The following is a 57037-nucleotide window of genomic DNA, read 5'->3' as shown; positions in this document are numbered from 1 at the left end:
CCTCGGCGGAGCGCATGTTGCGCAACGAGCTCATCCTGGTGGGGCCGGAAGGGAGCGTGGCCTGGCGCTACGTGAAGGCCCGGCCGGTACCGGGTTGGGAGGCGGACCACTCCATCCCGGGCAGCCCGGAGGTGCCGGTGCTGCGCGACTCGGGGGTGGGGAACCTGGGCGGCGCCATCTGCTTCGATGGGGACTTTCCGGCGGACTTCGTCAACCCCACGGCGAGGGGCCTCGAGCTGCTCCTGCTGCCCGCGAGCGATTGGCGGAGCATCAGCTCGCTGCACATGCGGCAGGCGGTGTTCCGTTCGGTGGAGCAGGGGTTCAGCATGTTGCGGCAGGCCAACCAAGGCCTGTCGGTGGCGGTGGATGGCTACGGGCGCGTGTACGGCGAGATGGATTACTTCACGACGCAGGAGCGGGTGCTGCGCGCGGAGCTGCCGGTGGGACGGGTCCCCACGCTCTACGCGCGCATCGGCGATTCCGTGGGGGCGCTCTCTGGCCTGGTCGCGTTGGGGTGGGTGGGCTGGGCCCTCGTGGGGGGCCTTGCCCGGCGGTGGCGTGCGCGTGTGAGGCTTCACGCTCAGCCAGACGCTCAGCCGTAGTCCCCTCGATGTCTGGCGTTGAGCGCCTTGCTCCGGGATTGGAAACATCCGGCGGTGTCCGAATCCCGGGGCGCCCCGCATGTGATGTCAGAGCTGCTTGGTAGAAGCTCTGACGCGTTCCGTTTCCTGGGGGCTCACGGTGAGCAACGTCGATTTCATCAACACCAGTCCGCTCGTGTTGTGTGGGCCCTTGCTGCGGCGTGTCGACCCCGGCTCGGTCACCGTATGGTTTGCCCTCAAGGCCCCGGCTACCGTCACGCTCCGGGTGTACACCGGAGAGAACGCCGGACAGGGCACCGGGATGGTGCAGGAGGGGAGCCGGCAGACTGTCCAACTTGGCAAGTACTTGCATGTGGTCGCTGTCACCACGAGCGGCACCCCGCTCGTTCCTGGCACTACGTACCGATACGCGGTTGCCTTCGACAGCGCCGGATATAGCGCCGGGGCTGGCCTGTTCGACCCTGGCATCCTCTCCCTCAGCGAAATCGACGCCCGGGCGATGCTGCTCTATCCCGGCACGGGCGCCTCATGGCTGCCCACCTTTGTCACCCCTCCGACCAACCCCTCCGAGCTGCGGGTGCTGCACGGCTCCTGCCGTAAGCCTCACGGTGGTGGCGTCGACATGCTGCCCACCGTCGATGCTCTCATCGAGGCGGCGCTGCGGGGAGGTCCCCCTCGGCCACATCAGCTCGTGCTGACCGGGGATCAGATCTACGCCGATGACGTCGCCGATTCCCTGCTCGCACTCATCCAGGATGTCATCCGGGTGCTGGAGCTGCCGGTCGAGACGTTGCCGGACCGCAAGGGCAGGCCCATCGACAAACAGAGGCTCGCTATCGGTCATCGGCAGGAGGTCCTCAAGGAGGAGGGCTCCTTTACTTCGTCGGTGGCCAAGAGCCACCTGCTCACCTTCGCCGAGTTCGCCGTCATGTACCTGGTCGTCTGGTCCAACGTGTTCTGGAGGAACGACCTGGCGGAGTTCTCGCAGATATATCCGCGCGAGTGGAACTTCCTCGGGCCGTACTACGACAAGATCCGCAGGGGTGAGGTGATCTGGTCGAAGTGGCCTCCGCCCTCGGCCATCGAGAAGCTCACGCTCTTCCTCGCCGAGAGGAAGGCCCTCATCGACTTTCAGAGTCGGATGCGCGCCGTGCGCAGGGCGATGGCCCACGTGCCAACCCTCATGATGTTCGATGACCATGAGGTGACCGATGACTGGTACCTGAGCAGCGGCTGGTGCCGGGACGCGGTGCTGCCCCACGACCCGCAGCGTCCGGCGCCCGGAGGGAGCGCGATGGGCCGGCGGGTCGTCCAGAACGGGCTCCTCGCCTATGCCCTCTTCCAGAGCTGGGGGAACACGCCCGAGCGGTTCGCGGCCACCGGGGAGGCTGGCCGGATCGGCCGGGAGCTGCTGGAGCACGCCTCGGCTTGGAGCGGCACCGAGGACACCCACAGCACGGAGATCGCGCGCCTGCTGGGGCTGCCCACCACGATGTCCTCGAATGCCCCGTTGCACGCTCCCGGAGCGCTTGCCTACCACTACGAGGTGACGTGGCCGGGCTATCAGCTCATCGTGCTCGATACCCGGACGAGGCGTGTCTTCGATGGGGGCCCGGACGATCCACCCGGTCTTCTCCTCGATGATGGGTCGCTCGCCGAGATGCTCGTCGGCCTGCCCGACCCGGGACCCGATGCGGTCACCCTCGTCCTCTCCCCGGCCCCCGTCATTGGCGTGCCGCTCATCGAGCGCACCGTTCAACCCCTCATCGGCCGCTTCGGGAAGGCGGGCCGGGATTTCGTCGACTACGAGGCGTGGGGGTTCCACCCGTACGCCTTCCAGAAGTTCCTCGGACACCTGCTCGGTCCCACCCCGGTGCGCCGCCACGTGGTCACCCTGGGCGGAGACGTCCACTATGGGTACGCCGCCCGGGTGCGCTACTCGGCGAAGGCCCCCTTCCGCCGGGCGGGTGGCGCCACCGAGGGCGTGATTGTCCAACTCACCGCGAGCGCGCTGAAGAACCAGGACTCCAAAACCGAGAAGTTCCACGGGATGGGCTATGTCCCCGCGGTGGACCGGCTGCCCGAGATGGAGCATGCCGTCGGTTGGGCCAACCCTGGGGGTGGACGGCGGATCATCGGCGACAAAGAGGTGCCCACGGAGGGCGGCGCCGCGCATGGGCCCTGGATCGTGCAAGGCATTCCCGCCATGGGCCAGCGTGGGCCGGACCGCACCCTCACGGCGATTCCCGACTGGCAGTACACGGTCTCCCTCATCAAGCACATAGAGGATGACCCGACGCTGCCCGAGCGGCCCTCACCCGGCGCGCCCCGGCCCATTCTGGACTTCGATCCATCCGTCGATAGGCAGGAGGCGCTCGGCCGCTATCTCACCGCCGCCGCGAACCACAAGGACTACCTTGGTCCGTGGGGCAGCGGGAAGGAGATCGTCGGCTTCAACAACCTCGGCGAGGTCACCTTCTCCTGGGGGGCTGGCGACGCGAAGACGGTGACCCAGACACTCTGGTGGCGGTTGGTGGGCATGCAGGACGCGGCGCCGCTGACCCGCTACGTGGTGGATCTCGCCCTGGGTCCCTCTCTCTATTCCACGTCCGGCGCGCTTCAGCCCGGGCTTCCCCCGCCGGAAGAACCGGCCCAGACGAGGAGGACGTCATGAGCGCTCCCCGTGACCGTGACATCCTGACCCGGCTGCTCGAGGAGATCCTCGCGTTCGTCTCTCCGGTGACGATGGCCGCGGACAGTTCGTGGCATCGCGAGCACTTGCTGGAGAGCCTCGGATGGGATCCCGGAGCCCTCACGGGCTACAGCGACGCCCAGCTCGAGACCTGGTGTCAGCGGCTCTCCACGGCGCGCACGGAGCTGGAGCAACAGCTCGCTCTCGGGACGCCTGACTCGATCGCCGAGGTGGCCAGGCGGCTGCGCGCCTCGACCGGGCTGGTCCGGACCATCACCGATCTACAGCCCGCCCTCACTCCGCAGCTCGGCCAGCTTCCCGCTGGCACCGCGGAGCTGCTCGGGGAGGATCTCCTCACCCTCCTGACGGTCTCGTACCTCAAGGGCCGCTGGCCGATCGGCTACCACGCCGCCTCGTTGCTCGGGCTGATCACTCCGGCCCGGGACAACCCGGTGAGCAACGCGCTGCCCACGCCCTCTCCGGTGCGGCTGCCGATGCGCCGCGACACCCTCCACTTCGACCGGCTCGGCCGATTGCTCTCGGATCCACTCGGTCACCTCGAGGCTGTCTACGCCCCCCATGGATGGGGCGATGCCGCACGTGCCGACGCCACCGCCGACCTGCTCTTCCCGCGGCTCGAGGCGTTCCTGGGGGAACTCGGGCTCACCGCCCACTATGGCATTCGCGAGGGCAATGGCCCGGACATGGGCGTCGTCGGCACGGCGCTCGCCCGCCACCTGCTCACCCTGCGGACCTCCGTGCCCATGGGCGAGAACGCACCGCTCAACGCGGGCGCGACCCTCGCGTTGTCCCCACCAGGACGCGGGGACCTCGGTCTGGTGGTCATGCCCTTCGGCTCGCTGGCGTACCACACGGCGACACCCCGCTGGGCCCTGAGCGTGAAGCTGAGCGGAGGTTCGGATGGGGCTCCGTTCGCCTTCGCCATTGGCCCCCAGGGCTTCTCCCCGCCGCAGGGCGGTGGCAGCGTCCGGTTGGAAATCGACGCGGCGAAGCTGCCCGAAGTGGGCAGTGACGAGGGGTCCGAGCCACCCTCGGAGACCCGGCCGGCCTGGACACTCGGCTCCCCTCAGGGGACCCGGCTGGAGGTGGGCTCGCTGTCGCTGTCCGCCATGGCGAGCTTCCTCCGGGGCGGCGCGGCCGATGGCTCTCAGGACGAGATTGATTACGGCCTGGGCATGAAGGCCAGCACCGCCTCCCTGGTCATCGCCGCGGGTGGCGATGCCGACGGTTTCCTCTCCCGGGTGCTCCCCCCCGAGGGTGTACGGATACCGTTCGATCTGGGGCTCGCCTGGTCCCGGCGCGCCGGGCTCACCTTCAGCGGAGGGGCCAGCCTCGACACGACCCTTCCCGTCCACTTCGACCTCGGCCCGGTGCGCGTCGACCGCATCCGGCTAGCCGTCGCCGCCAGCTCCGGGAACTCCACCGTCACCTCGCAGCTCACCGCCGATGTCCTGCTCGACCTCGGGGTGGTGAAGGCGATGGCGCAGCGAATTGGCGTGGACATGGAGCTCACCCATCGCCCTGGTGGAGGAAGCGCGGGACCGCTGGAGGTGACACCGCGCTTCCGTGCCCCAGAGGGGCTGGCCCTGTCGATCTCCACTGGGCCGGTCACAGGCGCCGGGTATTTGATGCGGAATGCCGATGGCACTCAGTACGCAGGTGCCGCCGAGCTCGGCATCTCCGACTTCCGGCTCACCGCCGTCGGCATCATCGGCACCCGCCTGCCCGGAGGCATCGAGGGCTGGTCGATGCTGATGCTCGGTACGGGCGAGTGGCCACCGGTTCAGCTCGGCATGGGCTTCACCCTCGACGGGATGGGAATGCTCGTCGGGGTGAACCGCACCAGCAACACGCAGGCCCTGCGAAACGCGGTGCGCAGCTCGGCACTGGACGCAGTGCTCTTCCCCCGCGACGTGGTCCGGCAGGCGCCGGCGCTCGTGGCGACGCTCAACGAGCTCTTCCCGGTCGCCGCCGACCGGCACGTGTTGGGGCTCATGGTGCGGGTGGGGTGGGGTGGCACCTCGGCCAGTCAGGTGCTGCGCATCGACGCCGCGCTGCTGCTGGAGTTGCCGGCCCCGCTGCGGCTCATCGTCCTGGGCCGTATCGTGCTCGGCCTGCCATCGATCGCGGCGCCGCTGGTTCGGTTGCAACTCGACGCGGTGGGCATCATCGACGACGAGCTGAAGGAGATCTCCGTCGATGCCTCGCTGCGCGACTCGCGGATCGCCGGCCTGCCGCTCACTGGAGATCTGGCGTTGCGGATCGGCTACGGCTCGAAGCCGCAGTTTGCGCTCTCCGCTGGTGGCTTCCATCCGCGGTTCACTCCGCCCGCGGGATTTCCGTCGCTGCGGCGCATCGCCCTCGCGCTCACCGAGGGGGACAACCCGAGGCTGCGGCTGCAGGCGTATCTGGCGCTCACCTCGAACACCGTCCAGTTCGGAGCGAAGCTGGACCTGCGGGCCGAGGCGCTGGGCTTCTCCGTGGAGGGCTTGCTCGGCTTCGATGCGTTGATCTACTTCGACCCGTTCGGGTTCGTCGTGGACATCCTCGCCCGGCTCGCCGTCCGGTTCCATGGGCGGAACATCCTGACCGTGGGGTTGGAGCTGACCCTGTCCGGTCCGGAGCCCTGGCGGGCCCGCGGTGAGGCGTCCTTCGGGTTCCTCTGGTGGGACGTGCGGATCCGCTTCGACGTGCGCGTCGGCGAGAAGCGGAAGGTGCCAGTCGCGCCCCCAGTGGACGTGCGCCGTGAGCTGCGGGCCGCGCTGGAGGACAAGGCTTCCTGGTCGGTGCTTCCGCCCGAGCGCGAGGTGCCGCTCGTCGCGCTGCGCGCCATCGAGCCGCGTCCCGGCGAGTTGCTCGCTCATCCGTTCGGCTCGGTCGCGGTCCAGCAGCGTGTGATTCCGCTGGGCACCCGGATCGATCAGGTCGGCCGCGCGCCAGTGCTCGGAGGGTCAGCGGCGTTCAACGTGAGCGCGGTGCGCGTCGGGGACATTCCCGTCACCTCCGGGGTGGGCGTGCTCCGGGAGCACTTCGCTCCGGCGACCTACCGCCAGATGACGGACGACGAGAAGCTCACCGCGCCGTCCTTCGTCTCTTATGAGGCGGGGCGCCGGTTCGGGGCTCCGGGTCCCCAGCACCCGAAGGAGAGGGTGGGGCCGGACGGGCTCTCGCTCTCGGTGGGGTCCGCGCCCGGCTACGAAACCATTGTGGTGGATTCACCAGACTTCGCGGCCCGCCGGCAGGTGATGTCCGGGCTCGCGCCGGCGACCCTGGCCGCGCAGGCGGCGACGGGTCCCGCGGCACGGGCGCGCACCCGGGATCGCGGGAGCTCCTACTTCCGCAACGGCGCGGTGCTGCTGGGTGTGCGAGGACCCGATGTGGGGGAGGCAATGAATCATGAATGAGGGCGTCGTGCGGTTCCTTCCCTGGGTGCGGGAGGGGTTGGTGAGCGGGCTGCCCGCTGCGAACGCGGTGGAAGACGCCTTGCCGGCCCGGGCGGGTGTTCCTCTCTCTCTCGAGGTGACCCCGAGTGCGGGTGACCGGACTCCGGTGTCCGGAGGCCGCACGGCGCGCGTCTTCGGTCCCGGCGACGTGACCGCGCTCGACGTCAGCCAGGTGATCCGGGTCTACCCGAGCAGCGATGCGGACGGGTGCGAGCCCAATGGACTCGCCGCCATCGAGTTCGACCGTCCGGACCTGCCGTGGCTGTTCACCCCGGCTGGTCCCGACGCACGGGGCCGGTTGCGGCCGTGGCTCGTCCTGGTGGTTGTGCCGTGGGGACCGGACCTGCTCGAACCTGCGTCCGGGCCGGGTCTGGCGCGGCTGACCTGCCCGGCCGCCGAGCTGCCGGACCTGTCCGAGTCGTGGGCCTGGGCGCATGCCCAGTGCTTCGTCCTCTCCGGGGAGAGCGTTGATAGCGTCCTCGCCGGGGCGCCTGATCGCACCCTGTCCCGGCTGTTGTGCCCTCGCCGTCTGGTCGCGGACACCGCGTACCTCGCCGCCATCGTGCCTGCCTTTGAGGCGGGCCGGAGGGCTGGGCTTGGGCTCCCGTTGGAGAGCCACGAGGACGGTCCGCTCGTGGATGCGTGGACCCCGGGCCAGAGCGCTCCGGTGACACTGCCGGTGTATCACCACTGGCGCTTCCGGACGGGGGCCGAAGGGGATTTCGAGACGCTGGTCCGCAAGCTGCGCCCGCGGGAGCTCCCCGACGATGTGGGGATGCGGATGGTCGATGTGACCGCGGCGGGCAGCGGTCTGCCGTCAGCCGGGATGCTGGGGTTCGAGGGAGCACTCCGCGCCGTGGGAGGACTGCCCACTCCGTGGCCGGAGGCGTTGCGAGGTCCGTGGCGGACGACCCTGCGCGCGCTGTTGGATCCTTCTGGCACCCGGCTCTCGCCCCCCGTCCATGGCGCCGTGCACGCGGGCCCGGCCGGCCGACCCGCGCAGGTGCCCGCCGAGGGAGCGCAGCCGCACTGGCTCCGCGAGCTCAATCTGGATCCCCGGTATCGGGCCGCCGCCTCGCTGGGAGCGAGCGTCATCCGCGAACACCAGGAGGATCTGGCCGCGGCCGCGTGGGAGCAGGCCGCGGCCCTGGTCGAGGCCAACGCGCAGCTGCGCACCGCACAGTTGGCTCGCGCGGCGTCGGACGTCGTCTACAACAAGAGGTTGTCCGGAGCAGCCAGTACAGCGCTCGTGGCCTCCGAGCGTGCGGCGGTCCCGGAAGGGAGCCCTCAGGCGGGAGTGCTTCTTTCGGTCACCCAGCCCGTTCACGGTGGCGTGGCCGGATCGGGAGGGACGACGGTGGCCAACCAGTTGGCCGCGAGCCCCTCTGTCCAGGCCGCTGTCTCGCCCGCGTTCCGCCGGGTGACCCGCCCTCGAGGTCCACTCGCCCGCCGCCTGGGCTCATCCGAGGCCTCGCGCTCGCGTGTGGCGGCGGCTGCACCGATCGGGGTACGTGCGCTCATCGATCTCGCTACCACGTCGCTGTCGGTGGTTCCGCCCGCCGCGCTGCCGGAGGGCGGCTCGGCCCTGGAGCAACTGTCCGCAGACCCGTCCGCCCCCGTGCGGCTGCGGGACATCACCGCCCAGGTGCTTCGAGATGTCTCCGCCTCGACGCTGAAGGTCCGGAAGACCTCGGGCGAGGTGGCCGCGGAGAAGGGGGCCGAGCTGGTGGCGATGGTGTCTCCTGGCGTCATCTCGACTCCGCCAGGGGGCTCCATCGGAGGGAACCGGTTCTTCGTGGGCACCACTGATGGCCGGCTCTTCGAGCGGTTGTACGTCGACGGTCACGGAATCTGGCGAGATCACGGTCAGCCTCCGGGCGGTGCGAAGGTGGGCTACGAGTTGCTCGCGATCCGCGGCGACCTGAGTGTCTTCGTCACCAGCACCGACGGGCGCATCTTCCGCCGACACATCGACACCGGCCACCAGTGGGGCTGGGAGGCGATCCCGAATCCGCCCGGTGTCACGTTCGCCAGTGGCGGCATCCTCATCAACTATAACGAGCTGCTGGTGGTCAGCTCCGATGGCCGGCTTTTCGTGCTCCAGATGGGCAGCGTGCCTTATTCCTGGCTGGACTTGGGCAGACCTCATGTGAGCCACGGCGCGGCCGGCACTCCCGCGTTCGGTGGGACGGGCGCCCAGGTCACCACGGCCACGGGCCGGTTGTTCACCAAGGTCCGCGGCTACTTCGGCGGGGAGTGGATGAGCTGGTCCGACCTACAGGCGACCCAGTCGCTTCGGCCCGGCCCCTGGATGGGTGAGCAGGGCTTCTGGGCGACCACCACCGGCGGCCAGGTGTTGTTCTACAACAATGCCATCATGGGGTCGGGTTGGTACCCGACTGCCGCTCTGTCCCCGGCGGCGGTGTCGGCCCCGGGTGGAGGGTTCGATGGGCACGCCGTCGTGGTCACTTCGGACGGTGGCCTCGCCGAGCTGACGGGCTCGAGTTGGACGAAGTTTGGACCCCCTCCAGGGGGGCTCGCCGCCGCGGCCCGGCCCGGGGGTTACACCAACACCCCGGATGGCCAGCGCGTGCACGTGCGGACCCAGACCGGGAGGCTCGCCGCGCTGCGACGGGTGGGCCTGGCCTCTACCTGGGAGGATTACGGCTTTCCGGCCGACAGTGGTGGTTCCGGAGGACTCAACGATCTGCCGGTGGCGGATGTGCGCTGGGCCCCGCAGCTGGGGGCTCTCTCCTCGCTGCTGGTAGCCCGGTTGGCCAACCCGGCGCCGTACCAGGTCCAGGTGGAGTACCGGGTTGCCCGCGAGCTCGGGTTGGATGGCCAGCCGACGGGCGGCTGGGACCCCACACCTCGTACGGCCCCGGCCACTTATGAGGCGAGCGTGGGCATTGGCGTCGCCGCCGCCGATCTCAACGGCAGCGGACGCCCGGACCTGGTGGTGCTCACCGTGAGCCAGATGCATTGGTTCGGCGAGCAGCGCGGGTACGCCGGATACCAGATTGGCTGGGAGCTGGGCATCGACGGCAGCCCGACTGGTGGTTGGAGCGAAGTGAAGAAGCTGCCAGACCCGCTGCCGCTCGGGCTGGGCGAGGCGGACCTGGCGTTGGCCGATCTCGACGGAGACGGAAAGCTCGAGCTCATCCTCGCCTATGTCGCGGGGAGCGGCGAGAACACCCGGCTGTATTACAGGATTGGCTGGGGGCTCCAGAGCGACGGCAGCGTGGCAGGGGGGTGGAGCCACTCCATCGAGGTGCCCATCCAGCCGGGCCAGGTGAGTGGCGTCGGCGTTGCGATCGCCGACATGGACGATGACGACATGCCCGACCTGGTCATCTCCCTGCTTCGGCGGGATGCCGTTACCGGGAAGAGCTCGATGGCGTACCTCATTGGGAGGAAGCTCAACCGGCGCGGGCATGTCGTCGGGGGATGGACGCCGCTGATCACCGTGGGGGGCGCTCCGCTGAGTGGGTACAGCGTCGGGATGGGGCTGGCGGTGGCCGACTTCACCGGTACTCGCCGGCCGGACCTGCTCGTCTTCTTCAGCGCGGGTTCTCCGCTGCGCTCCTTCTATCGGATCGGCTACGACGTCGGGCCGGACGGCACGGCCTGGTCGTGGAGCGCTGATATCGAGGTGGCGCCGTCGTTCCCGACGGGCGGGCCGCTGGCCGTCACCCTCACGGATCTGGACCCAAGGCTCGTGGCCGAGCGCGCCCGGATGCGCGAGCGGTTCCTCACGGCCGCCACCCGACACCAGACCTATCTCGCGCCCGCCCAGGCCAAGGCGGCCGAGACCCCGCCGACCGGGATCGACGTGCCCGCCGTGGCCAGCACGCTGCGAGGCTCGTTGGATCCGGAACGTACCGTGGTGGAGAGCACCCTCGCCCGGGTTCCGGTGGCCCACAACACCCCGGCGACCGGGGAGCCCGGCGCGGACGTGCTGCGCCCCCTGCTGGCCGGTGTCTCCTTCCCTCAGCCCACCTACGAGCTGTTGCGCAGGATTTCCAAGGACGCGCTGCTGCCCGGGGTGGAGAAGATACCGCCGGACTCCATCACCCTGCTGCGGGCCAACCCCGCCTTCATCGAGGCGTTCCTCGTCGGGATGAATACCGAGATGAGCCGGGAGATGCTGTGGCGGGAGTTCCCCGCGGATCCACGCCACACCTATTTCCGCCAGTTCTGGGATGTACGCGGGGCGGTCTCGGCGGGCGCGCCGCTCACCGACATTCCTCCCATCGCCAGCTGGGATGGCGGCCCGTTGGGCAGCCACGCCACCGGGGTGGGTGGAGCGGGCGAGGGCAACCTGCTGTTGGTGATTCGCGGAGAGCTGCTGCGGCGCTACCCGTCCACCCGCTTGTCGGCATGCCGGGCCGCGTGGGACCCCGCGCAGCCGGGCCGCCGCATCCTCACCAGCACCGAAGTCCAACCCATTTTCAGTGGGTGGCATGCGCCGGATCTGCTCCTCTTCGGTTTTCCGCTGAGCGCCCGGCAGGCTCGCGGGAGCACCACGGATCCAGGCTGGTTCTTCATCCTGCGCGAGAATCTCGCGGCGGTCCGCTTCGGCTTGGATGACCCACCCGCCCATTCGTCTGGATCCGCCGAGCTTCCGGCGAGCTGGAACGACGTTCACTGGGGCCACGTCGTTCCCACGGAGGTGCCAGCCGGACGGGCCGTCCACGCCGTCATCGGCGGCGCGCCGGTGGCCGGCCACACGCTCGAAGGCGTCCGATACGGCTACAACTCCGCGCACCAGGCGCTCGTCGTCACCCAGCGGCCGGTCATGGTCGCCCTGCACGCCAGCGACATGATTGGCGATCTCGACGACGGCTGGCAGGTGACCCACATCCGCACGCTCGATGCCGCGGACCCGTACGAGCGGATTCGCGAGCTGGCCGGAGTGCGCCCGGACGGCGCGCCTTGGCGGCTGCCCGTAGCCGAGGCCATCGCAGCCGTCGAGCGTGGCGAGTACTTCTACGTGCGGTCCACTGGCGGCGACGCGGCCCGGATCCACGTGGTGCATCGAGCCAACGGGACGCGACACCTGCGGACCGGCCCCGATGACGAACCCACCAACAACCTGCTCTCCCTACCGGAGATTCTGCCGTGAGCACGTCCATCGATAACACCAGTTGGACCCTGGCCGCCGACTGGCCCGTGGTGGCCTTGCCGGTCCGGTTGGAGACCCGTTTCACCGCGACCGGCCTGCGCATCCGCGTCTTCCCGGACACCGTCCACATCGACTCTCACGAGCCCCGGCTCACGGACGCCGAGGTCGAGGCGGGAAAGCGATACTGGGAGGCGACGTGGCGGGCCGCTGGCAACACCGGCCGTTGGCGGGCCGCCTGGGAACAGTTGACCACCATGCTGGGGACTGCCCGGGCCACCTGGGTGGCGCGTGTGACCGAGCCGAACCCCGCCGGGAAGCCGACGGAGGAGATCCCCGAGAGCGCTCCGCTGCCGGTGGCTCCGGACTTCCCGGAGCCACTCCGCACCCCTTCGGTATGGACCCGCCCACCATACGCGCGGGGACTGCCGACGCGCTGGCACGTGGTCGCGATCCGGAACACCGGGGCGGGCACGGTTCGAGTCCATGAGGTGTTTGGCCAGCCGATTCGCCGCCCACTGGCGGTGGGGCCCGCTCCAGACTTTGATCCCGCGACCCTTCCCGACGAGGACGCCCCGGTCGGTCCAGCGATGCGCTGGCTCGTCGACTACAACGAGGCGGTTGCCGCCGGCATGGCGCACACGTTGGAGCTGCCAGCCGAGCTGAGGGATCGGATCGACCGGCTGCTCGTCTTCGGCGTCGACGACACCCTGACGCCCCAGGAGACGGCGGATGTGTTGAATCGGTTGATGGAAGCGCACGGTGCCACGGATGGGCTGGGCCTGCTGCCGCCCGGTGCTCCCACCAACAACACGACGTCGGCCAGAGGCGCCGTCCGCTCCGCCCATGATCCACGCGCTCCGGAGAACATCCAGGCCCTCCAGGTGGCGCACGGTGAGCAGGCGCCGGGTGCTGCCACGGCGGTGGTCAACCAGGCTTTGCGCGCTCTCGGGCTGCCCGCCTCCATGACCGCTGGCCAGTCCGGACCCGTGGGCGAGGTGCGGGGCCGTCCGGTACCCGAGGGGGCGCCCACCGCGCTGCCCCGCCAGCCGGGGGCGGCTCGAGACCCGGAGGCGGATATCGAGCGGGTGCACTCCGCGCTCTGGCCGACCACGTGGGGCTACTTCCTGCGGCACATGATGTCCGGCCGGTTCGGTACGGCGGTGGCCGACCGGATGCGCGAGCAGTTCGTGCGCCTCGTTCGCGCCGATGGGCCCCTGCCGACGCTGCGGATCGGCGCCCAGCCCTACGGGCTGTTGCCGGTTCTGGCCATGAACGGATGGGGACCCGTGTCCGGTGAGTCGGACGACACCGGGGGCGTGGCATTGCTGCGCCGATTGCGCGACCAGGTATGGGGGCCGTCCGTGGACGACGTGTCGACGATTCCCCCTACCGGAGGCCAGGCGCCGGCGGAGGCACTGCTCGACATCTTCGGCAGCGACGCGCACATCCGGGAGTTCCGGGCCCGCAGCGTGCTGGGTAACGAGTACGTCGCCTGGCTCTGGCGTTTCGCTCGGTTGCGGCTGGGCGACACCTGGCAGGTGCAGCTCTCCGCCCGCTCCCGGAGCTTCCTGCAGTCGCTGGGACTGCTCGGGGCAGGGGAGAGGGTTCCCGTCGCGGCAGGGACGGTCTTCGCCGCCGATGCCTTCCGGCTCGGAACGCCGCTGGTGGCCGCGCCCGGCACCAGCCCGGCCAGCTACCTGAGTGCGCTGGCCACCGCGACCGCGACGAGCCTGCGAGGGCTCCCGGAACAGCCCGATCCTTCTCCGGCCGGAGTCACCGGGGGGGTGCCGGTCCTTTATCGGTTGCTCCGCACGGCCTTGCTGGCGGAGTACTCGCGCGCGGCGGAGCGGTTGGGGGCGCCCGAACCGGTCGAGCCGGAGTTGATCGACATTGCCCCCGACACGCTCACGTCCACCCTGTGGCGACGGCTGGACACGCCGCTGCCCGGAGGCAACGGCCAGACGATCGGCGCCTACCTGGACAGTACCGCGGGTGTCACGGATGCACGCGCCGAGGGCCTGAGGGCACTGCGAGAGGCCATCTCCCGGTTCGCCGCGCTGCCCGTCGCGGAACTGGAGCGGTATGTCTCCGGGGCGCTCGGTTTGACCGCGCATCGGCTCGATGCGTGGTTCACCAGCTACGCTACCCGGCGGTTGTGGACGATGCGGTCGGCCAGGCCGGCGGGGGCCTGGGTCGGTGGCTTCGGTTGGCTGCTGAATCTCGAAAGGGGGCCGACGCCGGCCACCATCGACAGCCCGTGGCCGGAGCTGGAGCCCGGGAAGCTGCGCCTGTCGTCCACGGGGGCGGGCTTCGTGCATGCTCCGTCGGTTCCGCAGGCCCTCACCGCAGCGGTGCTGCGCAGCGGTTGGCGCTCGTATGGCGGGCCCGTGAGTGACAATCCCCTCGCGGTGGACCTGTCCTCGCGACGGGTGAAGATCGCCGAGTTCCTGCTCGATGGAGTGCGCCAGGGACAGCAACTGGGCGCTCTGCTCGGGTACAGGTTCGAGCGGGCTCTTCATGAGCACCCTTATGGCACCCTGGGCGCGTACCTGCCGGCGTTCCGGGCACTCGCGCCGCTCCGGGCCACCCTGGTGACGGCCCATGCGGCCCCGCGTGGCACCGAGACCACCACGGCAACCACCGATGGGTTGGTCCTGCACGACAAGGCGAAGGCGGGCCTGGCGTGGGGCAGGGATGGCCTGCCGGAGACGACACACCCGGCCTATGGGCCGCTGCGGGAGGTGCTCACCGAGCTGGCCGATGCGGTTGACGCGGTGAGCGACGCATTGCTCGCGGAGAGCGTCCACCACCTCGTCAATGGAAACCCCGCCCGGGCGGGAGCGAGCCTGGAGGCCGCGTCTCGAGGAACCGCCGTGCCACCGGAGCTGGAGTTCGCCCGGGGCGGCCGGACCGGCTCCGCTGTCACCCACCGCGTCGTCGTGCTCGCCAACGTGACGCGTGCCTCGCGCGCCCAATGGCCGGCCGAGTCCGATCGCTCACCGCGGATGTTGCTGTCGACCGTGGCCGACGTGCTCGCCTCCGCGCTGCTGCCGGAGCCGAGCCGGGTCTTCTGCCGGGCCCACTGGCACCTCCCGGATGGAGGCCTCGAGCCGGTCTCCATTTCACTGGATTTCCTCTCGTTGCCCGCCATCGACTACGTGATGATGGCACCCCGTGAGCCCGTGCCCAACGGGGCCGAGCTCGACCAGCTCCTGGATCGCGCGTTCCGGGCTCGACTGCCCGCAGACGAGGCGGCTCGTCGCGCCGGTTGGAGACTCGCCCTCGACTTCGGCCGCGATGCGGGCTGGTCCTTCGAACGGCTCTCGGTGGCCGAGTTCCTCGGCGCCCTCGACGCGGTGCGGGCGCTCCTCACGGGGACTCGCGCGTTGACCCCCACCGACCTGAGCGCCCCCGGTTCGACGGTCGGGTATGTCGGAGTCGATCAGGAGCTGGTCAACGCCGCCGACGGCGCTGCGATCATCGCCCGCAACACGGTGACGGAGCTGCGAGGCTCCAACCCGGCGGACGTCGACCGCGCCCTGTTGCGCGCCAGCAACCTCGGTGTGATGGGGGTGATTCCGCCGCCGGCCGGCGCCTCCACCGACCCGGCTACCGTGGCCCGGAGGACCGAGGCGGTGGAGAGAGCGATTGGAGAGCTCACCCAGAGGCTGGCCACCGCGGAGGCGCTCGTCGCCGGCTTCAACCGGACCAAGGCCAGTCCCGACGAGCTTCGTGAGCACGACCTGGCGCGGCTGCGCGCGGTTGCTGGCACCGACCTGCCGTTCCTTCCCGCCCTCATGCCAGTCGATGCAGCCGGGTGGGAATCGGCGCTCGCGGCCAGCCCCGCGCTGCAGGGCGGAGATCCGGGGGCGGTGGGCCGGTGGATGGCGCAGTACGCCCGAGTCCGCCCGGCCGTGGAGCGGCTCCAGCAGACGCTCACCTTTGCCCAGGCGCTGCGCACCGGGCTTGCCACCTCCCCGGGGGAACCGTTGCAGGTTGCCCAGTACCCGGCGGTGGCCGGTGATCGCTGGTGGGGACTGCCCCGGCCGGCCTCTGCTCCGGCCACCTCTCGGACGGGCTGGGTGGTCTGCATGCCCCAGAAGATTGATTGGAGCAGAGCCGTGGCGGGCCTCGCGGTGGATGAGTGGACCGAGGTGGTGCCATCGCTGTCGGAGACGACGGGCGTCGCGTTCGAGTACGACGCGCCGGGCGCGGTTGCTCCGCAGTCCATCCTGGTCGCTGTCCCGTCCCGGCCGGACGCCGCGTGGACCGCGGAGACCCTGGAGCAGACCTTGAATGAGACGCTCGACCTCGCCCGCATCCGCGCGGTCGACCTCGACACGCTGGGGGACGCGGGTCAGTTCCTGCCAGCCATCTACTTCCCCTACAACGTCGCGCGGCACGCGGCCTCCACCGACCTGGTGCCCGATGCCGCGCCCACGACCGCACGCGCCCTCGACGCGGAGAGGCCATGACCATGTCCGGATCCCAGAACCCTTCCATCACGACCTGGACCCGGTTGGAGCCGCGTACCCGCTCGTCCGACATGAGCGGGGCGTTGGAGGCGCGCATCGCCGACCCGCTGTGGCTGCTGGCCCGTCAGTGGCAGCTGGGGGAGTTCCAGGGGGAGGATGCGGGAACTCCCGTGGTGGCCCGCATGCGCGCGGAGACGGCCCCGCTCAGTCGGATGCGGATTGGCAACACCCGGAACAAGATTCGACCGACCCGCCGGCTCACCGCGTTGGGCCACCCGGAGACCGCGCAGTCGTATGATCGTCCGGCGGAGCGGCGCGTGGTTCCCGACCAGCCGCTGGAGACCCTCGTCGAGGCCGAGCTGAAGGGGACAGCGCGAGACCTGCGGACCGCGGCGGAGACCGGGCAGGACTTCCTGCGTGCGCTCGCCGAGGAGAATGCCACGGACCTGTCCGCCGCGGTGATCTCCGCTTTCCCCTTGCCGAACGATCCCGGCTCGCTCGGGGATGCACCGACCGCCGCCTATCTGCGGATCGTCGCGGGGCGGGTGCCGGACGGTAATGCGCTCGCGGATTTCGCCACGAACAACACGCCCCTGCCCGCGGTGCCCGGCGTGCCGGCCGCCCGGCAGCCGGCGTTCGCCGCCGCCGTGCAACGCTGGTTGCCGAGGGCCCAGGCAGCGCTGCGGGTTTCCCCGAGTGGGGGAAACAGCTGGGATCGCGAGCGGCTGGAGTACCGCTTTGAGGTGGCCGCCCACCCGAGCGGGCGTGGCGAGGTGGTGCTCGCGGCGGACGAGTACGATGGAGGCCGGCTGGATTGGTCGGATCTTCAGGTGCGTCCTGGGGTCACGCTGGCCACGCCGGCGGACTCGGTCCAGGTGGTACGGACCGTGCTGCCGACACCCGCGGCCTACCCGGGCATGCCCGCGCTGCGCTGGTGGGAGATGGAGGACGCCCGGGTCTCTTGGGGCAGCACGGGCGCGGAGCGGACGGACCTGGCGCGTCTGCTGCTCGTCGAATACGCCTCGGTGTATGCCAACGACCATTTCCTCATTCCGGTCGATCTGCCCGTGGGTTCGGTGACCGCGGTGACGTCGTTGGTGGTGACGGACACCTTCGGCGAGCGCACGCTCATTCCGCCCGTGGCCGACGAGGACGGGTGGGCACTCTTCCGGCCTACCGTGGAGGGCAGTTGGGACACCGCCGAGTTGCTCGTGTTGTTGCCCACGGTCGCCGAGGCCCTCGAGGGACCGGTAATCGAGGAGGTGCTGTTGCTGCGCGACGAGGCCGCCAACCTGGGGTGGGCGATCGAACGCACCGTCCCGGGGCGGGCCGGTCACCCGGTGAACCGTCACGAGCAGGCGCAGCGGAGCCGGGGTGCGCTTCCCGCTCCGGCATCGGCCGGGCCGCTCGTCTACACGCTGCAGACCTTCGCGCCCGAGCATTGGTTCCCGCTGCTGCCGGTGGCCGATGCCTCGGGTTCAGTCTGGCTGCACCGGGCACCCGCGCAGCGAGAGGGACCGAGCGGCGAGCCGGTGGATGTGGCGCCAGCCGGCCGGCTCCTTGATCCGGAGAGTCCTTTGCGAATCCCCGAGGAGGAGGTGGGTCGCGCAGGTGCCCGGGTCACCCGGCGTTGGCAGCTGGCCCGGTGGGTGGATGGGAGCATCCACCTCTGGTTGGGGAGGACCAAGGGGGCAGGGCGGGGCGAGGGCACGGCGGGGCTTCGCTATGACGTCGTCGGACCCCAGCCCTGACGTCCGGCGCCTCACCTCATCCAGCGCGCTCGAATCTTCCCGTTGACCACTTCGACGGCCATCCAGTCATCCGCGAAGGCGGCGGAGCAGTCGCACCGCACCACCGTCAGGAACTCCCGCACCAACTGGAGTTTGAACCCGCGCGGTGTCTTCAGGACGGCCACCATGCTGTCCTTTGATTGCCCGAGCTTTGGTTTCACGTCGAGCACTCTCCCCGTCGCCGCATCGATGAGCGCCACCCCCACCCAGTCGTAGCCAGGGCGGTCATTCCGGGTGAAGAACACCAGCACCCGGTGGCCATCCACCGCGAAGGCGGAGACGCCACTGTTGATGGGCTCCTTCGAGTCCGCACGCCGGCAGAGGGACTCCCCATTCGCGATGTTCGAGATGGCGCTGTACCAGCCCTTCTCCATCGGGATGACGCTCTTCCCGGCCGAGGTCTCCACGAAGGCGCTCATGTCATCCTCGGTGCACTCGCCCGACGCGGAGTCGAAGCTCACCGAGAACGCATGGGCTCCGAGCTGGCACTCCAGCCGGAAGTCACAGTCGGTGGCTTCCGGCTCGGCGGCCTGCGCCATGAGCGCGCCGCACCACAGCATCGCCACCACCCAACCAGCACGTCGCATCAGGGCCTCCGTGAAGGCCCCGCGCGGGGGCCGCTCAGTGGCCAGCGTCGTAGACCGCGTCGCGGACGGCAACGGGAAAGGCGCCCCACATGCCCTCGAAGGTGGTGTTGGTGAGGACAATCACCGTCAGCCCCTGCTTCGGGTCCACGAACCAGTTGTGGCCATACGCGCCCATCCAGTGGAACGTGCCTGCTGACTGCGGGCTCTTCGCCGTCACCGGGTCCACCAGCACGCCCACGCCGAGTCCAAAGCCCCAGCCCGGGCCCGCGCTCGCCGCCTGGGGGCCGACCTGGTCCGTCACCAACTGCGCCACGGTGTCCGCCTTCAGCACCGACGTCCCGCCCGTCCGCAGCGCCTCCAGGAACTTCAGGTAGTCCCCCGCCGTGCCCACCATGCCGCTGCCTCCAGACGCGAAGGAGCGCGTGTCGAAGACGCGACCCGGCACGAAGGTGACGCCGCTCGCCCCGCTGGGCACGAAGCGCGACTCGCCGATGCGCACCGGCTCCGGCTTCCCATCCGCGTACGGCGTCGTCAGCCGCGCTGCGTCCTTCACGCGGAACCCCGTGTCCGTCATGCCGAGCGGACGGGTGACGAGCTTCTCGATGACCGTGGGCAGCGGTGCGCCACCCGCGCGGGCCACCACCTCCCCGAGCACGTCCGTGGCCATCGAGTATCCCCACTTCTTCCCGGGCTCATAGACCAGCGGCACCGAGGCGAGGCGGCGCAGGTTCTCCTCCATGGACAGGCCGGGCTGGTCGATCCCGCTGGACACGCGGGCCTTGTGGTACGGCCCGTCCGCCGGCTCCATGAGATCGTACGAGAGGCCCGCGGTGTGCGTCAGGAGCTGACGCACGGTGATGACGGGCTCGGTGCCGTCCGGCAGCTTCGGCCGGAAGGTGGGAATCCACTTCGTCACCGGGTCCTCGAGGCGGAGCTTCCCCTGCTCGACGAGCTTCAGCGCGGCGACGGACGTCATCGCCTTCGTCAGGGAGGCCAGGCGGAACAGCGCGTCCTCCCGCATGGGCTTCTTCGCCTCACGGTCGGCGAGGCCGGCGGCGCGCTGGTAGACGACCTTTCCGTCCTTCGCGACGAGCACGACGGTGCCGACGATGCGCTTTTCCGTGAGGGCGCGGTCGATGGCGGCATCGACCCGCGCCTGGATGGCCGCATCCCCCGTTGGGGCGGCGTGGGCGAATCCAAAGCCGAGGACTACGAGGAGGGCGGCGATGATGGCGGTTTTCATGGGGTGCTCCTTTCAGCGGTGACGACGACGCTCACGATGTACGTGGCGCCTCCGCGCCCGGCAGCCCATATTTCCGAAAGGTGCCTATACGAATTAGTATGAGGCAACGGGGAGCACCGTGGATTGGGATGACTTGAGAATCGCGCTCGCGGTGGTGAGGCATGGCTCGCTCAGCGCCGCCGCGCGGGCCCTGGGGACGACACAGCCGACCGTGAGCCGGCGGCTCGACGCGTTCGAGCGGCGCACGGGGGCGAAGCTGTTCGAGCGTGCGAAGGAGGGGCTCACGCCCACGCCGCTGTGCGCGGCCCTCATTGAGGGAATGGACCGGATGGAGGAGGGCGCGCTCACGGTGGAGCGGCGGCTCGCGGCGCGCGACACCGGGCTTCAGGGGAGCATCACGGTGACGAGCCTCGACTGGTTCGGGGACTACGTGATGGCGCCCATCATGGCGAGGTTCGGCGGGCTGCATCCGTTGGTGAGCCTCGCGCTCATCAACGATGGGCGACGGTACAACCTGTCACGAGGCGAGGCCGACATTGCCTTCCGCCCTGGAGTCTTCGACCAGGAGGACATCATCGAGCGCAAGGTCGCCGAGATCGCCTTCGGCCTGTACGCATCGCCCGCGTACCTGGAGCAGCACGGGCTTCCGGACTTCGGCTCGGGCTGCGCGGGGCAGTCCATCCTCATGCTGCACGAGACAGCTCCCCGGACTCCGCTGACGGACTGGCTGCGGAACATCGCACCCGATGCCCGGTCCATCCTGCGGACCAACGGCATCTGGTCGCAGCTCGCGGCGGCCGAGTCGGGAGAGGCGCTCGCTGTCCTGCCCCGCCTGCTCGTGGACAAGCGGCTGACGCTCCGGCGCATTGAGACGCCGCGCCCCGGTCCGGTGCTGACGGTCCGCATGGGCGTCCACCAGGACATGCGGAAGACGCCGCGCATGCGGGCCTTCATGGACTTCGCAGTGCGCGAGCTGGAGCTGCGCGCGGCGGAGCTGAACCCGCGCTGAGGCGTTCTTCGCGGGCAACCCCCGCCAGCGATCGGGCACTTCATCTGCTGACCAAGGAGTACCTGGACCGATGCGAACACCTTCAACTCGAACAGACCCGAATCCCCGGCGCAGGCGGCCTCGCCGATGGCTCGTCGCCGGAGGTCTCCTCGTTGGCCTCGGACTGCTCATGCTCTTCGCGTTGCGCAGTCCCCCGTCTCCAGTCGGGTACTTCACCTCCGCGGCGTCCCAGGACCGCTTTCTCGCGGCGTACAAGCGCGCGATGGCGGATATGCCTCAACCGGATCGCACGCTCGACCTCCGCACGTCGTACGGGGTGGTACGGGTTTATCACTTCGCCGGAGCTGCTCCCGCTGCCATACCGCTGCTGTTGTTGCCGGGCAGGGCGTCCGCGTCACCTGTCTGGGCGGACAACATGTCGGCCCTGCTCGGCGTTCGCAGCCTCTACACGATCGACCTCCTCGGCGAGCCCGGGATGAGCATTCAGTCCCGACCGATCACCAGCGCTGAGGATCATGCTCGATGGCTGCACGAAGTCCTGCTGGCGTTGCCCGAGAGCAAGGTTCATCTCTTCGGGATGTCGATCGGTGGGTGGACGGCGATCAATCTGGCCGTCCGTCAGCCGGAGAAGATTGCCAGTGTCACCGTGCTCGACCCGATCATGACCTTCAACAACCTCTCCGTGGAAGCGATCGTCCGGAGCCTCCCGGCGAGCGTGCGCTGGTTCCCCAAGGCGTGGCGCGACAGCTTCGCCAGCTGGACGGCGAACGGGGCGCCGGTCGAGGACGTACCGGAGGCCGTGATGATCGAAGCCGGCATGCAGTCGTACGCGTTGAAGCTCTCGGGTCCAGTCCGAATCACCGAAGAGCAACTCACCGCGCTGAACATCCCGGTGCTGGCGATCATCGCCGGCGCCTCCGGCATGCACAACTCCGCCGAGGGGGCTGAGACGGCTCGTCGGCTGCTCAATCCCGGTGAGGTGAAGGTCTATCCCCAAGCGTCGCACGCGATCAACGGTGAGTATCCCAACGAGATCGCCGCTGACATCTCCGGCTTCCTCAGTCGGATCGAGCCGTGACGTCCGAGGGCCATTCGGCAGAGTTTCCGAAGAGTCAGGAGGGAAGGGCCTTCGTGGACTTACCTGAAGGGGATGAGGTCCTGACTTGGCTGGAACCCACAGGGACCTGGAAGCCCACGCCCCCGCGGCCTGCGGCCCTTTTCAACCCCTTTGCACCAGCCCGCCCCCTCAAACAGGGCCCCCATTCCGCCTATAATTCACACACCATGATGAATCCCTCCTTCAAGACTCCGGAAGGGTAGAGCGCTTTCACGACCGTCTATGAGAGGGCCCTGGAGCGCTGGCCCGTACCCGTCGAGAGGCTCTTCGTGCCCACGCGTTTCGGGCGGACGCACGTGCTCGTGAGTGGGCCTCGCGAGGCGCCTCCCTTCTTCCTGCTGCACGGGATGACGGGGACCTCGACCATGTGGGCCCCCAACATCGCCGCGCTCGCCCGGACGCATCGGGTCTACATGCCCGAGGTGCCGGGGGACTTCGGTTGGAGCGAAATTGCGCCGCCTGGCTCGGGGAGGTGATGGACGGGTTGAAGGTGGAGTCGGCCGTGGTGGGCGGGCAATCGCTCCCGTCTTCGAGTGGTCCGAGCGGTGGATGTGCGCCCCGGGGAGCACCCCGCCTCGGGAATCCTCGGAGCTGTTCGCGGCGGGTATGAAGCATTTCCGCTCGCGGTTGCGGGTGCGGCCGGGTCCCTTCCCGGAGGAGGAGCTCCGGCGGCAGCTCGTGCCCACGCTGCTGCTGGTGGGCGAGAAGGAGGTCATCACCAACGGCCCGGCCCTGGTGGAGCGTGCGCGGCAACTCGTCCCCCACCTCCAGACCGAGCTCGTCCCCAATGCTGGCCACCTGTTGTCCGGCGAGCAGCCCGAGCGCGTCAACGCCCACGTCGTGCGCTTCCTGGAGGACCTGGCACTTCCTTCCCAGGCCGCATGAGCGAGGGGGCTAGAACAGGACGACCATGGCGCCCACGGGGATCTTCTCGTAGAGGGCGGCGATGTCCGGCGTGTGCATCACCACGCACCCCCAGGACAGCCGGCCGCCCGTCTCCTCCCGCGTCCAGGGCCCCACCCAGCCGTGGAAGCCAATGCCGCTGCCCAGGCGCGTGGAGCCCTCGGTGGGTTTGCGCTCCGCCCACGCGCGGGCGATGCGGTTGCGCACCTCGCGGGTGATGAGTCCTTCGGCGAGGCCCCGATCCGCGTCCCAGGTGTTGGGATAGTTCAGGCGGATCCAATGGCCGCCGTAGTACTCGGCGTAGGGTCCCGTGAAGGTGCCCCGGTGCTTCTGCACCACGTGGTACATGCCCATGGGTGTGCGGTTGTCCCCGCGTACCTGCTTGCGGCCCTCGGCCTGGCCAAAGCCCACCTCCACCCGAGCCATCTCCTGCCCCCGCGTGTACAGCCGCATGGCGTAGTCGTTGTGTGAGACGAGCAGCAGCACGGGCTCCTGGGCGGGTTGGGGCAACCGCGCCCGCGCCTGGAGGAAGCTCCGGGCCTCGGTGTCTGACAGGAGTTTGCCCCCATGCAGCGTCACCGACAGCCGGCCCTTCGGGGCCACCCGCCCCAATCCCTGTCCGCGCTTGACCGTGTCACCCGGGCTCAGCTTCCGCTCCGCCAGCGGGGCGTACTCCGCGCGGATGCGCAGCAACTCGTGGTTTTCGTAGAAGAGATGCTCCAGCGTGAGCGATTGGGCCTGGGCGTCCACCGCCACCACGCGCCCGTGGGCCAGGGCGCGGACCTCGCTGCCCGCGGGTGCGCGGGAGGGAGCCGGCAGCGGCTCGAAGCCATCCGCGGGCGGCGTCGAGGGGTGGAGCCAGGCCTCGAAGACATCCGCGGTCGGGGTGGCCTGGGCCCCCGGCGACAGGAGGAGGCCCAGGGCCCACATCACGGCGAGGCAGCGGAGCGGGGACGAGGACATGGAGGCAGCTTAGGTGATGCGTGCGCCGGACTCGACCCTGGTGCGAGTCCCCGTCTTACCCTAGCGCCTCCACCAGCAGGTTGTCCTGGGGGCGCGGTGGGGAGACTCGAGCGCGAGTTGCAGCAGCTAAGCCAGCTCACGCAAAAACGACGCGACCACCTCTCCCAGGCGCTCGGGTTGTTCAAACGGAAGGCCGTGGGAGGCGTCCTGTACCTGTTCGATTCGCACGCGTGGGTTGAGGCTCCGCACTTCCGTTGCCATCTCGAGCGTGACGACGGGGTTGCTGTCCCCAATGACGAGTAGGATCGGGACGTCAATCGCGCTCACCACGTCGCGATACTCGGGGTTGGGCGGCGTGAGAACGTCGAAGGCGCTCATGCGGGTTTTCAGTCTCGCTTCGGCAAGAAGCTCGACGATCTCGGGCGAGCGACGCGGGTGTCGGGCTCGGAGCTGCGCGACGAGGTCAGACTTCTGCATGCCGAGGGTCCGGCGGTGTTGCTCGGCGACGTCGCTGTCGCGCACCTCGCGCTGGCGCTCGGGGCTCAAGAACGTCGGATCGACCAGGATGAGGCCGCGGATGCCCCCCGCCCCTCGACTCGCCACCACCGCGGCGGTCATGCCGCCCATCGAGTGGCCAAGCAGAACCGGACGAGAGAGCTCCAGGCCACGGATGAGGCCCGCGACGTCGCTCGCGTGATCGTCGTACCGGTAGCCGTGGTGCGGCGCGCTCGAACCGCCGTGCCCTCTGGCGTCGGGCATGACGACGTCGAATTCACCTTCGAGCACGCGCGCCAAGGGAGTCCAGCAGGCGCCGTTCCCGGTCAATCCATGGAGCAGAACGACGGGAGGGTTGGCGCCTCCGGTTCGGAGGTAGTGGATGTTGATGCCGTTCGTTTCGCAGACTCCACTCATCCAGGTCGTCATGGAACTGTTCCTGCCTGTCGCGGCTTCGTAAGTGAAGTTGAATAATGCTCAAGAGGTGTAGTGGAGCGCGCGGACGCAGGCCGCAAGTCTTCGCACCCCTTCGTCGATTAACGAGACGGGAATGGCCCCATAGCCCAGAAATAGGGTCTCGTCCCGTTTGATTCTTCCGTTGGAATGGCACACGGGGTATCTGGAGTCCTGCTCATGGCCGCACCACTCGCCGCGTGGACAGGGGGCGCGTAAACTGACTGGCTCCATGCGCGCAAACATTCTCGCCTGCATCGTCGTGCTCGGCTTCATCGCTGCCTGCGGTGAAAGCACCCCCCCCGACCCCTCCGTGCCGATGACGTGCGACAGCGGTGGCCTCGAGCTGTGCGGCGACTCCTGCGTGAGCACCGCGAGCGACCCGAAGCACTGCGGGGGCTGCGACAAGGCGTGCGCGTCCGGCGAGGCGTGTGAGGGCGGCGCGTGTGTCGCGCTCTGTCAGATCGACGGCAAGCAGGTCGTCGCCGGGACGGTGAACGCGGCGAACCCGTGTGAACAGTGCGCGCCGGCGACGTCCGCGACTGCGTGGACGCAACGCGCGGACGGGACGTCGTGCAACCCGGGACAGATCTGCTCGGCCGGCGTGTGCACCCCGAAGTGCATCATCGACGGTGTGGTCTACGACGCGGGTGCGCCCAACCCGGCGAACGCTTGCGAGGCGTGCGTGCCGGCGACGTCGACGACGCGGTGGACGGCCCGCACGAGCGTCCCGCTGCTGGTCGGCGGCGACGAGATTGCGGCGCAAGGCTGGACGACGGCCACGGTTGCGCCGAACACGCTCACGTATGGGCCAGACTACGTTCGCCTCGCGACGTCGACGAACAGCGGCGCGCGCACGAGCGGACAACTCCTCATCATGCGGACGAACGCGGTCGACACAATGAAGCCGTTCACGCTCCGCGTGACGATGCAGGTCGAGTCGGTGAGCAACCATAACCAGCTCGACAGCGGCGCGGCCATCCTGGGAAGCTTCACGCCCTTGTTCGGAGGTCCCGTGGATCGCGCGCAGATGATCTACCTCGACAACGCGGCGATCGGCTGGGCGGACGATACGCAGTCCGCGGCGTTCTTGGTGACCGATGGCGCGTATCATGTCTACGAGCTCTCGGTGGACGCGGCGAAGGTGGCGACGGTGAGCGTCGACGGCGTCGCGAAGCTCACACGGAACAACTTCTCGACGAACGGCACCATCGCCATCGGTGACCAGACGAACGACTCGAACGTCGACGGAGTCGTGCGGATCAAGTCGGTCGAGCGGCTCTGTCCCTAGGGCGTTTCTGCAAACCCAAGGAGACCGGTCGCCTGAGCAGGGGAGGGGGCCTGGAACGCGACGGGCGGGCCTCCTGGACGGCCGCTCACCGTGACTTCGCCGAAGTGGAGCCGTGCTCCAGGTAGCCGAACACGGCCCGGCTGACGCGCGCGGCGAGTAACACGTCGTCGTGCTCACCGCGGTCTCCTGCGGAATCGACGAGGCCTTTTACAATCGCCAGGAGATCGCTGGCGACGAACGGGGCTCGAAAGGTGCCCGCCATATCGGGCGCGTCGAGGCACCGCTGGACCGTCAGGGCCAACTGCTCGCCGATGCGCTGCACCTCCTCACCGACCGGCAGGCGGCGTTCCTCCACATCCAGGAGCCGCGCGAGGGCCGGGCGTTGCAACTGATAGGCGACGGCCACCTTGATCAGCCGCTGGAGGCCCGCGCGCCCGCCCGCTTTCACGTTGATGGCGGCCACGTCCTCCAGGAGCTGGGCCGTCTCCCGGAGCATCAGCGCCTTGGTGATGGCGTCCTTGCTGGGAAAGTACTGGTACAGCGAGCCGATGCTGATGCCCGCGCGCCGGGCCACGGCGTTGGTCGTGTATGCCTCGAAGCCCTCCGTCTCCAGAATGCGAGCAGCCGCCTCCAGCACGGCGGCAACGGTCGCCGCCGAGCGGCTCTGGCGGGGTTTCTTCCTCGGGTCCAGCGTGGGGGGAGTGGTTCGGGGGGCCATGGGAGAATGCGAGTAGCGAACGTGAGCGTTTGCTCGCATTTTATCCCTCGCAAGCCACTCACACCAGAGGGACCCATGAAGAACCGCATGGAAGATGAAGCGTTGCTGCCCGCCGTCGTGACGGCCGTCCAGGCCGCGGGACGCCACCTGAAGAATCGTTTCTCCTTCGACTCCCGCCTGGGAAACAGGGAGGAAATCGTCGCCGCGCTCCACGCCAACGACGTGGAATCGTCAGGACTTCTGCGCGAGGGGCTGAGGCAAGCGCGCCCGGGCGCGGGGTGGCTCGAGGACGAACTCGCGGTGGGCCCGTTGCCGCCCGGAGAGTGGTGGGTCACGGACCCCGTGGAGGGCAATATCAATCACATCCACGGGATGGACGACTGGTGTGTCACGGCGACACTGGTGCGAGACAACACGCCAGTGCTCACCGTGGTGTACCTGCCCATGACGGGCGACACCTATACCGCGCTCCGGGGCGGCGGCGCCCATCTCAACGGGGTACGCCTGCACGCGTCGGCCAAGACGCAACTGGACGCGGCCCTGGTCGGGACCGGTCAGGCGATGCCGGGCGAGAGCCGTGAAACCCACCGCCGGATAGGCGAGTCCGTCACCGCGATGCTCGAAGGCGCCCTGGTCCTGCGCGTGTCGGTGCCGGCCACCCTGCAACTCATCCAGGTCGCGGCTGGGCGGATGGACATCTTCTGGCAATACAGCCAGGTCCTCTCCGGCCTGCTGGCGGGCGCCCTCCTGGTCGAGGAAGCCGGCGGCAGGGTGACCGACACGCACGGCCGTCCGTGGAGCCTGGCGAGTGGCGACTTCCTGGCCGCCGCCGCGAACCTCCATGCCGCCTCGGTCGAGGTGCTGTCCCGGATCGCCTGACGCGTGCCATTCCCCAGCCCCCTCTCTGAACGGAGAACACCCATGAACCGCATTGGAATCCTCGGCTCGGGCCGTGTCGCCACGGTCCTCGCTACCAGGCTCGCGACCGCCGGGCACGACGTAATGATCGGAACGCGGAATGTCGCTGGCACGTCAGCGAAGTGGACCGGACCGGCGGTCACGTTCGCGGCTCCGCCCCAGACCGCGCGCGAGGCCTCTCTCATCATCAACGCAACGCCTGGAGACACCAGCCTGGAGCGGCTCGCTGCCCTCCGCGAGGTGTTGGACGGAAAGATCCTGGTGGATGTCTCGAACGCCACCCGGCGTGGCGCGGAGGGACTGCCGGCGGGATTGAGCTATCCCGACAGCAGTCTGGCCGAGCACCTGCAACACGCTCTGCCCGGCACCCGTGTCGTCAAGACGCTCAACACCATGCTCTTCTCCGTCATGGTCAACCCACGTGGCCTCACCCATCCCCCGACCGCGTTTCTGTCAGGCAACGACGAGGGCGCGAAGGCGACCGTCCGCCAGCTGCTTCACGACCTCGGCTGGCCTCCCGAGTGGATCGAGGATCTGGGAGACATCTCCACTGCCCGGGGGGCAGAGGCGCTCATCCTGCTCGTGCCACACCTCCTCCGCGGCCGCGGTTTCGCCCCCTTCGCGCTCACGGTCGCGAGGTGAAGGGACTTCAGGCTGCCGGACTACGGCGTGGCCTGATGGCGGGCTCGGGTGCCGCCAACTCTGGCGATCAGCTTGCCGCGGTTGCGGCCGTCAAATCCTGAGATACCAAAGGACCCACCTCCGCAAGGATTTCCGGATAGCTTCCAAGGTGATCTGGCAGTGCAAAGCTGCGGATTTCAATGAACCGATAAAGAAACGACTTCAACAACTTCGGAAGGCGGTTCGATCTGTTAGGAGCATGAGGGAAGTCATATTGTGCGATAGTGCCACAGATGACGATCTGCGCGTGATGATTGAAGTAGGGCATCAACGCTTCAAACATGTACCCACCGATACCGCACCTTTTCAGGCCCACCGGCTATGCCGATAACGCGATGCCCTCGCAGCCTGGCAAGCTGCGATCGCCAACTGCGAAATTCGCATTTCTGCTCTGTTCAACGACTGCGACGGTAGGACCTGACATTGGCTGGCCAATATCGATCGGAGGCAGCTCGCTGGAAGCATTACCCATCAGATTGCGCTGATAGGGATCCATTGAGATAAGCAGGTTGCGAAACAACACGACAGTGCGGGCCGGGACGTTACGGGCTCAGGAGACCCGCCCCGCCTCGCGGAACCACGCCACCTCGTCGGCGAGCGTGTGCGCCAGGGGCCGGAAGCTCGCGCCCAGCTCCGTCCGGGCCTTGCTCGCGGAGACGGTGTTGCGGGCGTGCATGGTGCTCACGCCCTCCACGGTCATCACCGTGCTCTTCCCGCTCAGCCGCGCCCACAGCTCGGAGGTGGCGGCCACGCCCAGCACCAGAGGGTAGGGGAGCTTCCTCGGAGGCTTCCGGCCCGAGATCGCCGCCAGCTCCCGCATCACGTCCACGAGCGAGGCGTACTCCCCGGACAGGATGTACCGCTCCCCCGCGCGTCCCTGCTCCGCCACGCGCAGCATGCCGTCCGCCACGTCACGGGCGTCCGCCACGGAGGCCCCGCCCTCGAAGACGCCGGGCAGCTTGCCCTGGAGGAAGTCCAGCACCAGTTGCCCGCTCCCCGTGGGCGCCGCGTCGTACGGGCCGAACATCCACCCCGGCAGCACTTCCACCACCTCCATGGGGCGCAACTCGGGCGCGAGCGCATGGAGGCGCTCGCTCGCGACCACCTTGCTACGCGCGTACAGGTTGGTCTGTGCCAGCCGGTCCGGAGGGGAGCTCTCGTCCCCGGGGGCACCGTCCTTCGCGCGGCCAATCACGCTCGACGAGCCGGTGTGCACGAAGCGGCGCACCCTGGCGCGCGACGCCGCCCTCGCGAGCTGGAGGGTGGCGTGGACGTTGAGCCGCTCCAGCGCGGGCCAGTGGTCCCCGGGGCCGAAGTACTCCCGGAAGTAGGCGGCCGTGTGGAACACCACGTCGCAGCCGCCCAGCGCCGGGGCGAAGGCGTCCACGTCCTCCAAATCCCCTGCCACCACCTCCGCGCCGGTGTCCCCCAACAGCCGCCGGGCCTTCTCCGGCGAGCGGGCCAGCGCGCGCACCTCATGGCCCCGCTCGCGCAGCAGCCGCACCAGGTTGACGCCCAACAGCCCCGTGCTTCCCGTCACGAACGCCTTCATGCCGCCTCCAATCTGAACAGTGCTTAAATTGAATAACGGCTCATCTAAGCGGTGTCAAGATGAGCGTCCGGAGCCCGGGGGAGGTAAGGAGGGGAAGCGATGGCGCAGCGAGGCACGGGCGAAAAGAGGCGGGCGCGGTACCACCACGGCGACCTGCGGCGGGCGCTGGTGGAGGCGGCGCTCGAGGTGTTGGCACGGGAGGGCGTGGCGGAGCTGTCGCTGCGCGAGGTGGCGCGGCGGGCGGGTGTCAGCACGGCGGCGCCCTATCACCACTTTCCGGACAAGCAGTCACTCCTGGCGGCGGTGGCGGAGGAGGGCTTCGTCGCGCTGAACGCGGCGATGAAGCAGGCCCGGGAGGCGAGCGGCGGCTGGGCGGAGCGCCTGGAGGGGATGGCGGCGGCCTACATCCAGTTCGCGGTGAAGCACGCGGCGCACTACCGCGTCATGTTCCTGCCGGAGCTGAAGGAGCCGCGCTTCGAGGAGTACCACCGTCTGGGCACAGAGTCGTTCGAGCTGATGCGCGGCGCGGTGGCCGAGGCCCGCCCGGAGCTGTCCGAGCCGGACACGTGGGTGGTGGCGGTGTCCGCCTGGAGCGCGGTGCATGGCTTCACCTCGCTGTGGACGGAGGGGTTCCTCGGGCACAAGGCAGCGCGCCTGCCGGAGCTGGAGGGGATGGGCCGCGCGGTGGGAGCCTCCGTCGCGAGCCTCGTCCTCCACGCGCCCGCCACGAAGCGCTGAGCGGGCTGGAGGGAGGCCAGCTTTCACCTTCGCCTCAGGCCGGCAAAACACTGCACGTGGGCTGCAGGACCGCCTCCGAGAGCGCCGACCTGCGTACGGGATCGGCGACCGCGTACTCCGGATCGGCGAGCATGTCCGCGAAGGCGCGCCGGCTCGGATAGCGGACCAGGGCGACGGTGTCCCAGGCCTGGCCCGGCTCCGCCGCGAGCGGCGTCATGCCGTCGCCCGCGTAGAGGATCTCCGCGCCGTAGCGCGCGACGAGCGGACCCGCCAGCTGCAGGTATTCGAAGTAGCGCTCCCGTCCGCCGTCGGGGCGGAAGCGGAGCAGGTTGAGCATGACGACCGGCGCGCCGTCGTCCTCGCGGAGGAAGCGATCGAGATCGGTGGGAGTGAACGCAATCATTTGGATTCCTTTCGTTACTTGAGAGTCTGCTTCGGCACGTTGTTGAAGAGGAGGATGCTCGTGATGCGATGCTCGCCGTCGAAGGCGAGGATCTGCTCCGTCATCGAGGTGCGCACTGCGGGCGTCGGATGTGTGCGGTAGCGGCGCAGCCCGTCGCGAGGAAGAGCCCGACCGAGACGAGGTGCGCCCGCGCCCTTGCGGTGCTCGGAACTCGCGCGGTACACCGCGGGCCATGAGCGCCATCGACTTCGAGGTCTCCGTTCCGCAGCTGCGATGCTTCATCGCCGTGGTGGACGCCGGCTCGGTGGCCGAGGCCGGTCGCCGCCTCGGGATGTCGTCGGCGAGTGTGTCGAAGGCGATCACCCGGCTCGAGGAGGGCGCCGGCGTGCGGCTCCTCCACCGATCGACCCACGCGCTTTCTCTCACCGAGGCCGGAGAGGCGCTGCTCGAGCCGGCGCGAGAGGCCGTGCGCACGGCGGAGGCCTTCGAGGAAGCGGCCGGGCATGCCAGAGGCAGCGGCGACGCCGGCGTCGTGCGCCTCACCGCGGCGGTGGGGTTCGTCCGGCACGTCCTCGTGCCGATGCTCGGCGAGCTCGCGCGGCTTCATCCCGAGATCCAGCTCGACGTCCGCGCGACGAACGAGGTCCTCGATCTTGCCGACGGCGGCATCGACCTCGCGATCCGATCCGGCTCCCTCGCCGGTCTGCCAGGCCACATCCATCAAACGTGGTTCATGTGCCCGTGGGTGATCTGCGCCGCGCCGAGCTACCTCGCCCGGCGACCCGCGCCGCGGACGATCGCGGAGCTCGACGAGCACGACCTCGTCAGGTTCCGGAACCCCCAGAGCGGACGGATCCAGCCCTGGCCCCACCGGACGGTGGCCGGCACGACCGGAGGGACCTACGAGCCACGGGCGCGGTTCGCGTTCGACGACGGCGACGCCGTTTGGGGTACGATGCTCGCGGGCGGCGGTATCGCATGCGTCCCGCTCTACCTCGCGGCCGCCTCGCTCCGGAACGGCGCGGCAGTCGAGGTCCTCGCCGATTACCGCGGCGCCGCCGTGAGCGTGGTCATGCTGCGCCGGGATCGCCGACTGACGCCCGGTCGCCTCGCCACGCTGATGGCCTTCCTGAGCGCGCGCGCCCCGGACTTCTCTGATCTGCTCTGACCCGCATCGTCTTGACATGCCGATGACTCTGGCAGCGTGCGCGCGGTCGCTGTAGCCCTCGGGTGGGCAGGGCTGTGTTGCCCTCGAGGCAGGACCGTCACGGCTTCCAGACGAGGAGCGTGGGATCACGCGGGGCGAAATCGTTGTGCGTGTCGGCGGGCGCACGGCCACCCGTCAGCGGCCCTCCTTGGCCCCTCTGCACCAGCCCTCACCCTCCAAAGATGTCCGGGGGCTTAGACTTCTTCATCCGGCAGGAGCGTGAGCAGCAGCTCGTCGTCGGGACCGAGCGGGCGCCAGCCGGGGGGCGGTGGTTTGGCGACGAGCGCTGCGCTGACCTGTCTTGCTTTGTCCTGATGAGTATCTGGGGTGTAGGCAATCCACGAGCTGAGCGCCTTGGCGACTTCGAAACGGTTGGCGTCATTCAACACGGCCGGCCAGCCGCTGGGGAGACCTTCGGACAGCTCGCGCACAAGCACGTCGCGAACAAAGCGTGTGACCTGCTTGCGCTGCTCCGCCTCGCCAAGCAATCCGCTCAATACTTGCACTGCTGCAACGTCATCCTTTCCAAGCTCTTCGGCCAGCAAGTACAACGGGACGGTAGGACGCGCCTCGGCAAAGGCGGTGAGCGAATCGTATCCACGCTTATGGACTCGCTCATACAGGCGCACCTTTACGTTGCCTTGCCACGCACGCCCATCGCTCATCGTGCTCTCCAGCGTATGAACTTCATCGGGATTCTATAGTCCCTCATGTTCTTTGCGACGATCTCCAGGATGTCGTTTCGCGTCAACATCCGTCCGGCCAACACCTCGGCCTCACGCAATCGGCTCATGATCATCCGGTTCCATTCGCCGGGCCATGTGCGCCCCAGCTTCCAGTTCCCACCGCCGTGTATTGCCTGATGGTGTGCCTGCTCCAGCTTGACGCAGAACTGGTCGATGTCCATCTCGCCGGTGAAGCCGCGCTTCTCGAACCACTCGCGGAACTCTTCCGGCATGACGTGGTGGCGGGGGGCTCGGCCATACCGGCCCCCGCCTTGCCCGTCACGCGAATGCCCCGCACCTCGGCCCATCTCCCAGTGCCTCGCGCACGCCGCGCGGCAGCTGGCCGTGCGCCATCATTAGCTGGCCAGCTTGAATCCGCACTGCGGCGCTGACGGCGGGCAGGGAGAGGACGCCCGCCCGCACCAGCCGGTTCATCATCTCCACCCACTCGGCGGAGACGACAATGCGCGTGCCCATCATCACGCCGTTGTTGCCCATCACCATGCCCACCCCGAGTGTCGCGGGGGCCGAGGGCCGCAACGCGGGCAGCGAGAACTTCAGCGCCGACCTCATCGTCACCAGCTCCATGAGCTGCGCCAGCAACATCACCTTCTCGACGTTCCTCAGCCCCGAGTGAAGGCGCTCCGCCGTCCTGTTGAACTCGCCGGACAGGTAGCCCATCAGCGCGGGCATGTTCTCCGCCGCTGCCTCCACCTGCCCTGGCTCCCGCGAGGCCAGTGCCGTCATGGCCGGCTCCACCATCTTCCGCCAGCGGTCCATGTCCACGAACAGCGTCTCCACCGAGTTGTAGCCCTGCTTGAACGCCACATCGAGGAGGTTGAGGAAGTCCACCCATGCCGCGAGCAGCAGCGAGCCCAGCATGGCGGCCTCCAGCCGTGGACCCGCCAGACGCAGCAGGGCCAGCTGCATGTCCGGGTCCTCCACCTCCGCGGCGGCGTGGGCCAACCGGGTGGCCGCGGCGAACTCAGCGTCCAACCACCGCAACTGGCTCTGGCCATACTCGATAGAGGGCACGAAGAGACCAGCGGCCTTGCTGGCAATGCCCCAGTGGCTCTTGCGCAACCTGGACAGCTCCCCGGAGAGGTCGCGGGTGGAGCCCGGCACGTCGAGCAGGGCACCGCGAAACGCCAGGTGGGCCGCCAGGGCGCTCTGCCTCGCCGTCTCCTCCGTGCCGCCAGGGCCCACCGCCGTCACCGCCTCCCGCATGTCCTGGCGGCGGTGCAGCCGCTGTGGACCCTCGGGCTCGGGCGCGGACTCCTCGCCCGGGTTTCCGGCCCATGCGGGCGCGGCGGCCTCGTGCGGCGTATAGCGCAGGTGCGTCCCCGGCCGGGTGGTGACGTCAGCGACGCACAGGCGTTGGACAGCAGGGCCAGGGCGAGCAGCAGCCCCGTCCACCTGAATCCTGGCGACTCAGCGCGCATGGTCCACCCCACCTGGAAGCGCAGCGTAGGCGCGCCTCCTAAAAGCCGGTAGGCCACGATGGCATTGACGCGTCGACCCTTGGGCGCTTCATAGGCAACGAGTCGACCATGGCGTTGAGATAGCGGCGCACTTGCCGGGGTCCGAGCTGGAGGTCATGCTCCGCCAGTGCCTGTGACAACTGGCTGGAGGTCCAGGGCACTTGCGTCTTGGCTGCCTCAGGGCTGCATCGTTCTGACGAAGTCAATGAACGCACGCAGCGGTGTCGGGAGGTGGTGACGGCCGGGGTAGTAAAGAAACGGCCCTGAGAAGCTCGGCCACCATGATTCGAGCACGGGTTCAAGTTCGCCTCGGTCGATGAAGGGACGAAGCCAATCCTCGAAGTCGTAGATGATCCCGGTGCCAGCCACGGCCGCATCCACTGCAAGGTCGGTGGTCGTGCCAAGACCGACAATCAGCGGTCCCTTCGGATCGACGCTGAGGGTCTCTCCGTCGCATTCGAATTCCCACGCATGCAGCCGGCCACTCGCATACCGTCCCCCCAGGCAATCATGGTTCAGCAGCTCGCGCGGATGTTCGGGGCGCCCACGACGAGCGAGGTATGCGGGCGAGGCGGCTGTCGCGAATCGCTGGACGCGAGGACCGATTGGAACAGCCACCATGTCCTGCGCGAGCCGCTCTTCGTAGCGGATACCCGCGTCATAGCCCTCGGCCACCACGTCGACGAGGCGCTCCTCGGCGATCACCTCCAGACAAATGTCGGGGTACTTCGCGAGGAACGGCGGCACGATGCGCGGCAGCACGAGCCGCGCTGCCGCGATCGGTACGTTGAGCCGCAGGCGTCCTGCGGGTCGGTCGCGGAAGTCGTTGACCACGTCCAACGCCGAGCGCACCTCGCTGAGCGCAGGCGCGAGCCGTTCGAGCAGCCGAGCCCCTGCGTCCGTCAGCGTCACGCTGCGCGTGGTTCGATGGAGTAACCGAACGCCGAGCTGGGCTTCCAGCCGACGGACAGCGTCTCCCATGCGCGAAGCACTGCTGCCCGCCACGCGAGCAGCACTGCGGAATCCGCCCTCGCGGGCGACCGTCAAGAATGCCGTGAGATCCGCGAGTTCATCCATCACTGTGCGGATTTTCGCACGACCTGTGCGGATTGCCACCGATAGTCGTGCAGTGCTTCCTTGCGTAAATCGGTGGGCAACCTCGATCAACGAAGGAGCTTCGCCGTGACCAACAGTCACATCTCAGGCAGCTATCGCATCGGCACACACACCGTTCGCCGCGTGGGTTACGGCGCAATGCAGCTCGCCGGCCCCGGCGTCTTCGGCCCGCCCAAGGACCGCAAGGCGGCGATCGCTGTGCTGCAAGAGGCCATCGCCCAGGGCGTCAACCATCTCGACACCAGTGACATCTACGGCCCCCACGTGACCAACCAGATCATCCGTGAGGCGCTGCACCCGTATCGCGACGGTCTGCTGATCGCCACAAAGGTCGGCGCGGTGCGCGGCCCCAACGGTTCGTGGGAGCCTGCGTTCTCCTCGGCTGACCTCGAGCGCGCGGTCCACGACAACCTGCGCAATCTCGGACTCGATGTGCTCGATGTCGTGAACTTCCGTGCGATGTTCAGCGTCGAGGGCCCGGCGGAAGGCTCGATCGAGGCGCCGCTCACCGCGCTCGCAGAGCTTCAGCAGCGCGGCCTCATCCGCCACATCGGATTGAGCAACGTCACGCCGACGCAGGTCGCCGAGGGTCGCAAGATCGCCGAGATCGTCTGCGTGCAGAACCACTACAATCTGACGCACCGGCGTGACGACGCCCTGATCGACGAGCTCGCCGCCAGGGGTACGGCCTACGTGCCGTACTTCCCGCTGGGCGGGTTCACGCCGCTGCAGTCGAGCGCGCTGAACGACGTGGCCGCGCGGCTGGGCGCGACACCGATGCAGGTTGCGCTGGCCTGGCTCCTACACCGGTCCCCCAACGTGCTTCTCATCCCGGGCACGTCGTCGGTCACACACCTCAGGGAGAACCTCGCAAGTTCCGCGCTCACCCTGAGCGCTGAGGACATGGACACCTTGAACCGTCTTGCGGAGCGGACCTGACCTCGGCTCGTCCCCGAAGACGGTGAGTTGAGCGGATGGCATGGGCTCACTCGCCTTGAGCTGGCTAGCCAGCTCAATGGCCCGACCGGGCGATTCCACCCTCAGTAGCCGCGATTCCGGATCACGAACGCGCCGGTCAGCCCAAAGGCGCCGATGAACAGAAAGGCGCCCGGTATGAGCCAGAGCTGAGCCGCGAACCCGTAGCGCGCGGTACGGGCCGGGTCGTACCGGTTGTACAGGATCTTGACGGAGGACCCCGGCGGATGGTGGCCCGGCTGCCCATAGTAGAGGGTTGTGGTGTGCTCGTTGCCGTCTGAATCCGAGAACGTGATCACCTCCGGATAGCCCTTGAACATCGTGTATTGGCCGTCCCCCCGCTGGCTCGCGGAGACCACCACTCCGTGTGACGCCTCGGCGTACAATACGAACCGCAAGGTGGTCATGAACTCGAAGCCGCCAAACGCCAGGCAGGGCACGGCGATGACGACCGTGGTCCAGAAGCGGCTCTGAATGTCGGGAGGGGTCATCGAGATAGTCTAGCAACTCATCACTGGCGGCGGCCACGATGCCCCGAGAAGGGGTCAAACGAGGCGCGATCCATGCCGCCCCTTCGACCTCACGCGCCCGGGAAGTCCTCGGGCGGGGGCGTGAGCACCTCGCACCCGTCGCGGGTGATGAGCACGGTGTGCTCGAACTGGGCCGAGAGGCTGCCGTCCTCGGTGACCACCGTCCACCCATCCGGCAGCACGCGGATGCCCGCGCGGCCCAGGTTCACCATGGGCTCGATGGTGATGACCATGCCCGAGCGCAGGGTGATGCCCGTACCCTTCTTGCCCACATGGGACACGTGGGGCGGCCCATGCATCTGGTGACCGATGCCATGGCCGCCGAACTCGGCCACCACGCTGCATCCCTCCTTCTGGGCCAGCTCCTGGATGGCGGCGCCAATGTCCCCGAGCTTCGCCCCATGGCGCACCACGGCGATGCCCGCGTCCCGGCACCGCCGCGCCACGTCCACCACGTGCCGGGCCTCGTCGGACACCTCGCCGATGAGGAACGTGGCCGAGGTGTCCCCATGGAAGCCGTTGAGGCACGTGGTGACGTCCACGTTGATGATGTCCCCGGAGACCACGCGCTCGTCCGCACGGGGGATGCCATGGCACACCACGTGGTTGCGGCTCGTGCAGACCGCCGCCGGGAAGCCCTTGTAGCCGAGCTGACTCGGCCGTCCCCCCCGCCGGGCCGTGTCCTCACGGACCCAGCCGTCGATGTCCGCCGTGGTGATGCCCGGCGCGAGCCGCGACGCTACGTAGGCGAGCGTCCCCGCCGCCGCCCGGCCCGCCAGGCGCAGCCGCTCGACCTCTCCGTCCTTCATCAATGGAATGCCCATGGCGCCAAGGTGGCCGGGCCCCCGGCCCGCCGTCCAATGCTGGATGAGCATGAGGCATGGGGGCGGGGAAGGGATTAGACTGAACGCGTGAGCCTCACCCACATCCAATCCTTCGTCGCGGTGGCCGAGGAAGGCCACGTAGGCCGCGCCGCGCGCCGGCTCCACCTGTCCCAGCCGCCGCTCAGCCGTCACATCCTGGCGCTCGAGGACGAACTGGGCGCGCCGCTCTTCGAGCGCACCCCCCGGGGGATGCGCCTGCTGCCGGCGGGCGAGGCCTTCCTCTCGCACGCCCGCCGCATCCTCGCCGAGGTGGATGCCGCCGTGCACACCGTGCGCGGCGTGGCGGCGGACCGCTCCGGCGGCACCTGACCCCACGCCTTCCCGCTCGCCCTCCAGGGGATGCGTGCGCCGGGCGCCGCCTTATGCCTACCTGCCCAGCTCGCTGCGCAGCTGCTGGATGGCCGCGAGCAGCGGCGGCGGGTGCATGTTGGAGGGCACTTCCACGGCGAAGCGCTCGAAGGCATCCAGCGCCTTCGCCTTGTCGCCCTGTTTCATGGCGATGGCACCCAGGAAGAGCAGTGCCTCCTGCGCGTCCGGGTACGTGTCCACCAGATGCATCAACTCCTGCTCCGAGCCGGCCTCGTCGCCGCGCACCGCTCGCAGCACGCCCTTGTGCACCCGCAGCTCCACGTTGAACGGATCGATCGCCAGCGCGCGCAGCGTCACGCGCTCCGCCTCCTCGTACATCTGCCGCCGGATGAGCTCGTGGCTCAGCAGCGCCGCCGCGTCCAGGTCCCCCGGGTTGTTCTTCAGCCGCTCCATCGCCTGGGTCAGCTCCGGGTCCTCCTGCTGCTGCCCGTTCGCCGCCATGCCCGGAGGCACCCGGCCCGTCGCGGCATCCTCCTCGCCGCGCGTGCGCTGCTCGGACACCAACGTGTAGCCCAGGATGCCGAAGAACAGCACGATGCCGCCGCCCCACAGCGCGCCCTTGAGCTGCGGCGACAGGAAGCCCGTTGCCACCGGAGCCGTCTGGGGCGCGGAAGCCCTCGTCCCGTCCGTCTCCCGCTTCTTCTGGTACTCGTCCCGGGCGCGCAGCGCCGCCACGGCTTCCTGCTCCAGCCGCGACCGCTCCGCCTCGTAGCGCTCTGGCGCCAGGGCGTGCTTGTCCGCCGCCAGCTCCTTGAGCTGCTCGATGAGGGACTGGTAGCGGCGCTCCAGGTCCTCGAGCACCCCGTCCTTCGCCTGCGGCGCGGGCCCACCCTTGCGGCGCTGGGTGAGGAGGAAAAGCGCGGCGGCGACGAAGCCCACCGCGAGCACGACGATGCCTGGCAGCCAGTTGGTGGTCGGGGGGTTCATTGATCCAGCTCCCGGCGCACGGCCGCGAGGTACGGGTCCACGGAATCGTTGTTCACGGTGCCAGACGCCACGGGGGCGGAGGCGGCCGGGGTGGAAGGCTGCTCGGGCCCACGCCGCACCTGCCGGGCGATGACCCACGCGCCGCCCAGCAGCAGCGCCACCGGGCCGAGCCACACGAGCAGGTTCACCCCTTCGGCCTTGGGCTGGAGCAGCACCCACTCGCCGTAGCGGGCCACGAAGAAGTCACGGACCTCCTGATCCGACTTCCCCTGGGACACCAGCTCGCGCACCTTGTCGAGCTGGGCTCGGGCCATGGAGGAGGGGCTGTCCGCGACGGACAGGCCCTGGCACACGGCGCAGCGCAGCTCCTTGGCGAGCGCTTGCACGCGGACCTCCAGGTGCGGCGCGAGGGGTTCACTCCCGGCCTGTTGGGGCGCGAACTGGCCCGAGGCGAGAAAGAGGGTGAGGGAGAGGAGGGCAGCGGTCATGGGGTCCCCGGAATCCGGCTTACCTATCGCCAGAGACCGGGTGTTGCCCAGTGAAACCCGAGGGTAGGGAAGGAGAGGTGCCGCCCGGCCGGCTGGCGCCTGGGGGACGGGGGAGGCTTCCTTATGGGCGTTTTCCTTCAGGGCGTTTAAGGGGCGCACGGCTCGGCCGCATCTGCCTCAGGCGCAGGAGCCCCGCGGCCAGCACGCTGAGCAGGCGGAACTCGGCGGGCTCCAGCTTCCTCAGGGTACGCAGCAGCCGGCGGATCTCCGCGGGTTCCTCAGCGGGCGGCTCCGGGGGCTCTCGCGTCGTCCAGAAGTTCTCCTGCGCGGGGGTGAGCCCCAGCAGGATGTCCGAGGGGATGTTCAGGGTCTCGCACAGCTTCTTGAGCGTGGGCACGCTGGGGAGCATCCCGCCACGTTCCAGTCGACCGTACACCTCGGTGGCGAGCCCCACCCGCTCGGCCACGTCCTCCTGGGTGAGATTGGCCCGAACCCGAGCCGCTCGAGCCGCGGTCCCGATGGTCGCTGCCAGTCCTCGTGGGTGTTCCATGCCATGCGGTCCTGGAGAGAGAGGTGAAGGCCTACGGTCTGGAAGACCTGGGGCTACATGACTTCTAAGATAACCGGAAAAGTGGTGACTTCAAGAGTCATCTGTGAGGTAGACATGACTTTCGAGGTCACCGTTCCAACGTTCGTGCCACCCTTGCTTTGTCATCGTTCTTGGTACCTGGCGTGGCACATGTTTACCTTTCGAGTCATCTCGCGGATACCCCCAAGGAGCGCTTCACATGTCGAGCCGGCAGACCCCTGAAAACCCCTCGCGCGGGACCTACCCGGTGGTGTTCGACGCTGGGCTGGTGAGTTACGAGTTCATACGCTCGTTGGGCCAGGGGCATCACGGAGAGTTGTTGCTGACGCGCCAGCGCTACCAGGAGGGCCTGGGCGGCTACACGGTCATGAAGCGGCTCAACCGTGTGGTGCGCCAGGAGGACTACCACCGTCTGGTGGAGGAGGCGCGCCTGGGCGGCCAGCTGCGCCACCCCAACATCGTCTCCGTGCAGCAGCTCACGGGCACGCCGGACGAGCCGCTGCTCCTCATCGAGCACGTCGAGGGGCAGGCCCTGGGTGACTTGATGCGTCTGGCGGCGAGGGCGGGCCGTTCCTTGTCGGAGGCCTTCGCGTGTTATGTGACCTCCGAGGTCGCGAAGGGGCTCCACCACGCGCACAGCCTGTTGGATCAAAAGGGGCGGAGCCTGGCCGTCGTCCACCGGGACGTGACTCCTCAGGGCATCATCGTGAGTCAGCACGGCGAGGTGAAGCTGCTGGACTTCGGGGGGGCCTGGTCCCGGCTCGAGGGCCGCATCTCCACCGAAGGGGACTCGGATCTGGGCAACATCGCCTACGGCTCCCCCGAGCGGGCCATGCTGGAGCAGCTGGATGGGCGCTCGGATCTGTTCTCCCTGGGGCTCGTCTTCTTGCAGCTCCTCACGGGCCGGCACCTGCTGGACGCCGTCGCGCGCCACGAGGCCGAGCTCCGCGGCCGCCAGTTGCGCGCGCGCGGGGACGGGACGCTGCGCGGGCCAGGCCTCGCGGAGCTGAGCCCCGCGCGGACAACGGAGCTGATGAAGCGCATGCGCCAGCTGAGTCCTCAACAGGTCGAGGAGGCGACGCGTTCGCTGAACGGAGAGCTACAGCCCATCCTCAACAGGGTGCTCGCGCCGCGGCGGGAGGACCGTTACTCCACGGGGGCGGAGCTGGCCCAGGTGCTCCGCGATTACTTGTGGAATTCCGGCCAGCGGTACGGGGCCTCCGAGCTGGTGCAGGAGGTCTCCACCCTGACCCGGGAGGCCTTGGAGGCGCTGGAGGAGCCCCAGGAGCCCTCTGACTCGTCTCGGAAGCGGGGGCGGGGGGCACCGCGGGGCCCAGGAGGGTCTGGAAAGGAGTCCTGAGGCTTGGCCTGGGGGCCCGGGCCGTGTTAGGCCGCCGCCTTTCTGCTTCCGTCAGAAGGAGTCCGGAGATGGCTCGCCGTCACATCCGCGTCGTCGGCGCGATGCTGCAGAACGCCGAGGGGCGCTACCTCATCACCCAGCGTCCCCCCAAGGCGACGTTGCCGCTGCTGTGGGAGTTCCCTGGAGGTCGCGTGGAGGAAGGGGAGTCGGACGAGCAGGCGCTCGCCCGGGAGATTCGTGAGGAGATGGGCGTGGAGGTGGTGGTGATGGATCAGGCTCTCCACACCCACCACGAGTACCCCACCTACGACATCGACTTCCGCGTCTACCGCTGCCGGCTCTCCAGCCCCGAGTCGGCCATCCATCACCTGCGCGTGCACGATCATCGCTGGGTGACGCTGGAGGAGATGTCGAAGTACCAGTTCCCCGACGCGGACGCGAAGACACTCGCCAAGCTGCTGGGTCTGGAAGCCTGACGTGCGTCGGGGTCTCGCCCTGCTGCTCGTGGGGGCAGTGCTGGGGGCCTGCACGACGAAGAAGCCCTCCAGCCCCGATGCCGCCACCGCGGCCGTTGATCCACGCTACCCACCCACGGCCACGGGTGGGTTGCCCGGCTGTCGGCTCTACGGCACGCCTCAGAACGTGGGCCGTGTCCCCCTGGCGCTAGCCGAGATGTCGGGCCTCGCCGCCAGCACCCGGCACGAGGGCGTGCTGTGGACGCACAACGACTCGGGCAACACCTTCCGGGTGTTCGCCATCGACACGTCGGGCAAGGTGCTCGCCACCCTGACGCTCACCGGCCTCGAGCCCAAGGAGCAGGCGAGGATGGACCTCGAGGACATCGCCCTGGGGCCGTGTGCCCCAGGGGACGAGCGCTCGTGCATCTACCTCGCTGATACCGGAGATAACTTCGAGCGCCGCCCGCAGGTGCGCATCTTTCGTTTCCCGGAGCCGGACCCCGTGGCCGATGCCACTGTCGCCGTGGAGACGCTTCCCTTCACCTATCCGGACAGGCCCCATGATGCTGAGTCGCTTGTGCTCGAGCCTCGCACGGCCCGGTTGGCGATCGTCACCAAGGAGCGTGACTCACTGGGTGAGCTCTTCGCGCTGGATGGGCTCGCGCCGGGCACGGTGACGAAGGCCACCCACCTGGGTACGTTGCACACGCCGGGCAACGTCGACTTCCGCACCACCGCGGCGGCGCTCCACCCATCGGGGCAGCGCCTGTTGCTGCGGACCTACACGCGCGTGTGGGAGGTGCGTCGGCCCGGGGCCACGCGGCTGGAGGATCTCGTCCAGGGAGAGGTGGCGGAGGTTCCCGGTCCCAGCCAGGCCCAGTCCGAGGCCATCACCTGGCTGCCCGATGGCCGCTCGTTCCTGCTGGGCTCCGAGTTCGCCGGGCAGATCCTGTACCGGGTGGATTGCCGCTGATCGCTGTCCTCGGGTGAACGCGAGCCGTTTCCTCGCGCGGTGTTATTGATTGGGAAGTGTTTGTTACCGGGCATTGCTTTCGCCCGGATGGACGAGCGCTGTTCCAGCGTTACCCCAAATACCCGGAGGTGCTTCACACGCCGGGTTGACCGGCGGGCGAGTGTGAACATCTTTTGCCCGCAGATTCAGTCGTACCACGCACCACCGGGGGTGCGTGGCATGGGGGAGGGGGAGTGCGCCGACGATGAAGCCTCAGAACACGATGCCGCCGCCGGGGATGGGCCCGCGCGGCAAGAAGCAGGAAAAGCCTACGCCTCCCACGAACAAGGGCTTTCGGTTCGGCTCTCCGTTGGGCTACATCCTTCTGCTCGTCTTGGGCTTCATGCTCTTCCGCAACGTCTTCCAGGACGCGGGGGTGCAGCGGGTGAGCTACAGCCGGTTCCGAGAGGCCATCCAGGAGGACAGGTTCTCCCGGGTGCAGCTCTCGCCGGACTGGGTGAAGGGGTTCCTCAAGGAGAACGCCGCGCCTCAGGGCTCGGACACTCCCACGACGGGCGCTGGACCTCTGCGCAGCGAGCCGAGCGCGCTGCCGTGGCTGGCCTACCGCGTCCAGGGTGACAACGATCTGGTCCCGCTGTTGGAGGAGAAGGGCCTTCAGTACGAGGCGGTGCCCCAGTCCAACTTCGCCGATGTGCTCTGGGTGTGGCTTGTGCCCCTGGGCCTCGCCTTCCTCTTCTGGAGCTTCATGATGCGGCGGATGGCCGGCGGCATTGGCCAGGGTCCGCAGAGCGTGATGAGCTTCGGGAAGACGCGCGCCAAGGTGCAGGCCGAGGCCGACACCGGTGTGGGCTTCAAGGACGTGGCCGGTGTGGACGAGGCTGTCGACGAGCTGCGGGAGATTGTCGAGTTCCTCAAGACTCCGGAGAAGTTCCGTCGGCTGGGAGGCCGCATCCCCAAGGGCGTGCTGCTGGTGGGCCCTCCGGGTACGGGTAAGACGCTGCTGGCTCGCGCGGTGGCGGGCGAGGCGGGCGTGCCCTTCTTCAGCCTCTCTGGCTCTGAGTTCGTGGAGATGTTCGTCGGCGTGGGCGCCGCCCGCGTGCGCGACCTGTTCGCCCAGGCGACGGCCAAGGCGCCGTGCATCATCTTCATCGACGAGCTGGATGCCATCGGCAAGAGCCGCAACGCGGGCGTCGCCGGTGGCCATGACGAGCGCGAGCAGACGCTCAACCAGCTCCTGGCGGAGATGGACGGCTTCGACAGCCGCGCCGGCCTCATCATCCTGGCGGCCACCAACCGTCCGGAGATCCTGGACAGCGCGCTCATGCGTCCGGGCCGCTTTGATCGGCAGGTGCTGGTGGACCGGCCGGATAAGCGGGGCCGCGAGCGGGTGCTGGAGATCCACTCGCGTGGCGTGAGGCTGGGGCCGGACGTGGACCTCAAGTCCATTGCCTCGCGCACCCCGGGCTTCGCGGGCGCGGACCTGGCCAACGTGGTGAACGAGGCGGCCCTGCTCGCCGCGCGCCGCAACCGCGACGCCGTCATGCGAGCGGACTTCGAGGAGGCCATCGAGCGCGTGGTGGCGGGCTTGGAGAAGAAGAACCGCCGGATGAACGAGCGCGAGAAGGAGATTGTCGCGCACCACGAGGCCGGCCACGCAGTGGTGGGGTGGATGCTGCCGCACGCCGAGCGTGTAACGAAGGTGTCCATCATCCCTCGCGGTATCGCCGCGCTGGGCTACACCATGTCCCTGCCGCTCGAGGACCGTTATCTCATGTCCTTCGACGAGCTGCGCGACAAGATGGCCGCGATGATGGGTGGGCGCGCCGCCGAGGAGATCTTCATCGGCGAGGTCTCCACCGGTGCCTCCAACGACCTGAAGCAGGCGACGGAGATCGCCAAGCTGATGGTGCGTGACTACGGCATGAGCACGCTGGGGCCCGTGGCGCTGGGGACCGAACAGCAGGCCTTCCTGCGCTCGGCTGGCGGTCCGGAGATCCGCACCTACTCCGAGCAGACAGCGCGGATGGTGGATGAGGAGATCCGCAAGATGGTGACCGAGGCGCTCGATCGAGCTCGCAACGTGCTCACCACCCACCGCGACAAGGTGGAGGCGCTCGCCGCGCGACTGCTCGCCACCGAGGTGATCGAGGAGGATGAGATCCGCCGCATCCTCGGGCCCAAGGCCGCCGCGGAGCGAGGGCTGCTCCACCCCGAGGCCCGCCAGGTCATCTCCGCGCACCCGGCCGGCGGCGAGGAGCCACCTCCGCCCGGTGTCCAGCACTCCGACGGGAAGCTCCCGGACGCCTAAGACGGCTCAGGCGCCTGGTCGCCTGCTCCCTGGCCTTGCCATCGCCCTTTCGCGCTGCATGTTCTGCGGTGTCGAAAGGGCGAAATTATGTTGCCCGGGAAGGAGGGAGAGGCCGTGGAGAACAGAATCGGAAAGAGCTATACGGCGCGTAAGGCCCTGTTCGCCAAGGGACTGCGTGAGGGCCGTCTCAGCATGCAGGAGATCGAGAAGGCCCTGCCGGCGGGGACACTGACGGCGGCCGAGCGATGGCTGCTCTACTACTCGCTCCGGGCTGCCCAGGTGGAGATCATCGACGAGGTGACCGGGCAGGTGGACCACGGCTTCATGGCCGAGCAGCCCGCCACGCCCGCCGAGCACTAGTACAGCCGTCCTTGCGTTGACACATGCCCGGGGCTGGTTACGTTCGCCGCATGAACGGCAATCCCCGGACAGACGGTCCGTCCCAGGAGAATCAGGCTTCGGAGGCCGCCACGGCCACCGCCGCACCCGAGACGTCCACCGAGCAGCAGGAGACGCAGGCCCAGGAGGCCGCCCCCGCGGTGGATCCCGAGCGGGAGCGGCTGGAGGCGGAGCTGAGCACGGCCCGGCGCCGCGTGGATCAACTGGCGCGCGCGTACCAGGAACTGGAGAAGGACCGCGAGGAGTTCAAGCAGCGCCTCACGCGCGAGCGTGAGCGCATGATGGACGTGGAGCGTGGCAACGTGGCCACCGTGCTGCTGGAGGCAGTGGACGAGCTGGATCGCTGCCTGTCCATGAGCGGCGGAGACGTGTCGTCGCCGCTGGCTCAGGGCGTCAAGATGATCCGCGACGGGCTGCTGTCGAAGCTGCAGCAGTCGGGCATCGAGCGCCTTCAGGTGGTGGGCCTGCCGTACAACCCGAACACGGCTGAGGCCACGGATATGGAGCTCACCACCAACCCTGATGAGGATCAGAAGGTGGTGGCTGAGGCCCGGGCGGGTTACCGGCTGAAGGATCGGATCATCCGTCCTGCGCGCGTGAAGGTGGCCAAGTACGTTGCCCCCGCGCAGGCCTGAGGCCCAGCGAGGCCAGCCCTCTTCTTCCAGGAGGGGGCTGACCCCGGGGCGCCTGAGCGCGGCGGCCAGGGTGAACGCCTGGCCCTGAGAGTTCGGGCCCTGCTGGCGCCGAGGTGGTTTAGGGTAGGGGCCTCCCCCCTCGTCTACCGTTCCGGGAAATAGGCGAAGGGAGTGGGTGTTCGAGCCCTTCGCCATGGCCCGTGTCGTGAATCGCCATTTTCTTCCCCTGCTCAGCCTGCTGGTCCTGCTCCCACTGGTGATCGCTCCCCAAGCGGGCGCAGCAGGACAGGAGCCGCTGGCCCCCTGGCTCCAGGCCCGTGCGAGGGAGCACGCTGCATGGGCCGAGGATTCGACCCAGGTGCGCAGCGGCCCCATGGGGCTGTGGCGGGAGTGGTCCTCCAGCGAGCCGATGCTGCCGGGCTTTGTGCCTCCCACCTCACTGGCGCCGCTCATCCGGGCGGTGGAAGCGGGCGTGGTGAACATCAACGTGATGGGCTCCAACCCGCTGCAGGGCGCGACGCGCACGGCGAGTGGCTCGGGCTTCATCCTCACCCCAGACGGCCTGGTGGTGACGAACAACCACGTGGTGGCTCGCGGGAACGTGGCGGCGAGTGAGATCGTGGTGCGCCTGTCGGACGGGCGCGAGTTCTACGCCGAGGTGGTCGGTCGCGATGCCTCCACGGATGTGGCGCTGCTGCGGCTTCTGGGCAAGGGCGTGGGCGGATTGCCGGCGGTCTACCTGGGCGACTCGGACAAGCTGGAGGTGGGGGACTGGGTGGTGGCCATTGGCAACCCGTTCGGGTTGGACCACTCGGTGTCGCACGGGATGATCTCCGCCAAGGAGCGGGTGATTGGCGTGGGTCCGTTCGACGACTTCATCCAGACGGACGCGCTCATCAACCCGGGCAACTCGGGTGGACCTCTCTTCAACATGCGCGGTGAGGTGGTGGGCGTGAACACGGCCATCATCAGCGAGGGGCAGGGCATTGGCTTCGCGGTCCCCATCAACATGGTGAAGGATCTGCTGCCCAACCTGCGCAAGAACGGCCAGCTGCAGAAGGGCTGGCTGGGGGTGGTCATCGACGAGCAACCGCCGGCGGGCACTCGGGCCGCGGTGGTGAAAGAGGTGTACCGCAACAGCCCGGCGGCGCAGGCGGGCATCCGCACCGGAGATCAGGTGGTGGGGGTGAACGGGAAGCAGGTGGACTCGTACCAGCAGCTGCTGCGCAAGGTGGCAATGCTGGCTCCGGGGTCCGAGGCGAAGCTGACGCTGCTGCGCGAGGGCACCGCCCAGGAGGTGTTGGTGAAGCTGTCCGCCCGCCCGGCGCAGGCGGTTCTGGAGGCGCTGTCCAGCCCCGGCAACCTGGAGGAGCTCGGCCTGGTGCTGCGGGACATCTCCCCTGAGGTGGCGGGGCCCATGGGTCTGGCGCCCTACACGGGGGTGTTGGTGTCGGCCGTATTTCCTCGGAGCCCGGCGGCGCGCGTGGGGTTGCGCACGGGGGACGTGGTGACCGAGGTCAACCGCCGCAAGGTGAAGGACATCGCGGCGGTGAAGGGCGCGCTGGAGCGCGGCGGCGCGGGCTCGTCGGTGCTGCTGCGGATCCAGCGCGGAACCGTGCAGCAGTACGTCGCGCTGGAGCCCTGAGCCCTCCGGCTACTTCTTCCGCTCCTTCTTGCTGCCTCCAGCCGGCTCCTCGGCGAACCACAGCCCGAGCTGCTCGCCCGTGCGCGCGTGGGTCAGGAGGATGGCCTCCAGGCGGGCTCCGACGCCGTACTGCATGCCCCCTCCCTTTCGCGGGAGGCTCCACACCCCCTGCGGCGTGAAGATGATCTGCGCCCGGATCCGCTGGGCGGAGAAGAGCCGCAGGAAGTCGGTGGCGCCCCAGCCCTCGCGCGTGGTGCCGGTGATGCGCATCGAGGGCAGCAGCGGATTGCCCGCCGAGTCCACCTGCGTGGGAATCCCCTGGGTCAGCGCATAGGCGTCCCCGGAGAAGTACGGGGTGAGTTGGATGACGTAGTTGCCGCTGCCGGGCTGGTACGGGCCCGGGCTGAGCATGCTCGCCGCCTGCTCACCGACGATCATGTAGAGCCGCTTGTTTTCGTACTTCTTGCGAAATTCCTCGGCGTCGCCCCGGCAGGAGGGGCGGGTGAACAGGCCGGAGCACTCGCCGATGTACTTGTCCAAGAAGGTTGAAAGGCTACCCAGGGGCTCGGCCTGATCGCGCAGCCGAGCGAAGCGCGGATCCACGTCCGCCAGGGCGAGCGCGGGCAGCAGGAGCAGGGCGGTCAGGAAGAGTCGTCTCACGAGGGGTACTCCAGAGAGAAGAGAGAGGGCGATGGTGCCACCCTCGGTGCTTCCGGGCACTCGGCTTGTGGGTACGTAGCGGTACGTGGTGGTGCGTGGCGGTATGGGGCGGTGGAGATTTTGACTACATGGCCGCACCATGTAGTTTCTTCGTCACCTTCCACCCACCCCGGAGGCATTCGTTGGCACCACAGGCTCAGGTCCGAGAGCGTCGCTCCCATCTGCGTTTCGACAAGGTCTTCACCATCTACCTCTCCACGGAGGGGGGGTTGAGCCGGGGCATCGGACGCAACATCAGCGCCCAGGGCATGTTCGTGGAGACGCGGGAGCACCTGTCGCTGGGTGAGCGGGTGAAGGTGACGTTCGCCGGAGAGGACGGCACGGAGATGACGTGCCTGTGCGAGGTGCGCTACCAGGTGGCGCTCTCGTACGGACGCAAGGACGGGCGCGAGGGCAACAGCCGCGGCGTGGGCCTGCGCATCGTTGCCTACGAGGTGCAGGAGGATCAGCCGCTGCTGCTGGTGGCGCGTGAGCGCGTCATGCACTGAAGCACACCACCCGGGGGAGGTAGGTGGACGAAAGAAAGGGCACGGCCGCGCAGAAGCGACCGTGCCCTTCGTGTTTCCGGGCCTGACGGGCAGGCCGCGGGGGCTTACTGAGAGAAGCCCTCGAGGAGGTAGTGGGCCTCGATGCGCTTGAGCGCGAGGATCATCGCGGCGCAGCGGGGATCCACTTCCTTGCCGATGCAGTACGGACGGCTGTCGTGCGTGTCCGAGCGACGGGCCTGGTTGCGCGAGATGTCACGGATGATGCGGTAGTTGCGCTTCATCGCGTGCTCGAGGCGCTGGTTGACCTCGGCCTCGCTCCAGCGCTCCATGCGCTTGTTCTGGATCCACTCGTAGTAGCTCACCGTCACGCCGCCGGCGTTGGCGATGATGTCGGGGATCATGTCGATGCCGCGCTTCTGCAGGACGCGATCGGCCTCGGGAGTGGTGGGGCCGTTGGCGCCCTCGGCGATGAGCTTGACTTTGAGGCGCTCGGCGATGTCGGCGGTAATTTCTCCGCCGAGGGCCGCCGGGATGCACATGTCGGCCTGGACCTCCCAGAAGTCCTTCTTCTCAATGCGCTGGGCGCCGGGGAACCCGAGCACGCTGCGGCGCAGGTTCTTCGGATCATTGACGTAGGCCAGCAGCGCGGGCACGTCGATGCCGTCGCCGTTGTAGATGGAGCCGTCGGCGTCGTTGACCGCGAGCAGGCGGGCGCCCATCCGCTGGAGGATGGCGGCGCCGTGGCTACCCACGTTGCCGAAGCCCTGGAGGATGAAGGTCTTGCCCTTCAGGGTCTCACCCTTCTCGGCGTAGTAGTCCTCGATGCAGAAGGCCACGCCCTGGCCGGTGGCGGCCGCACGGCCCTCGGAGCCACCGATGCGCACGTCCTTACCGGTGACGATGCCGCGCATGTTGTGCTTCTCGCGCTCGCCGTCCGAGTACTGACGGTACATGAGGGCCATGATGTCCCCGTTCGTCCCCACGTCGGGAGCGGGGATGTCGATGTTGGGGCCGATCAGGCTCTTGAGCTTGTACATGAAGCGCAGGGTGATGTTCTCCATCTCCTCCTTGCCGTACGAGCGGGGATCGATCTGGATGCCACCCTTGCCACCGCCAAAGGGAACCTCGGAGATGGCGGTCTTCCAGGTCATCTCGGCGGCGAGCGCCTTGAAGAGATCCAGGGAGACCTCGCGGTGATAGCGGATGCCGCCCTTGTAGGGGCCGCGGGCCTGATTGTGCTGGACGCGGTAGGCCTTGAAGCGCTGCGACTCACCGGGGACGAGCTGGTACACGTTGCCGTCCGGCAGGCGCAGGTGGCCGCGGCGGATGGAGACGTCCGAGCCCAGGAGGGCGCGGCCATTGAGGATGATCTTCCCGTCGGCCAGACGCTCCATGCCCTCGGGATTGCGGACCTGGGTGATCTGAAGGTCCGCGAAGTCGCGCGCTTGCTCGGGAGCAAGTGGGACGAGGCGGTCCTTCAGCTTCGCGGTGACATAGAAGATGTGCTCGTAGTCGGGCTCCTCGAGCTCGAGCCGAACGCGCTTGTCCAGACCGATGAGGTCGGCGGCGCGATGGAAGATCTCCATCGCCTCCGTGTAGATGGTGCGCTTGGGCGTCGGGGCCGGGGCGCGCATGAAGTTCTCTTCGCTTGCCATGTGAAAATCGCTCCTTGGGGTTGAGGCGATCGGGTTTAGGCGGGGCCCTTATGCTCATAGGCTCCCCTACGTGGTCAACCGTCGGGCAGGCATGTTGGCATCCAAACTTTTAGTTTTTTCAGGTAGTTAGCCAACGCGGCGTGTCATTCACGGTCGGTCATCGCCCGATTGCTCGCCTGGGCTGTGCCGAAAGCTGTGAATCTGTGAAAGGGGGGTGACAGCAGGGTGAAGAGGGGGATGAAAGAAGTGCTTGCCCTGGTTGGAACAGCGTGTTACTTCGCCGCTCACTTCGGTGACGCCAAAAAGCGCTGTCGTTGTGCCGACATAGCTCAGTCGGTAGAGCAACTGATTCGTAATCAGTAGGTCCCCAGTTCAAATCTGGGTGTCGGCTCCAAAGGACGGGCCGCCAGGTGAAAGCCTGGCGGCCCGTTGTCTTTTCGGGCTCCTGCGCTCCTCCCGTTCCCCACGAGAATTCCGTCCGCCGGAACGGTGATGGGTCGACTGGTAGCCCTCCCGCTCGGCTCATGTCTGGCACTGCAGCCCCTCCTCCACGTCGTCCACACCTCCTTCAGCCTGATGGATGGAGTGCCTGTCAGAGCCCTCTGTGATCCTGGGGTTCAACCAGTCCCCGCCTATCGGAGGTGCGGCGTGTCCACCCGTCTTGTTGGTTCACGCCTGGCAGGCGCTCGGCAGTGCCCCTGGTTAGGCGCTTGGGCCCTCATCATCCTCTTCCTTCACGTTGCATGCGTGCACCGGACCATTGCGATCACCGATTCCGGGCCAAGCCGATCACGGATTCCGGGCCAAGCCGATCACCGATTCCGGAGCAAGCCGATCACGGATTCCGGGCCAAGCCGATCGGTGACACGGACGTAGGGATGACGGATGCAGTCCAAGGGGTCATCCCCGGAGTCATGGGAGTGGAGACGACGCTGGACGTCACATGGAAGCAGGCTGCCTCCCCTCGACGAGGAGGAGGACGTGGCCGCACCGAGGATGTCCATGAGGAAGCTACGAGAGATTCTGAGACTGCACCTGGAAATGGGACTGACCGGCAGGGCGATAGCGCGCAGCTGCGGACTGTCACCGAGCACGGTGAGCGATTACCTGGGCCGGATAAAGCTGGCGCGGCTGAGCTGGCCACTGCCGGCCGAGCTGGACGATGACGCAGCGCTGACGCAGCTGCTCTTCCCCGACGAGCACAAGCCGAAGCTCAATCGCCCGGAGCCCGACTTCGCGCGAATCCACGAGGAGCTTCGGCGCAAGCACGTCACCAAGCAGCTGCTGTGGCAGGAGTACCGGGAGCAGCACCCTGACGGCTACCAGTACAGCCAGTTCTGCGAGCACTACGCGCGCTGGTGCGCGCAGCTGTCGGTGACGATGCGGCAGACGCACCGGGCCGGAGAGAAGGGCTTCGTGGACTTCAGCGGGGATGGGCTCGAGCTGGTGGTGCCCGAGACGGGGGAGAGGAAGAAGGTGAAGCTCTTCCTCTTCGTGCTGGGCGCCAGCAGCTACACCTACGTGGAGCCGGTGCTGGGAGAGGACCTGGCCACGTGGGTGGGCTGCCACAGCCGAGCGCTGGAGTACTTTGGCGGCGTGCCTCAGGTGGTGGTGCCCGACAATCTCAAGGCGGCCGTGCAGCGGCCTGACCGGTACGAGCCGGAGCTCAACCCCACCTACGCGGAGCTGGCCCGGCACTACGGTTTCGCCGTCGTTCCCGCGCGCGTGCGCAAGCCCCGAGACAAGGCGAAGGTGGAGGCCGCGGTGCTGCTGGCCGAGAGGTGGATTCTGGCTGTGCTGCGCCACCAGCGCTTCAGCACGTTGCAGCAGGTGCGCGAGGCGGTACGTCCGTTGCTGGAGAAGCTCAACGAGCGCCCCATGCGCAAGCTGGGCAAGTCGCGGCGGCAGCTCTTCGAGGAGTTGGACCGGCCCGCGCTCAAGCCCCTGCCCGCGGAGCGCTACGAGCTGGCATGGTGGAAGAAGGCGCGCGTCAATATCGACTACCACATCGAGCTGGACGAGCACCTCTACAGCGTGCCGTACCAGTTGGTGGGCAAGCAGGTGGAAGTACGCGCCACCACGACGTGCGTCGAGGTCTTCCTCGCGGGGCGTCGCGTCGCCAGCCACCCACGCGCCAGCGGGCCACGGCCGACGACACTGCCCGAGCACATGCCCAGCTCGCACCGCGCCCATGCTCAGTGGACGCCCTCGCGAATACTCGAGTGGGCGGCCAAGGTGGGCCCTTCCACCGCGGCGCTGGCCGAGGAGCTGATGCGTCGGCGCAAGCATCCCGAGCAGGGTTTCCGCGCCTGCCTGGGCATCATCCGCCTGAAGGAGACGTACGGCCCGGAGCGGTTGGAGCGCGCGTGCGCGCGGGCGCTTCGGCACCGGGCCTGCTCCTACGGCAGCGTCGCCGCCATCCTGCGCAACAAGCTGGAGGCCGTGGAGCCGGTGGCCGAGGAGCGCCCCGCGCTGCCCGTCCACGAGAACATCCGCGGCCCTGACTACTACCACTGAAGTGAGAGTCGTCCTCCCCCGCGGGCAGTCCTCGAGCTCTCTGCCCCGGGGGGCGCGGCGTCGCGCGGTGCGCGCCGCCGCGCGCTATTGCCGAGCTCGCTCACGCAGAGGAACGCCATGCTGATGAAACAAACACTGGAGAAGCTCAAGGCGATGAAGCTGCTGGGGATGGCCAGCTACCTGGAGGGGTGGCTGGACGTACCTCCCACTCAGGACGTCAGTGCGTCCGAGCTACTCGGGCTACTGGTGGACGCCGAGTGGATGCAGCGAGAGAGCCGCAAGCTCTCCCTGCGGTTGAAGAACGCGAAGCTGCGGCAGCCGGCATGCGTGGAGGACATCGACTACGCCCACGCCCGAGGGCTGACGAGAGCCCAGGTGGTGGAACTGGCCTCGTGCCGCTGGGTGGCCGCCCACCAGAACGTCCTGCTCACCGGGCCGACGGGAATGGGCAAGAGCTACCTGGCGTGCGCGCTGGGCAACAAGGCGTGCCGCGAAGGCTACACCGTGGTGTACCGCAGGGCCTCCCGGCTCTACGACGAGCTGGCCCAGGCGCGGGCCGATGGCACCTGGCGCACGGTGCTGCAGCGCTTGTCCAAGGCGCACGTCTTCATCCTCGACGACTTCGGCTTGGAGCCACTGACGGCCAACGAGCGAAGGGACCTGCTCGAAGTCTTGGAGGACCGGTGTGGAACTGCTTCCACCGTCATCACCTCCCAGCTCGACCCCAAGCAGTGGCACGCGCTCATCGGTGATGCGACCGTCGCCGACGCCATCCTTGACCGGGTGGTCCACAACGCCCACCGCATCAAGCTGCTGGGCGAGTCCATCCGCAAGCAGCATGGAAAGTTGACGACCGAGCCGAAGCCGGAGAAGTGAGGGGCACCAGCGTCGCTCCGCTCCCATGAGCGGCTTCGCCCGGAACAGGTGATCGGCTTGAGCCGGAATCGCTGATCGGCTTCGCCCGGAACGAGTGATCGCGATGACCGGAATACGCAATACCTCCGACTGCGCCTTGTTGATGAGCACCCTGAAGTCGTTCACCGTTTTGGCGTTCATCGCGGTGAGCTTGTCCAGCAACTCCGCATGCTTCTTATCCAACTCGCTCAGCGCCATCTGGCCCTGATACGCCTTGAGTGACTCGGCCGTCTCGAGCACTCTCGTCGAGTCCTGGGTGCGCCCCTGGTTCCGCTTCTCGGAACCGGACTCCTCGTCCGAGAACCAGCTCCGGCGGATGCGCTCGCGGTTGAAACGGCAAGATGCCCATGGTGAAGGGCGCTCAGTACAAGCAGACGGCGGGCGACGAGGCGGGCACGGCCGGCGGAGGCGTCGTGAGCGGCTCCACCAAGGGCCGGCGGAGTTCATGATGTATTCCTTCGACGTGAAGTTCGAAGGCAAGAACGTATGCCGCCTGGGCGACCCGCTCTTCCACAACAAGAAGAACATCATGGGCTGAGCTCCGTCCGTCGCGATGACGGCGAGGGTTCCGGGCTGCGTCCGGGAAACGCAAGGGGAGTGGCTATGGAAATCGGCGAAGCCGTCAATGTTCCGGTGGCAGCCTCCGCCGAGCTGAAGGAGTGGAAGCTCCGGGCTGAAATCCTGGAGGTGACCTTCAAGGGGACCATCAAGGTCAGCCGCAGCCAAGCGGCGATTGCCCCGCCCCACTGGAAGAAGGGCGAGGACGTGAATGACGTCTGGACTGACGCCAAGGAGATGGGCCTTCCGCAGGAGGCAGCGTACTCCAAAAAGCCGGCCGCCATGCTTATCCATGGGGCCGCTGGCGCCACGAAGGACGTCGAGGTCAAGGTCAAGGTCATCGAGGCGGAGAACGTCAGCGGCGAAGGAGATCTGCTCGGTCGCCTGGGCGACGTGGAGATTGCCGCGAAGGTCCCGCTGGGGGTGGGGGAGCACGTCGTTAAGGCTCAGATCAAGACGCTGCCCTACAGGATTGCTTGGTACCGTGGCAGCATCGAATGGGGGGGGTCCTTCGCGGATCCTGGGGCCTGCATCGTCCTGGGCGAGTCCGACGTGGAGGTCTTCTTCCTCCCCGCCGTCCCCATCATCCCCTTCGCGGATGTGGTCTGGGCCGAGGCACTCCGCTTCCTCTGCAATCGGATGGGCGTGGTGGGCCTGAGTACTCGTGAGGAGATCATTGAGAAGATCACCCGCTACTGCCACATGGGTCACGGGCTGGAGTACGACACCCTGGAGGGCCGTCCTCGCTATGGGAGAATGCGTGCGCGGCAGTTCAGGCTCAATGCTTACATGAAAGGAGAAGACCCAGAGTGCTGCTGCTACGACCAAGCGTCCGCCGTGCAGGTATTTGCCGCAGCCCTGGGGGTGAGCACTGAGTGGCTGTTCATGGAGCCCTATGGGTTCATCCACACGACGAACCTGATCGGCGTCGGTGCCTGCAACAACCCGTTCTACCGAAGCAACGGTGGCGACAAGGTCGTCATGCGCTTCAACCCCAAGCGAACGTCCTTTGGAAGCCATGCGTTTTGCCGAATGGACGGCAAGATTCTGGGTAACCGTTCACCAGCTCAGGCAGCGAGAGCGAGCTGAGGTGCTGGCGCGGTGGGCAGGAGCGAAGGCCCGCGCAGGCCGCGGCGAGGGTCTCGGTCAGGAATGCGAGCACGTCACGGCCCTGCAGCTTGAGGGTGGTGGTGGCGGTGAAGATTCGCTCCACGAAGCGGCTGCCCTCCTGGCTCTGCGTGCCGAAGGACGTCTTCCTATACATGACGGCGTGGCGAATGCATCGCTCGCCGAAGTTGTTGGTGGGCTCCAGGCCAGGCACATCGACAAACGTCCACAGGCACTTCTCCCACTGGAGGATTTCCCGGGCCATGCCGGCCGTCTTCTTCTCCGCCCGCCGTGCTGCCTTGCGCAGCAGTTGGCCCACTCCAGCACAGCTGCCTCAGCCCCGCGTCCACCCACTCGTAGGCGCTCCACCTGTCGGTGGTGAGGAAGCCCGCGAAGTCCGCGCCCAGTAGCTGGCGGGCCACCTTGCCGCCGCGGCTCGTGGCGATGTGGAACACCACCACCAGCGCCGTGGCCACCACCCACAGCCAGGCGCGAGCGGCCCGGCCGCCCTCTCGTCCTTGCGCGCAACCCGTCTCGTCGGCGTTGGCCGCCTGTGAGGCCCGCACGTAGTCGAGGGCTTCGGCCGTCGCTGGCGCGAGCGCCTCCGCCATCTCGCCCTCCAGGTTGCTGACGCTGCCCACCGACAACTCCACCCCCAGCACGTCGGACAAAGCGTCCTTCACCAGCCGCTTGGACAGGCGGTACTTACCCACCAACAACGAGGCGAGCGCTGCGAGCCGGTCGCCGAAGGCGCTGCGCGCGTGCGCGGGCACCTCCCCTCGCATCACC

Annotated in this window: 49 protein-coding genes, 1 tRNA gene and 2 pseudogenes (2 of these 52 running past the window's edge); 30 read left to right on the top strand and 22 right to left on the bottom strand. The window is 68.4% G+C overall.

All coding sequences use genetic code 11. From position 1 onward, the window contains the following. From F0U60_RS31690 to F0U60_RS31665, 6 genes are all read left to right on the top strand, one after another. On the top strand, window positions 1-602 hold the final stretch of the coding sequence (locus tag F0U60_RS31690; RefSeq protein WP_395805402.1) for a nitrilase-related carbon-nitrogen hydrolase. It extends 964 nt beyond the left edge of the window; only the last 602 of its 1566 coding nucleotides appear in the window; its start codon lies beyond the left edge, outside the window; it ends in the stop codon at window positions 600-602. A gap of 139 nt (window positions 603-741) precedes the next feature. Continuing rightward, a complete protein-coding gene (locus F0U60_RS31685; protein ID WP_395805400.1) occupies window positions 742-3276 on the top strand; it encodes a purple acid phosphatase family protein in 2535 nt (844 codons plus the stop codon). Continuing rightward, complete coding sequence (locus F0U60_RS31680; RefSeq protein ID WP_395805398.1) at window positions 3273-6719, top strand: DUF6603 domain-containing protein; 3447 nt, start codon at window positions 3273-3275, stop codon at window positions 6717-6719. Before F0U60_RS31685 ends, F0U60_RS31680 begins: the two co-directional genes overlap by 4 nt. Beyond that, a complete protein-coding gene (locus F0U60_RS31675; RefSeq protein WP_395805396.1) occupies window positions 6712-11883 on the top strand; it encodes a DUF3892 domain-containing protein in 5172 nt (1723 codons plus the stop codon). Before F0U60_RS31680 ends, F0U60_RS31675 begins: the two co-directional genes overlap by 8 nt. Continuing rightward, entirely contained in the window at window positions 11880-16358 is a 4479-nt protein-coding gene (locus F0U60_RS31670) for a hypothetical protein (protein ID WP_395805394.1), read from the top strand. The genes F0U60_RS31675 and F0U60_RS31670 overlap by 4 nt, the downstream gene beginning before the upstream one ends. Window positions 16359-16360: 2 nt before the next feature. Beyond that, window positions 16361-18109, top strand: coding sequence for a hypothetical protein (locus tag F0U60_RS31665; RefSeq protein ID WP_395805392.1), 1749 nt, complete (start codon window positions 16361-16363; stop codon window positions 18107-18109). Window positions 18110-18120: 11 nt separating this feature from the next. On the opposite strand, the gene F0U60_RS31660 is transcribed toward F0U60_RS31665, so the two are convergent. Then, a complete protein-coding gene (locus F0U60_RS31660) occupies window positions 18121-18735 on the bottom strand; it encodes a hypothetical protein (RefSeq protein WP_395805390.1) in 615 nt (204 codons plus the stop codon). 34 nt (window positions 18736-18769) lie between these two features. Beyond that, window positions 18770-19978 carry a serine hydrolase domain-containing protein gene (locus F0U60_RS31655; protein ID WP_395805388.1) on the bottom strand — a complete coding sequence of 403 codons (1209 nt, stop codon included), beginning with the start codon at window positions 19976-19978 and terminating at the stop codon, window positions 18770-18772. A gap of 133 nt (window positions 19979-20111) precedes the next feature. Between F0U60_RS31655 and F0U60_RS31650 the strand changes: the two genes are divergently transcribed. The 4 genes from F0U60_RS31650 (at window position 20112) to F0U60_RS31635 (ending at window position 22989) form a co-directional block, all read left to right on the top strand. After that, on the top strand, window positions 20112-20987 hold the full coding sequence (locus tag F0U60_RS31650; protein ID WP_395805386.1) for a LysR family transcriptional regulator: 876 nt from the start codon (window positions 20112-20114) through the stop codon (window positions 20985-20987). A 169-nt stretch (window positions 20988-21156) separates the two neighbouring features. After that, window positions 21157-22065 carry an alpha/beta fold hydrolase gene (locus F0U60_RS31645; RefSeq protein WP_395805384.1) on the top strand — a complete coding sequence of 303 codons (909 nt, stop codon included), beginning with the start codon at window positions 21157-21159 and terminating at the stop codon, window positions 22063-22065. 308 nt (window positions 22066-22373) lie between these two features. Then, complete coding sequence (locus F0U60_RS31640; protein ID WP_395805382.1) at window positions 22374-22580, top strand: alpha/beta fold hydrolase; 207 nt, start codon at window positions 22374-22376, stop codon at window positions 22578-22580. Beyond that, window positions 22555-22989 (top strand): alpha/beta fold hydrolase, encoded by a 435-nt coding sequence (locus F0U60_RS31635; RefSeq protein WP_395805380.1) that lies wholly within the window; start codon window positions 22555-22557, stop codon window positions 22987-22989. The genes F0U60_RS31640 and F0U60_RS31635 overlap by 26 nt, the downstream gene beginning before the upstream one ends. Window positions 22990-22998: 9 nt before the next feature. Here F0U60_RS31635 and F0U60_RS31630 read toward each other — a convergent pair whose 3' ends face one another. Both F0U60_RS31630 and F0U60_RS31625 read right to left on the bottom strand, forming a co-directional pair. Then, entirely contained in the window at window positions 22999-23970 is a 972-nt protein-coding gene (locus F0U60_RS31630) for a L,D-transpeptidase family protein (RefSeq protein WP_395805378.1), read from the bottom strand. Window positions 23971-24096: 126 nt separating this feature from the next. Next, the gene (locus F0U60_RS31625; RefSeq protein WP_395805376.1) at window positions 24097-24894 is read right to left on the bottom strand and encodes an alpha/beta fold hydrolase; all 798 of its coding nucleotides are present in this window, start codon (window positions 24892-24894) and stop codon (window positions 24097-24099) included. Between the two features lie 256 nt (window positions 24895-25150). Between F0U60_RS31625 and F0U60_RS31620 the strand changes: the two genes are divergently transcribed. Next, the gene (locus F0U60_RS31620) at window positions 25151-26209 is read left to right on the top strand and encodes a hypothetical protein (RefSeq protein WP_395805374.1); all 1059 of its coding nucleotides are present in this window, start codon (window positions 25151-25153) and stop codon (window positions 26207-26209) included. Between the two features lie 85 nt (window positions 26210-26294). Here the strand turns inward: F0U60_RS31620 and F0U60_RS31615 are convergent, their stop codons facing one another. Then, on the bottom strand, window positions 26295-26927 hold the full coding sequence (locus F0U60_RS31615; RefSeq protein WP_395805372.1) for a TetR/AcrR family transcriptional regulator: 633 nt from the start codon (window positions 26925-26927) through the stop codon (window positions 26295-26297). A gap of 75 nt (window positions 26928-27002) precedes the next feature. Between F0U60_RS31615 and F0U60_RS31610 the strand changes: the two genes are divergently transcribed. After that, a complete protein-coding gene (locus F0U60_RS31610; RefSeq protein WP_395805370.1) occupies window positions 27003-27806 on the top strand; it encodes an inositol monophosphatase family protein in 804 nt (267 codons plus the stop codon). 3 nt (window positions 27807-27809) lie between these two features. Further along, window positions 27810-28487: an NADPH-dependent F420 reductase gene (locus F0U60_RS31605; protein ID WP_395805368.1), complete on the top strand. Its 678-nt coding sequence runs from the start codon at window positions 27810-27812 to the stop codon at window positions 28485-28487. 67 nt (window positions 28488-28554) lie between these two features. Here F0U60_RS31605 and F0U60_RS31600 read toward each other — a convergent pair whose 3' ends face one another. The 3 genes from F0U60_RS31600 to F0U60_RS31590 form a co-directional block, all read right to left on the bottom strand. Continuing rightward, window positions 28555-28809, bottom strand: coding sequence for a hypothetical protein (locus tag F0U60_RS31600; protein WP_395805366.1), 255 nt, complete (start codon window positions 28807-28809; stop codon window positions 28555-28557). A 36-nt stretch (window positions 28810-28845) separates the two neighbouring features. Next, complete coding sequence (locus F0U60_RS31595; protein ID WP_395825545.1) at window positions 28846-28998, bottom strand: hypothetical protein; 153 nt, start codon at window positions 28996-28998, stop codon at window positions 28846-28848. Between the two features lie 78 nt (window positions 28999-29076). Continuing rightward, the gene (locus F0U60_RS31590) at window positions 29077-30078 is read right to left on the bottom strand and encodes an NAD-dependent epimerase/dehydratase family protein (RefSeq protein ID WP_395805364.1); all 1002 of its coding nucleotides are present in this window, start codon (window positions 30076-30078) and stop codon (window positions 29077-29079) included. 99 nt (window positions 30079-30177) lie between these two features. Here F0U60_RS31590 and F0U60_RS31585 point away from each other — a divergent pair, with 99 nt between their 5' ends. After that, window positions 30178-30816: a TetR/AcrR family transcriptional regulator gene (locus F0U60_RS31585; protein WP_395805362.1), complete on the top strand. Its 639-nt coding sequence runs from the start codon at window positions 30178-30180 to the stop codon at window positions 30814-30816. A gap of 34 nt (window positions 30817-30850) precedes the next feature. Here F0U60_RS31585 and F0U60_RS31580 read toward each other — a convergent pair whose 3' ends face one another. Together F0U60_RS31580 and F0U60_RS31575 are read right to left on the bottom strand one after the other, a co-directional pair. Further along, window positions 30851-31219, bottom strand: coding sequence for a DUF1330 domain-containing protein (locus tag F0U60_RS31580; protein WP_395805360.1), 369 nt, complete (start codon window positions 31217-31219; stop codon window positions 30851-30853). Window positions 31220-31233: 14 nt separating this feature from the next. Further along, entirely contained in the window at window positions 31234-31443 is a 210-nt protein-coding gene (locus tag F0U60_RS31575; protein WP_395805358.1) for a hypothetical protein, read from the bottom strand. Window positions 31444-31451: 8 nt separating this feature from the next. Here F0U60_RS31575 and F0U60_RS31570 point away from each other — a divergent pair, with 8 nt between their 5' ends. Then, on the top strand, window positions 31452-32387 hold the full coding sequence (locus F0U60_RS31570) for a LysR family transcriptional regulator (protein WP_395805356.1): 936 nt from the start codon (window positions 31452-31454) through the stop codon (window positions 32385-32387). A gap of 233 nt (window positions 32388-32620) precedes the next feature. Here the strand turns inward: F0U60_RS31570 and F0U60_RS31565 are convergent, their stop codons facing one another. The 4 genes from F0U60_RS31565 to F0U60_RS31550 form a co-directional block, all read right to left on the bottom strand. Beyond that, window positions 32621-33091: an NUDIX hydrolase gene (locus tag F0U60_RS31565; RefSeq protein ID WP_395805354.1), complete on the bottom strand. Its 471-nt coding sequence runs from the start codon at window positions 33089-33091 to the stop codon at window positions 32621-32623. Next, the gene (locus F0U60_RS31560; RefSeq protein WP_395805352.1) at window positions 33088-33384 is read right to left on the bottom strand and encodes a DUF2380 domain-containing protein; all 297 of its coding nucleotides are present in this window, start codon (window positions 33382-33384) and stop codon (window positions 33088-33090) included. The genes F0U60_RS31565 and F0U60_RS31560 overlap by 4 nt, the downstream gene beginning before the upstream one ends. Before the next feature lie 46 nt (window positions 33385-33430). Beyond that, the gene (locus F0U60_RS31555; RefSeq protein WP_395805350.1) at window positions 33431-34567 is read right to left on the bottom strand and encodes a DUF2380 domain-containing protein; all 1137 of its coding nucleotides are present in this window, start codon (window positions 34565-34567) and stop codon (window positions 33431-33433) included. A 242-nt stretch (window positions 34568-34809) separates the two neighbouring features. After that, window positions 34810-35709, bottom strand: coding sequence for a LysR family transcriptional regulator (locus tag F0U60_RS31550; protein ID WP_395805348.1), 900 nt, complete (start codon window positions 35707-35709; stop codon window positions 34810-34812). 105 nt (window positions 35710-35814) lie between these two features. Here F0U60_RS31550 and F0U60_RS31545 point away from each other — a divergent pair, with 105 nt between their 5' ends. After that, the gene (locus tag F0U60_RS31545; RefSeq protein WP_395805346.1) at window positions 35815-36687 is read left to right on the top strand and encodes an aldo/keto reductase family oxidoreductase; all 873 of its coding nucleotides are present in this window, start codon (window positions 35815-35817) and stop codon (window positions 36685-36687) included. A gap of 101 nt (window positions 36688-36788) precedes the next feature. Here the strand turns inward: F0U60_RS31545 and F0U60_RS31540 are convergent, their stop codons facing one another. Beyond that, window positions 36789-37214 (bottom strand): DUF3592 domain-containing protein, encoded by a 426-nt coding sequence (locus F0U60_RS31540; protein WP_395805344.1) that lies wholly within the window; start codon window positions 37212-37214, stop codon window positions 36789-36791. A gap of 89 nt (window positions 37215-37303) precedes the next feature. After that, window positions 37304-38077, bottom strand: coding sequence for a type I methionyl aminopeptidase (gene map / locus F0U60_RS31535; protein WP_395825542.1), 774 nt, complete (start codon window positions 38075-38077; stop codon window positions 37304-37306). Window positions 38078-38164: 87 nt separating this feature from the next. Between map and F0U60_RS31530 the strand changes: the two genes are divergently transcribed. After that, complete coding sequence (locus F0U60_RS31530) at window positions 38165-38446, top strand: LysR family transcriptional regulator (RefSeq protein ID WP_395805342.1); 282 nt, start codon at window positions 38165-38167, stop codon at window positions 38444-38446. A gap of 57 nt (window positions 38447-38503) precedes the next feature. On the opposite strand, the gene F0U60_RS31525 is transcribed toward F0U60_RS31530, so the two are convergent. From F0U60_RS31525 to F0U60_RS31515, 3 genes are all read right to left on the bottom strand, one after another. Next, window positions 38504-39433: a tetratricopeptide repeat protein gene (locus F0U60_RS31525; RefSeq protein ID WP_395805340.1), complete on the bottom strand. Its 930-nt coding sequence runs from the start codon at window positions 39431-39433 to the stop codon at window positions 38504-38506. Next, on the bottom strand, window positions 39430-39921 hold the full coding sequence (locus F0U60_RS31520; protein WP_395805338.1) for a cytochrome c-type biogenesis protein CcmH: 492 nt from the start codon (window positions 39919-39921) through the stop codon (window positions 39430-39432). Before F0U60_RS31520 ends, F0U60_RS31525 begins: the two co-directional genes overlap by 4 nt. Window positions 39922-40042: 121 nt before the next feature. Beyond that, entirely contained in the window at window positions 40043-40471 is a 429-nt protein-coding gene (locus F0U60_RS31515; RefSeq protein WP_395805336.1) for a helix-turn-helix transcriptional regulator, read from the bottom strand. A 238-nt stretch (window positions 40472-40709) separates the two neighbouring features. On the opposite strand from F0U60_RS31515, the gene F0U60_RS31510 reads away from it, so the two are divergent. The 7 genes from F0U60_RS31510 (at window position 40710) to F0U60_RS31480 (ending at window position 48288) form a co-directional block, all read left to right on the top strand. Then, on the top strand, window positions 40710-41870 hold the full coding sequence (locus F0U60_RS31510; RefSeq protein ID WP_395805334.1) for a serine/threonine-protein kinase: 1161 nt from the start codon (window positions 40710-40712) through the stop codon (window positions 41868-41870). 68 nt (window positions 41871-41938) lie between these two features. Further along, entirely contained in the window at window positions 41939-42346 is a 408-nt protein-coding gene (locus tag F0U60_RS31505; protein WP_203405620.1) for a (deoxy)nucleoside triphosphate pyrophosphohydrolase, read from the top strand. Between the two features lies 1 nt (window position 42347). Continuing rightward, a complete protein-coding gene (locus F0U60_RS31500) occupies window positions 42348-43301 on the top strand; it encodes a hypothetical protein (RefSeq protein ID WP_395805332.1) in 954 nt (317 codons plus the stop codon). A 244-nt stretch (window positions 43302-43545) separates the two neighbouring features. Next, window positions 43546-45609: an ATP-dependent zinc metalloprotease FtsH gene (gene ftsH / locus F0U60_RS31495; RefSeq protein WP_395805330.1), complete on the top strand. Its 2064-nt coding sequence runs from the start codon at window positions 43546-43548 to the stop codon at window positions 45607-45609. A 114-nt stretch (window positions 45610-45723) separates the two neighbouring features. Continuing rightward, a complete protein-coding gene (locus tag F0U60_RS31490; RefSeq protein WP_395805328.1) occupies window positions 45724-45969 on the top strand; it encodes a hypothetical protein in 246 nt (81 codons plus the stop codon). A 50-nt stretch (window positions 45970-46019) separates the two neighbouring features. Continuing rightward, a complete protein-coding gene (locus F0U60_RS31485) occupies window positions 46020-46643 on the top strand; it encodes a nucleotide exchange factor GrpE (protein WP_395805326.1) in 624 nt (207 codons plus the stop codon). 193 nt (window positions 46644-46836) lie between these two features. Beyond that, window positions 46837-48288, top strand: a complete 1452-nt coding sequence (locus F0U60_RS31480; RefSeq protein WP_395825539.1) for a trypsin-like peptidase domain-containing protein — start codon at window positions 46837-46839, stop codon at window positions 48286-48288. A 9-nt stretch (window positions 48289-48297) separates the two neighbouring features. Here the strand turns inward: F0U60_RS31480 and F0U60_RS31475 are convergent, their stop codons facing one another. After that, the gene (locus F0U60_RS31475) at window positions 48298-48948 is read right to left on the bottom strand and encodes a DUF6066 family protein (protein WP_395805324.1); all 651 of its coding nucleotides are present in this window, start codon (window positions 48946-48948) and stop codon (window positions 48298-48300) included. Between the two features lie 128 nt (window positions 48949-49076). Between F0U60_RS31475 and F0U60_RS31470 the strand changes: the two genes are divergently transcribed. Beyond that, window positions 49077-49496, top strand: coding sequence for a PilZ domain-containing protein (locus F0U60_RS31470; protein ID WP_395805322.1), 420 nt, complete (start codon window positions 49077-49079; stop codon window positions 49494-49496). Between the two features lie 104 nt (window positions 49497-49600). Here the strand turns inward: F0U60_RS31470 and F0U60_RS31465 are convergent, their stop codons facing one another. Continuing rightward, complete coding sequence (locus F0U60_RS31465; RefSeq protein ID WP_395805320.1) at window positions 49601-51151, bottom strand: Glu/Leu/Phe/Val dehydrogenase; 1551 nt, start codon at window positions 51149-51151, stop codon at window positions 49601-49603. Window positions 51152-51469: 318 nt separating this feature from the next. On the opposite strand from F0U60_RS31465, the gene F0U60_RS31460 reads away from it, so the two are divergent. From F0U60_RS31460 to F0U60_RS31440, 5 genes and pseudogenes are all read left to right on the top strand, one after another. Beyond that, window positions 51470-51545, top strand: a tRNA-Thr gene (locus tag F0U60_RS31460). A 608-nt stretch (window positions 51546-52153) separates the two neighbouring features. Next, on the top strand, window positions 52154-53668 hold the full coding sequence (gene istA / locus F0U60_RS31455) for an IS21 family transposase (protein ID WP_395805318.1): 1515 nt from the start codon (window positions 52154-52156) through the stop codon (window positions 53666-53668). Window positions 53669-53785: 117 nt separating this feature from the next. Then, on the top strand, window positions 53786-54544 hold the full coding sequence (istB, locus tag F0U60_RS31450; RefSeq protein ID WP_395805316.1) for an IS21-like element helper ATPase IstB: 759 nt from the start codon (window positions 53786-53788) through the stop codon (window positions 54542-54544). Between the two features lie 371 nt (window positions 54545-54915). Continuing rightward, window positions 54916-55121 (top strand): annotated as a pseudogene (locus tag F0U60_RS31445) (DUF4150 domain-containing protein); the annotation flags it as partial. Window positions 55122-55186: 65 nt separating this feature from the next. Beyond that, a complete protein-coding gene (locus F0U60_RS31440; protein WP_395805314.1) occupies window positions 55187-56230 on the top strand; it encodes a hypothetical protein in 1044 nt (347 codons plus the stop codon). Here the strand turns inward: F0U60_RS31440 and tnpC are convergent. Continuing rightward, a pseudogene (tnpC, locus tag F0U60_RS31435) lies at window positions 56209-57037 on the bottom strand (IS66 family transposase) (it continues 449 nt past the right edge of the window). The gene F0U60_RS31440 and the pseudogene tnpC sit on opposite strands and share 22 nt — an antisense overlap.

Origin of the sequence: Archangium minus (genome assembly GCF_044360475.1) — a bacterium.
In the GTDB taxonomy this organism is placed as follows: Bacteria; Myxococcota; Myxococcia; order Myxococcales; family Myxococcaceae; genus Archangium; species Archangium minus.
This window is presented reverse-complemented; position numbering and strand designations above follow the sequence as displayed.

Coding starts and splice junctions, on each gene's coding strand:
- F0U60_RS31600 (WP_395805366.1), bottom strand. CDS start 28,809: ATGTTTGAAGCGTTGATGCCCTACTTCAATCATCACGCGCAGATCGTC.
- F0U60_RS31565 (WP_395805354.1), bottom strand. CDS start 33,091: ATGAGCGATGGGCGTGCGTGGCAAGGCAACGTAAAGGTGCGCCTGTAT.
- map (WP_395825542.1), bottom strand. CDS start 38,077: ATGGGCATTCCATTGATGAAGGACGGAGAGGTCGAGCGGCTGCGCCTG.
- F0U60_RS31510 (WP_395805334.1), top strand. CDS start 40,710: ATGTCGAGCCGGCAGACCCCTGAAAACCCCTCGCGCGGGACCTACCCG.
- F0U60_RS31665 (WP_395805392.1), top strand. CDS start 16,361: ATGTCCGGATCCCAGAACCCTTCCATCACGACCTGGACCCGGTTGGAG.
- F0U60_RS31570 (WP_395805356.1), top strand. CDS start 31,452: ATGAGCGCCATCGACTTCGAGGTCTCCGTTCCGCAGCTGCGATGCTTC.
- F0U60_RS31625 (WP_395805376.1), bottom strand. CDS start 24,894: ATGACGACCTGGATGAGTGGAGTCTGCGAAACGAACGGCATCAACATC.
- F0U60_RS31610 (WP_395805370.1), top strand. CDS start 27,003: ATGAAGAACCGCATGGAAGATGAAGCGTTGCTGCCCGCCGTCGTGACG.
- F0U60_RS31440 (WP_395805314.1), top strand. CDS start 55,187: ATGGAAATCGGCGAAGCCGTCAATGTTCCGGTGGCAGCCTCCGCCGAG.
- F0U60_RS31505 (WP_203405620.1), top strand. CDS start 41,939: ATGGCTCGCCGTCACATCCGCGTCGTCGGCGCGATGCTGCAGAACGCC.
- F0U60_RS31585 (WP_395805362.1), top strand. CDS start 30,178: ATGGCGCAGCGAGGCACGGGCGAAAAGAGGCGGGCGCGGTACCACCAC.
- F0U60_RS31550 (WP_395805348.1), bottom strand. CDS start 35,709: ATGGATGAACTCGCGGATCTCACGGCATTCTTGACGGTCGCCCGCGAG.
- F0U60_RS31540 (WP_395805344.1), bottom strand. CDS start 37,214: ATGACCCCTCCCGACATTCAGAGCCGCTTCTGGACCACGGTCGTCATC.
- istB (WP_395805316.1), top strand. CDS start 53,786: ATGCTGATGAAACAAACACTGGAGAAGCTCAAGGCGATGAAGCTGCTG.
- F0U60_RS31660 (WP_395805390.1), bottom strand. CDS start 18,735: ATGCGACGTGCTGGTTGGGTGGTGGCGATGCTGTGGTGCGGCGCGCTC.
- F0U60_RS31680 (WP_395805398.1), top strand. CDS start 3,273: ATGAGCGCTCCCCGTGACCGTGACATCCTGACCCGGCTGCTCGAGGAG.
- F0U60_RS31560 (WP_395805352.1), bottom strand. CDS start 33,384: ATGCCGGAAGAGTTCCGCGAGTGGTTCGAGAAGCGCGGCTTCACCGGC.
- istA (WP_395805318.1), top strand. CDS start 52,154: ATGAGGAAGCTACGAGAGATTCTGAGACTGCACCTGGAAATGGGACTG.
- F0U60_RS31525 (WP_395805340.1), bottom strand. CDS start 39,433: ATGAACCCCCCGACCACCAACTGGCTGCCAGGCATCGTCGTGCTCGCG.
- F0U60_RS31520 (WP_395805338.1), bottom strand. CDS start 39,921: ATGACCGCTGCCCTCCTCTCCCTCACCCTCTTTCTCGCCTCGGGCCAG.
- F0U60_RS31675 (WP_395805396.1), top strand. CDS start 6,712: ATGAATGAGGGCGTCGTGCGGTTCCTTCCCTGGGTGCGGGAGGGGTTG.
- F0U60_RS31615 (WP_395805372.1), bottom strand. CDS start 26,927: ATGGCCCCCCGAACCACTCCCCCCACGCTGGACCCGAGGAAGAAACCC.
- F0U60_RS31470 (WP_395805322.1), top strand. CDS start 49,077: ATGGCCGCACCATGTAGTTTCTTCGTCACCTTCCACCCACCCCGGAGG.
- F0U60_RS31655 (WP_395805388.1), bottom strand. CDS start 19,978: ATGAAAACCGCCATCATCGCCGCCCTCCTCGTAGTCCTCGGCTTTGGA.
- F0U60_RS31620 (WP_395805374.1), top strand. CDS start 25,151: ATGCGCGCAAACATTCTCGCCTGCATCGTCGTGCTCGGCTTCATCGCT.
- F0U60_RS31590 (WP_395805364.1), bottom strand. CDS start 30,078: ATGAAGGCGTTCGTGACGGGAAGCACGGGGCTGTTGGGCGTCAACCTG.
- F0U60_RS31595 (WP_395825545.1), bottom strand. CDS start 28,998: ATGGGTAATGCTTCCAGCGAGCTGCCTCCGATCGATATTGGCCAGCCA.
- ftsH (WP_395805330.1), top strand. CDS start 43,546: ATGAAGCCTCAGAACACGATGCCGCCGCCGGGGATGGGCCCGCGCGGC.
- F0U60_RS31485 (WP_395805326.1), top strand. CDS start 46,020: ATGAACGGCAATCCCCGGACAGACGGTCCGTCCCAGGAGAATCAGGCT.
- F0U60_RS31645 (WP_395805384.1), top strand. CDS start 21,157: ATGCTCTTCGCGTTGCGCAGTCCCCCGTCTCCAGTCGGGTACTTCACC.
- F0U60_RS31480 (WP_395825539.1), top strand. CDS start 46,837: ATGGCCCGTGTCGTGAATCGCCATTTTCTTCCCCTGCTCAGCCTGCTG.
- F0U60_RS31465 (WP_395805320.1), bottom strand. CDS start 51,151: ATGGCAAGCGAAGAGAACTTCATGCGCGCCCCGGCCCCGACGCCCAAG.
- F0U60_RS31515 (WP_395805336.1), bottom strand. CDS start 40,471: ATGGAACACCCACGAGGACTGGCAGCGACCATCGGGACCGCGGCTCGA.
- F0U60_RS31580 (WP_395805360.1), bottom strand. CDS start 31,219: ATGATTGCGTTCACTCCCACCGATCTCGATCGCTTCCTCCGCGAGGAC.
- F0U60_RS31630 (WP_395805378.1), bottom strand. CDS start 23,970: ATGTCCTCGTCCCCGCTCCGCTGCCTCGCCGTGATGTGGGCCCTGGGC.